Annotated in this window: 54 protein-coding genes; 28 read left to right on the plus strand and 26 right to left on the minus strand. The window is 54.0% G+C overall.

Annotated elements, in window-relative coordinates:
- Positions 1-6 precede the first annotated feature (6 nt).
- Positions 7-996 carry a transposase gene (locus ACHUE7_RS16385; RefSeq protein WP_394170947.1) on the minus strand — a complete coding sequence of 330 codons (990 nt, stop codon included), beginning with the start codon at positions 994-996 and terminating at the stop codon, positions 7-9.
- A 76-nt stretch (positions 997-1,072) separates the two neighbouring features.
- Here ACHUE7_RS16385 and ACHUE7_RS16390 point away from each other — a divergent pair, with 76 nt between their 5' ends.
- Positions 1,073-1,372 (plus strand): hypothetical protein, encoded by a 300-nt coding sequence (locus ACHUE7_RS16390; RefSeq protein WP_394170948.1) that lies wholly within the window; start codon positions 1,073-1,075, stop codon positions 1,370-1,372.
- Between the two features lie 361 nt (positions 1,373-1,733).
- Here the strand turns inward: ACHUE7_RS16390 and ACHUE7_RS16395 are convergent, their stop codons facing one another.
- Positions 1,734-2,012: a hypothetical protein gene (locus ACHUE7_RS16395; RefSeq protein ID WP_394170949.1), complete on the minus strand. Its 279-nt coding sequence runs from the start codon at positions 2,010-2,012 to the stop codon at positions 1,734-1,736.
- A 513-nt stretch (positions 2,013-2,525) separates the two neighbouring features.
- Between ACHUE7_RS16395 and ACHUE7_RS16400 the strand changes: the two genes are divergently transcribed.
- The 5 genes from ACHUE7_RS16400 to ACHUE7_RS16420 all read left to right on the plus strand — a co-directional run bounded on the left by ACHUE7_RS16400 (position 2,526) and on the right by ACHUE7_RS16420 (position 7,157).
- On the plus strand, positions 2,526-4,346 hold the full coding sequence (locus tag ACHUE7_RS16400; protein WP_394170950.1) for an Ig-like domain-containing protein: 1,821 nt from the start codon (positions 2,526-2,528) through the stop codon (positions 4,344-4,346).
- A gap of 281 nt (positions 4,347-4,627) precedes the next feature.
- Complete coding sequence (locus ACHUE7_RS16405; protein WP_394170952.1) at positions 4,628-5,038, plus strand: VOC family protein; 411 nt, start codon at positions 4,628-4,630, stop codon at positions 5,036-5,038.
- Positions 5,039-5,090: 52 nt separating this feature from the next.
- Complete coding sequence (locus ACHUE7_RS16410; RefSeq protein ID WP_394170954.1) at positions 5,091-6,137, plus strand: mechanosensitive ion channel family protein; 1,047 nt, start codon at positions 5,091-5,093, stop codon at positions 6,135-6,137.
- Between the two features lie 112 nt (positions 6,138-6,249).
- Positions 6,250-6,822, plus strand: a complete 573-nt coding sequence (locus ACHUE7_RS16415) for a class I SAM-dependent methyltransferase (RefSeq protein ID WP_394170956.1) — start codon at positions 6,250-6,252, stop codon at positions 6,820-6,822.
- An 86-nt stretch (positions 6,823-6,908) separates the two neighbouring features.
- Complete coding sequence (locus tag ACHUE7_RS16420; RefSeq protein ID WP_394170958.1) at positions 6,909-7,157, plus strand: DUF1272 domain-containing protein; 249 nt, start codon at positions 6,909-6,911, stop codon at positions 7,155-7,157.
- A gap of 95 nt (positions 7,158-7,252) precedes the next feature.
- Here ACHUE7_RS16420 and ACHUE7_RS16425 read toward each other — a convergent pair whose 3' ends face one another.
- Complete coding sequence (locus ACHUE7_RS16425) at positions 7,253-8,110, minus strand: GIY-YIG nuclease family protein (protein WP_394170960.1); 858 nt, start codon at positions 8,108-8,110, stop codon at positions 7,253-7,255.
- Positions 8,111-8,379: 269 nt separating this feature from the next.
- Between ACHUE7_RS16425 and ACHUE7_RS16430 the strand changes: the two genes are divergently transcribed.
- Positions 8,380-8,754 (plus strand): VOC family protein, encoded by a 375-nt coding sequence (locus ACHUE7_RS16430; RefSeq protein WP_394170961.1) that lies wholly within the window; start codon positions 8,380-8,382, stop codon positions 8,752-8,754.
- 452 nt (positions 8,755-9,206) lie between these two features.
- Here ACHUE7_RS16430 and ACHUE7_RS16435 read toward each other — a convergent pair whose 3' ends face one another.
- From ACHUE7_RS16435 to ACHUE7_RS16445, 3 genes are read right to left on the minus strand one after another with little or no spacing between them, the layout of a single operon-like run.
- Positions 9,207-10,814 (minus strand): WG repeat-containing protein, encoded by a 1,608-nt coding sequence (locus tag ACHUE7_RS16435; RefSeq protein ID WP_394170962.1) that lies wholly within the window; start codon positions 10,812-10,814, stop codon positions 9,207-9,209.
- A gap of 52 nt (positions 10,815-10,866) precedes the next feature.
- Entirely contained in the window at positions 10,867-11,577 is a 711-nt protein-coding gene (locus ACHUE7_RS16440; protein WP_394170964.1) for a DUF3592 domain-containing protein, read from the minus strand.
- Between the two features lie 12 nt (positions 11,578-11,589).
- Positions 11,590-11,964: a hypothetical protein gene (locus ACHUE7_RS16445; RefSeq protein WP_127559326.1), complete on the minus strand. Its 375-nt coding sequence runs from the start codon at positions 11,962-11,964 to the stop codon at positions 11,590-11,592.
- Positions 11,965-12,433: 469 nt separating this feature from the next.
- Here ACHUE7_RS16445 and ACHUE7_RS16450 point away from each other — a divergent pair, with 469 nt between their 5' ends.
- From ACHUE7_RS16450 to ACHUE7_RS16460, 3 genes are all read left to right on the plus strand, one after another.
- Positions 12,434-12,808, plus strand: coding sequence for a PH domain-containing protein (locus tag ACHUE7_RS16450; RefSeq protein ID WP_394170966.1), 375 nt, complete (start codon positions 12,434-12,436; stop codon positions 12,806-12,808).
- A gap of 2 nt (positions 12,809-12,810) precedes the next feature.
- Complete coding sequence (locus ACHUE7_RS16455) at positions 12,811-13,125, plus strand: hypothetical protein (protein WP_394170968.1); 315 nt, start codon at positions 12,811-12,813, stop codon at positions 13,123-13,125.
- A 73-nt stretch (positions 13,126-13,198) separates the two neighbouring features.
- The gene (locus tag ACHUE7_RS16460; protein WP_394170970.1) at positions 13,199-13,969 is read left to right on the plus strand and encodes a fructosamine kinase family protein; all 771 of its coding nucleotides are present in this window, start codon (positions 13,199-13,201) and stop codon (positions 13,967-13,969) included.
- Between the two features lie 297 nt (positions 13,970-14,266).
- On the opposite strand, the gene ACHUE7_RS16465 is transcribed toward ACHUE7_RS16460, so the two are convergent.
- Positions 14,267-16,084, minus strand: coding sequence for a hypothetical protein (locus ACHUE7_RS16465; protein ID WP_394170972.1), 1,818 nt, complete (start codon positions 16,082-16,084; stop codon positions 14,267-14,269).
- A 179-nt stretch (positions 16,085-16,263) separates the two neighbouring features.
- On the opposite strand from ACHUE7_RS16465, the gene ACHUE7_RS16470 reads away from it, so the two are divergent.
- The 8 genes from ACHUE7_RS16470 (at position 16,264) to ACHUE7_RS16505 (ending at position 23,161) form a co-directional block, all read left to right on the plus strand.
- The gene (locus tag ACHUE7_RS16470) at positions 16,264-18,405 is read left to right on the plus strand and encodes an FG-GAP repeat protein (protein ID WP_394170973.1); all 2,142 of its coding nucleotides are present in this window, start codon (positions 16,264-16,266) and stop codon (positions 18,403-18,405) included.
- Between the two features lie 430 nt (positions 18,406-18,835).
- The gene (locus ACHUE7_RS16475) at positions 18,836-19,375 is read left to right on the plus strand and encodes a GNAT family N-acetyltransferase (RefSeq protein WP_394170974.1); all 540 of its coding nucleotides are present in this window, start codon (positions 18,836-18,838) and stop codon (positions 19,373-19,375) included.
- 98 nt (positions 19,376-19,473) lie between these two features.
- Positions 19,474-19,863 (plus strand): thiol-disulfide oxidoreductase DCC family protein, encoded by a 390-nt coding sequence (locus ACHUE7_RS16480; RefSeq protein ID WP_394170975.1) that lies wholly within the window; start codon positions 19,474-19,476, stop codon positions 19,861-19,863.
- On the plus strand, positions 19,856-20,233 hold the full coding sequence (locus ACHUE7_RS16485; protein WP_394170976.1) for a DoxX-like family protein: 378 nt from the start codon (positions 19,856-19,858) through the stop codon (positions 20,231-20,233). Before ACHUE7_RS16480 ends, ACHUE7_RS16485 begins: the two co-directional genes overlap by 8 nt.
- Positions 20,234-20,338: 105 nt before the next feature.
- A complete protein-coding gene (locus tag ACHUE7_RS16490; protein ID WP_394170977.1) occupies positions 20,339-20,686 on the plus strand; it encodes a DUF3024 domain-containing protein in 348 nt (115 codons plus the stop codon).
- A gap of 44 nt (positions 20,687-20,730) precedes the next feature.
- A complete protein-coding gene (locus ACHUE7_RS16495) occupies positions 20,731-21,075 on the plus strand; it encodes a DUF7079 family protein (RefSeq protein ID WP_463559028.1) in 345 nt (114 codons plus the stop codon).
- A gap of 141 nt (positions 21,076-21,216) precedes the next feature.
- On the plus strand, positions 21,217-22,131 hold the full coding sequence (locus ACHUE7_RS16500) for a hypothetical protein (RefSeq protein WP_394170979.1): 915 nt from the start codon (positions 21,217-21,219) through the stop codon (positions 22,129-22,131).
- Between the two features lie 502 nt (positions 22,132-22,633).
- Positions 22,634-23,161, plus strand: a complete 528-nt coding sequence (locus ACHUE7_RS16505) for a type II secretion system protein (RefSeq protein WP_394170980.1) — start codon at positions 22,634-22,636, stop codon at positions 23,159-23,161.
- 34 nt (positions 23,162-23,195) lie between these two features.
- Here the strand turns inward: ACHUE7_RS16505 and ACHUE7_RS16510 are convergent, their stop codons facing one another.
- A complete protein-coding gene (locus ACHUE7_RS16510) occupies positions 23,196-24,029 on the minus strand; it encodes a substrate-binding periplasmic protein (RefSeq protein WP_394170981.1) in 834 nt (277 codons plus the stop codon).
- Between the two features lie 200 nt (positions 24,030-24,229).
- On the opposite strand from ACHUE7_RS16510, the gene ACHUE7_RS16515 reads away from it, so the two are divergent.
- Entirely contained in the window at positions 24,230-24,520 is a 291-nt protein-coding gene (locus ACHUE7_RS16515) for a YkgJ family cysteine cluster protein (RefSeq protein WP_394170982.1), read from the plus strand.
- A 49-nt stretch (positions 24,521-24,569) separates the two neighbouring features.
- On the opposite strand, the gene ACHUE7_RS16520 is transcribed toward ACHUE7_RS16515, so the two are convergent.
- The 6 genes from ACHUE7_RS16520 to ACHUE7_RS16545 all read right to left on the minus strand — a co-directional run bounded on the left by ACHUE7_RS16520 (position 24,570) and on the right by ACHUE7_RS16545 (position 31,922).
- Positions 24,570-25,220, minus strand: coding sequence for a DUF1523 family protein (locus tag ACHUE7_RS16520; protein WP_394170983.1), 651 nt, complete (start codon positions 25,218-25,220; stop codon positions 24,570-24,572).
- Between the two features lie 4 nt (positions 25,221-25,224).
- Positions 25,225-26,493 (minus strand): DUF6638 family protein, encoded by a 1,269-nt coding sequence (locus ACHUE7_RS16525; RefSeq protein WP_394170984.1) that lies wholly within the window; start codon positions 26,491-26,493, stop codon positions 25,225-25,227.
- Between the two features lie 9 nt (positions 26,494-26,502).
- A complete protein-coding gene (locus ACHUE7_RS16530) occupies positions 26,503-28,440 on the minus strand; it encodes an AAA family ATPase (RefSeq protein ID WP_394170985.1) in 1,938 nt (645 codons plus the stop codon).
- Between the two features lie 9 nt (positions 28,441-28,449).
- Positions 28,450-29,559, minus strand: a complete 1,110-nt coding sequence (locus ACHUE7_RS16535) for a hypothetical protein (protein ID WP_394170986.1) — start codon at positions 29,557-29,559, stop codon at positions 28,450-28,452.
- 21 nt (positions 29,560-29,580) lie between these two features.
- Positions 29,581-30,663, minus strand: a complete 1,083-nt coding sequence (locus tag ACHUE7_RS16540; protein ID WP_127559349.1) for a coiled-coil domain-containing protein — start codon at positions 30,661-30,663, stop codon at positions 29,581-29,583.
- 449 nt (positions 30,664-31,112) lie between these two features.
- Entirely contained in the window at positions 31,113-31,922 is an 810-nt protein-coding gene (locus tag ACHUE7_RS16545; protein ID WP_394170987.1) for a matrixin family metalloprotease, read from the minus strand.
- Between the two features lie 425 nt (positions 31,923-32,347).
- On the opposite strand from ACHUE7_RS16545, the gene ACHUE7_RS16550 reads away from it, so the two are divergent.
- Both ACHUE7_RS16550 and ACHUE7_RS16555 read left to right on the plus strand, forming a co-directional pair.
- A complete protein-coding gene (locus ACHUE7_RS16550; RefSeq protein ID WP_394171080.1) occupies positions 32,348-33,313 on the plus strand; it encodes a zinc-binding metallopeptidase family protein in 966 nt (321 codons plus the stop codon).
- Between the two features lie 180 nt (positions 33,314-33,493).
- The gene (locus ACHUE7_RS16555) at positions 33,494-33,901 is read left to right on the plus strand and encodes a DUF1801 domain-containing protein (protein ID WP_394170988.1); all 408 of its coding nucleotides are present in this window, start codon (positions 33,494-33,496) and stop codon (positions 33,899-33,901) included.
- Positions 33,902-33,931: 30 nt separating this feature from the next.
- Here ACHUE7_RS16555 and ACHUE7_RS16560 read toward each other — a convergent pair whose 3' ends face one another.
- Positions 33,932-34,579: a glutathione S-transferase family protein gene (locus tag ACHUE7_RS16560; RefSeq protein ID WP_394170989.1), complete on the minus strand. Its 648-nt coding sequence runs from the start codon at positions 34,577-34,579 to the stop codon at positions 33,932-33,934.
- A gap of 135 nt (positions 34,580-34,714) precedes the next feature.
- On the opposite strand from ACHUE7_RS16560, the gene ACHUE7_RS16565 reads away from it, so the two are divergent.
- On the plus strand, positions 34,715-35,713 hold the full coding sequence (locus ACHUE7_RS16565; protein ID WP_394170990.1) for a helix-turn-helix transcriptional regulator: 999 nt from the start codon (positions 34,715-34,717) through the stop codon (positions 35,711-35,713).
- Here the strand turns inward: ACHUE7_RS16565 and ACHUE7_RS16570 are convergent.
- Positions 35,672-36,979: a hypothetical protein gene (locus tag ACHUE7_RS16570; RefSeq protein WP_394170991.1), complete on the minus strand. Its 1,308-nt coding sequence runs from the start codon at positions 36,977-36,979 to the stop codon at positions 35,672-35,674. The genes ACHUE7_RS16565 and ACHUE7_RS16570 overlap by 42 nt on opposite strands.
- Positions 36,980-37,114: 135 nt before the next feature.
- On the opposite strand from ACHUE7_RS16570, the gene ACHUE7_RS16575 reads away from it, so the two are divergent.
- Positions 37,115-37,876, plus strand: coding sequence for an FkbM family methyltransferase (locus ACHUE7_RS16575; RefSeq protein ID WP_394170992.1), 762 nt, complete (start codon positions 37,115-37,117; stop codon positions 37,874-37,876).
- Positions 37,877-37,898: 22 nt separating this feature from the next.
- On the opposite strand, the gene ACHUE7_RS16580 is transcribed toward ACHUE7_RS16575, so the two are convergent.
- Positions 37,899-38,324: an OsmC family protein gene (locus ACHUE7_RS16580; protein WP_463559034.1), complete on the minus strand. Its 426-nt coding sequence runs from the start codon at positions 38,322-38,324 to the stop codon at positions 37,899-37,901.
- A gap of 108 nt (positions 38,325-38,432) precedes the next feature.
- On the minus strand, positions 38,433-39,314 hold the full coding sequence (locus ACHUE7_RS16585; RefSeq protein ID WP_394170994.1) for a LysR family transcriptional regulator: 882 nt from the start codon (positions 39,312-39,314) through the stop codon (positions 38,433-38,435).
- Between the two features lie 93 nt (positions 39,315-39,407).
- On the opposite strand from ACHUE7_RS16585, the gene ACHUE7_RS16590 reads away from it, so the two are divergent.
- A complete protein-coding gene (locus tag ACHUE7_RS16590; protein WP_394170995.1) occupies positions 39,408-40,325 on the plus strand; it encodes an NAD-dependent epimerase/dehydratase family protein in 918 nt (305 codons plus the stop codon).
- An 8-nt stretch (positions 40,326-40,333) separates the two neighbouring features.
- Here ACHUE7_RS16590 and ACHUE7_RS16595 read toward each other — a convergent pair whose 3' ends face one another.
- The 3 genes from ACHUE7_RS16595 to ACHUE7_RS16605 form a co-directional block, all read right to left on the minus strand.
- Positions 40,334-40,567, minus strand: coding sequence for a hypothetical protein (locus ACHUE7_RS16595; RefSeq protein ID WP_394170996.1), 234 nt, complete (start codon positions 40,565-40,567; stop codon positions 40,334-40,336).
- Positions 40,568-40,663: 96 nt separating this feature from the next.
- Positions 40,664-42,400, minus strand: coding sequence for a hypothetical protein (locus ACHUE7_RS16600; protein WP_394170997.1), 1,737 nt, complete (start codon positions 42,398-42,400; stop codon positions 40,664-40,666).
- Between the two features lie 126 nt (positions 42,401-42,526).
- A complete protein-coding gene (locus tag ACHUE7_RS16605) occupies positions 42,527-42,778 on the minus strand; it encodes a VF530 family protein (RefSeq protein ID WP_394170998.1) in 252 nt (83 codons plus the stop codon).
- A gap of 229 nt (positions 42,779-43,007) precedes the next feature.
- On the opposite strand from ACHUE7_RS16605, the gene ACHUE7_RS16610 reads away from it, so the two are divergent.
- Complete coding sequence (locus ACHUE7_RS16610; protein WP_127559385.1) at positions 43,008-43,289, plus strand: peptidylprolyl isomerase; 282 nt, start codon at positions 43,008-43,010, stop codon at positions 43,287-43,289.
- A 25-nt stretch (positions 43,290-43,314) separates the two neighbouring features.
- Here the strand turns inward: ACHUE7_RS16610 and ACHUE7_RS16615 are convergent, their stop codons facing one another.
- On the minus strand, positions 43,315-45,396 hold the full coding sequence (locus ACHUE7_RS16615; protein ID WP_394170999.1) for a molybdopterin-containing oxidoreductase family protein: 2,082 nt from the start codon (positions 45,394-45,396) through the stop codon (positions 43,315-43,317).
- Between the two features lie 158 nt (positions 45,397-45,554).
- On the opposite strand from ACHUE7_RS16615, the gene ACHUE7_RS16620 reads away from it, so the two are divergent.
- On the plus strand, positions 45,555-45,743 hold the full coding sequence (locus ACHUE7_RS16620) for a hypothetical protein (protein WP_394171000.1): 189 nt from the start codon (positions 45,555-45,557) through the stop codon (positions 45,741-45,743).
- Positions 45,744-45,981: 238 nt separating this feature from the next.
- Here the strand turns inward: ACHUE7_RS16620 and ACHUE7_RS16625 are convergent, their stop codons facing one another.
- Positions 45,982-46,245, minus strand: coding sequence for a hypothetical protein (locus tag ACHUE7_RS16625; RefSeq protein WP_394171001.1), 264 nt, complete (start codon positions 46,243-46,245; stop codon positions 45,982-45,984).
- Positions 46,246-46,711: 466 nt separating this feature from the next.
- Here ACHUE7_RS16625 and ACHUE7_RS16630 point away from each other — a divergent pair, with 466 nt between their 5' ends.
- Positions 46,712-48,298, plus strand: a complete 1,587-nt coding sequence (locus ACHUE7_RS16630; protein ID WP_394171002.1) for a bifunctional AfsR/SARP family transcriptional regulator/alpha/beta hydrolase — start codon at positions 46,712-46,714, stop codon at positions 48,296-48,298.
- A 378-nt stretch (positions 48,299-48,676) separates the two neighbouring features.
- On the opposite strand, the gene ACHUE7_RS16635 is transcribed toward ACHUE7_RS16630, so the two are convergent.
- From ACHUE7_RS16635 to ACHUE7_RS16645, 3 genes are all read right to left on the minus strand, one after another.
- Positions 48,677-50,407, minus strand: coding sequence for an FG-GAP-like repeat-containing protein (locus ACHUE7_RS16635; protein WP_394171003.1), 1,731 nt, complete (start codon positions 50,405-50,407; stop codon positions 48,677-48,679).
- A 108-nt stretch (positions 50,408-50,515) separates the two neighbouring features.
- Positions 50,516-52,534, minus strand: coding sequence for a choice-of-anchor Q domain-containing protein (locus ACHUE7_RS16640; protein ID WP_394171004.1), 2,019 nt, complete (start codon positions 52,532-52,534; stop codon positions 50,516-50,518).
- A 531-nt stretch (positions 52,535-53,065) separates the two neighbouring features.
- Positions 53,066-54,913 (minus strand): hypothetical protein, encoded by a 1,848-nt coding sequence (locus tag ACHUE7_RS16645; RefSeq protein WP_394171005.1) that lies wholly within the window; start codon positions 54,911-54,913, stop codon positions 53,066-53,068.
- A 515-nt stretch (positions 54,914-55,428) separates the two neighbouring features.
- Between ACHUE7_RS16645 and srmL the strand changes: the two genes are divergently transcribed.
- A complete protein-coding gene (gene srmL, locus ACHUE7_RS16650; protein WP_394171006.1) occupies positions 55,429-56,553 on the plus strand; it encodes a PheS-related mystery ligase SrmL in 1,125 nt (374 codons plus the stop codon).
- Positions 56,554-56,607 lie beyond the last annotated feature (54 nt).

The raw sequence follows: 56,607 nt of genomic DNA on the forward strand, positions 1-56,607 counted from the left end.
GTTAGGTTAAGTTAGATGCGTAGCAGTCGCGAGCCCGGGTGTTCGCTGATACCCAAACCGCTGACACTGGGCTTTGATTGACATGACCGTGCCCACTAAACCTTTAAACTGGCTCTCGAAATGCTGAGTGTTGTAGATCCAGTGGTCAGTATCGATATTGAGTCGTTCGAGAATCGGTGGAGCTTTCTGGTCGATGCTTCCGCGCTTGTCTGTGCGAATCTGTCTTCCCGTCCAGTCAACCAGTTCCAGATAGTCCTGTAGCCGAAAGGGCAGGCCTGCTGGCATGTTCTGTCGAGGGTAGCCTACGAACGGAAACAAAGGTCTCGGCTGTTTTGGTTCAATGCTTTGATGCTCGCTTCGAGCCGTATTGATGCGTTCTTTGACTGACGTAAAGTCGGAAGTTTCAGGAGTATCAGCCATTTGGGCACGAATGGGGTTTAAATCGACATAGGCCAGGCAGGTTGCCAGAGCCGTTTCATCCAGCAATGCCTGGGATTTGAACCTGCCCTCCCAGAATCGGCCAGTGCAGCCGTCTTCTGAGTTGGCCTGACGCGCGATGTCTTCGTTCAAGGCCCGCATGAACCAACTGATCGACATCAGGCGCTCACGCCATTCTGTCACCAGTTCTGAGAGGACTTTGAGTTGCTCTTCATACAGGTCTTTTCCGGCCAAATACTCGTGGCTTAGGAAATTGCCGGCATACAAGGTGTGCCAGCGTTGAATGACTTCGGTATCTGACCAGGCTTTGGCTTTCTCAGCGTTGATGTGCAGCACAATGTGGTAATGGTTGGACATAACCGCATAGGCACAGATATCGAGTGCATAAACTTCGGCCAGCGCCATCATACGCTGCTCAATCCAGCCACGGCGGTGTTCGTAGTCGTTACCGGAGTGTTCATCACGGCCGCACAGAAAGGCGCGACGCACGCACCGGGAGGTGCAGTGGTAGTAGGGTGTCGCCTCTAGGGCGATTTGGCTTTTCCTTGAACGCGGCATAATGTCTTACCCTGACGGCCTGTTTTAGAAATGCTGTATAAACTACTGGATGGATGTTCTGAGGTCAAGTGTTAATGTGGGTGTCTATGCAGCAGCACAAGTCCCGCTCGACGAATTGTTTGTCGATTTTGAAGCGCAAGTCGAAAGCAGTGACGGAGATGAAGAATTGTTTGTCAGTGAGAAGGGGGGAAACTCGAGTTCCTTTGCGACGACCATGATTCGCACCAAAGAGGGAGAATATTATGAGTGGTCGGCGACGGGTCGAATTGGCGTGTCACTGGCACAATTATCGGCCGCCAATGATCTCGCCTTTTCCTTTCGACGAGCCGCGTCTCGGTTGGTAGAAATGGGTGGAAAGGAATGGGGACGGCAATGACGTAAGCCCGAATCCGTCGGCCAGGTCTGACTCATGTACAGCCCTGACATGGGCGAATTGCCGCTTCATGTTTTCTCTAAGATTGCTTGGAATCAGTGTGTATCGATCTTTTCGTCCCTTACCGTTGAATACGAGCGAGTTGCGGCTTTTGAGGTCGATGTCTTTCACGCGGGCTAAATAGACACCCATCATAGTGGCACCTGAAGCTGTCTTGTTCTCGGAACAGAAAGAGAGCGAAGTGGTTACTGGTGAAGAGGATCGTAGGCGACTAATTGAAGTGTTTAGCCCCAACAATCATGATTTTCAGGCATAGTAGAACGTCAGGAAGTCCTGATAATGGAAATTTGTAGGGTTGGTTAGGTTAAGTTAGATGCATAGCAGTCGCGAGCCCGGGTGTTCGCTGATACCCAAACCGCTGACACTGGGCTTTGATTGACATGACCGTGCCCACTAAACCTTTAAACTGGCTCTCGAAATGCTGAGTGTTGTAGATCCAGTGGTCAGTATCGATATTGAGTCGTTCGAGAATCGGTGGAGCTTTCTGGTCGATGCTTCCGCGCTTGTCTGTGCGAATCTGTCTTCCCGTCCAGTCAACCAGTTCCAGATAGTCCTGTAGCCGAAAGGGCAGGCCTGCTGGCATGTTCTGTCGAGGGTAGCCTACGAACGGAAACAAAGGTCTCGGCTGTTTTGGTTCAATGTTTTGATGCTCGCTTCGAGCCGTAGTAATACTGTATGAACTACTGGTTGAACGCCTGAGGGTCAAGTATTGTTGTGGGTGTCCGCGCAGTATTTCTTAGGCAGCTATCAAGGCATTGCTTCTGATAGATAGCATTAATAGATAGGGCGGGTGTCTCGTTTTTTTGGCCCTTGAAACGGGGTAAGAAGCGCGAAAGTGTGCGCTGCGTCCCGGTTTTTTTCTCGCGTATCTAGATAGTTTCCAAGTGGGCTTGCCGTCACGAAGGGTTGAACCGCATCGGCTGGGGATTGACTAAACAAGCTGTCGACATCCAGAACCTGGGGTTTTCAAACCCCTTTGGAAGTGTGGACTGCAGCGCGTCTCTGTTGGCAATCGGTGACTGTCTGTACGTCCTATACGCCTGTATTCAGCGGTTAGGCTGAACACCACGAAAACCAGGTGACGGGGGAAATACCTATGCACCGTTTAAATCTCGGATCCGTGCTTGCTTTGTTGTCATGCTTCTCGTTGCTCTCAGCCTGCGGCGGTGGGGGCGGTACAGGCGCAAACGCTATTCCGGTGGCCACTGGTCAGTCGGTCAGCACCTATGAAAATACGCCTCTGGAAATTACACTCACCGGCAACGACGATGATGGCGATAGCCTAATTTTTAGTGTCAGCGGCGATCCTGCCAACGGCACACTGAGCGGCGCGATGCCTGATCTTATCTATACACCGAATGCAGATTTCTCCGGTGACGACTCGTTCACTTTTACCGTCAATGACGGCAGCGCGACGTCTGCTCAGGCCACTGTCAGCATCACGGTAACCCCGATGTACACCATAGGCGGTACGGTTACCGGCATGGTGAATGCCGGCCTGTCGCTGGAGAATAACGGGGCTGACAGCCTGGAAGTGGCGGGCGTCAGTTTCGAGTTTCCCACGCAATTGTCCGGTGGTAGCACTTACAACGTGACCGTAGCGGTGCCGCCCGAGCAGCAGCTTTGCCAGGTCGCCAATGCCAGCGGCACGGTGGGGGCGGCGGATGTGAATGATGTCGAAGTATTGTGTCGCTACTGGCGCACGGCAGCGGCGATCGAGACCAATTCCGGTGACGCGAGCGTGCCGCAGATTGCCTTTGACGGTAACGGCAACGCAATGGCTGTTTGGATCCAGGACGACGGCAGCTACGACCGGGTCTGGGCTAGTTCCAGGTCGGCCGGCAGTGGCTGGGGGGTGCCAACCGTCATCTCTGGTAGTACCGGGGATGCGCAAACGCCGCAGGTTGTATTTGACAGCAACGGTGTTGCTACAGCGACGTGGACGCAAGCGAGCACTTATACCAATCTCTGGGTAAACCGCTACCAGTCGGGCGCCTGGGGCTCTGCCGGGTTCATCGAGTTCAACGGCGGCAATGCGACTGATCCGCAGATTGCCGCGGACAGCGCCGGAAATCTTATGATTGTCTGGGAGCAAGACGAGCCACCCCCGGCCACGCCCAATCCGACGAATATCTGGGCCATTTACTACGCGTCGGGCAGTGGATGGGGAACGGCGGAAAAAATCGAAACCGACGGCGGTTCGGCCCAGCTGCCAAATATTGCATTCGACAGCGAGGGCAATGCCATCGCGGTGTGGTCGCAATACAACGGCAGTACGGCGTTTGATATCCGCGCCAACAGTTACACGTCCGGCGGAACCTGGGGCACGTCAGAAGACATTGAAAGCACCGATGCGGGCAATTCGTTTAACCCGCAGATCGTCATCGACAGCACGGGTGTGGCGACCGTGGTGTGGTCGAGCAACGATGGCACACGCAACAATATATGGGCCACGAGCTACACGGCCGCGAGCGGATGGGGTGCGGATGAACTCCTCGAGACCGACAACGCCGGCAGCGCCTTCAACCCGCAGATTGCAGTCGACCGTGCCGATAACCTCATAGCCGTCTGGCGCCAGGACGATGGTATGCGATACAACATCTGGGCCAACACCTCCACACCGGAAGACGGCTGGGGCATGGCTGAACTGGTTGAACATACTGATAGCAGCGCCAGCAGTCCGCAGGTTGCGTTCGATGGTGACGGTAATGCAATTGCCGTGTGGTCGACCTTCAGCATTTGGGCGAATACCTGGTCGCCCGGTGACAGTTGGAGCGCAGAGCGGCGCATCGAAACTGACGAAGCCGGTAGTGCCACCGTGCCACAAGTTGGGTTCGACCCTGATGGCAATGCCATCGCCGTGTGGTCCCAGGGGGACGGCACGCGAACCAACATCGAAGCCAACAGCTTCGATTAACATTGCGTAAAGCGTCAACAAGCGCAAAGAGACACCCATCCTACTGGCGACGCTTGGGGTATAAGCCTGCCTTCCCTGAATCTACCCGTGCCGAGATCTTCTGTGTTGGCCTGGTGTGCCCTATCTTTGATCACGTTCACAGCCGATATCGAAAAAGAACTACCCAGCTCAGCGATTCGCGTATCGGCGGTTCAGGCGCTAATCTAAAAGGGTTGGCAACGTACACTTCATAGGTGCCGTGCGTCGGAGCTGGCACTCTTTTTACTCAGGTGGTGAATTCAATGTCCAAAATGATTTTTGTGAATCTCCCGGTCGCTGATCTCGATCGGGCGATGGGGTTCTATGCCGCCCTGGGTTTTACAAACAACCCGGATTTTTCAGACGATACCGCTGCATGCATGGTGTGGAGTGAAGCCATCTACGTGATGCTGCTCACTCACGCGAAGTGGCGAACGTTTACCCAGCGCCCTATACCGCCTGCTACCGCGAGTGAAGTGATGCTGGCAGTAACCTGCAATGACCGCGAGGCTGTTGATGCCATGAACACCGTTGCGGTGAAAAACGGAGGTACTGCAGACATCAACCCACCTCAGGATCATGGCTTTATGTACAGCCGAAGCTTGGCGGATCTCGATGGCCATGTCTGGGAAGCCTTCTGGATGGACCCTGCGGCGATTCCCGGTGCCGGTTAGCGCGTGTCATCGCCGTCAACCCTCGGGCATTGAGCGGTAATTCGGAGGAACCATGCTGGAGGCACTAGACACAGGGGTGAGCGCTTGGCTGTGGCCGGGCGGGTCGACGGTATTGGCGGTCCTACTGACCTATGGAGCGTACCGTATAGCGCTGGGACTGGTCCGCAAGCTGTCGGAAGCCGGTTCGGTGCTGCGGTTGTTTCTCGACCCATCGACGCGCGCTATTGGTGCCGTGGTGTGTCTGTTGGCCCTCTCCATCTCTCTGAATACCTTGCCATCAGATTTACCGTTGCTGAACTCATTGCAGCAACTGACCACGTTATCGTTAATTCTCGCTCTGACGTGGGCTACAGTCAGACTGACGTCGGCGATTGGTGAGGTCATAGTTGCGCTAAACCCCGTGCTCGAAGGACAATGGAAGCGAGCACGGAAGGTGGAGACGCAAACCCGCTTTTTGGTCCGGGGGTTGAATATACTGATCGTGATCATTGGCGCAGGCGCGGCACTGATGACGTTTGAGTCGGTACAACACATGGGTGCGAGTCTGCTGGCATCTGCAGGTGTTGGGGGGCTGGTACTGGGCTTTGCCGCGCGGCCGGTGTTGAGTAATTTGTTGGCGGGTATGCAAATCGCTCTGACCCAGCCATTTCGGATCGATGATGTTTTGTATGTTCAGGGTGAATGGTGTTGGGTTGAAGAGGTCACGGCGACCTATGTGGTGCTTCGTGTCTGGGATTTACGGCGCTTGGTGATCCCGCTTCAATGGTTTATTGAAAACTCGTTTCAGAACTGGTCTCGTAACAACGCAGACCTGTTGGGTACGGTCTTTATTTGGGTGGATTACACCATGCCCGTTGAACCCCTTCGCCAGGAATTTACCCGGTTGCTTGCGCAGTCAGATCGCTGGGATGGCCAGGTAGCGACGGTGCAAGTAACCGATTCCAACGATCAGGCCATGCAAGTCCGCTTCTTGATGAGTGCCTCGGATTCCAGTCGGAACTGGGATCTGAGGTGTGCGATTCGGGAGGGCCTGGTCACGTTTATTCAGGAGCACCACCCCGACCAGTTGCCTCGCCTGCGTGCGCGGCTCGTCGAGTAGATTCGGCCCGGGCTGAATAACCAGGCCTGGCATCGGTGCCAAAACCTCCGTTTAGCTCAGTTTTTGATGCCTGTGATGGCTAGCGTTAGGCAGTATCCAGAGAGGGAATCCTATGAGTTTCTATGAAGACAAAGAGAATGTAGATAAGTACATCGAGATGTGTAAAGACTACGATGGAAGTAACATCCATGAACTGTTGAAGAAGACCCTTAAGGAAGGAAAGTCCGTTCTTGAACTCGGTACTGGCCCGGGTTTTGATATTCCATTCCTAAAAAAGCACTATCAAGTCACTGGCTCAGATTTCTCTGACGAGTTTTTAGTGCGCTGCAAAGAAAAATACCCGGATATCAATTTTGTAAAAATTGATGCAAAAAACATTGATATCAATGAAGAATTTGACTGCATTTATTCTAACAAAGTACTGCATCATTTAACCAGGGATGAGCTTTCATCATCACTATCCGCACAAGCAAGCCTTTTATCGTCTGATGGAATGATTGCTCATTCGTTCTGGATGGGCGAAGAAGACCAGGTTATGGAGGGCTTGCTATTTACCTATTACCGTAAAGAAGTCCTTTTGGGCATTATTTCGGAGAATTTTGAAGTAGTAACAACATTGAGTTACCAGGAGTTTGAAAAAGATGATTCCTTATTCGTGATTGCAAAGTTAAGGTCAAATGCATAGCCAATGAACGCCTCTGCCTCGCTCTTCTTTGTTAAGCAGCCTGTTAATCGCGCAGTAAGACGCCAGTACTCTAAACGGAGAACGTCATGCTAGAGTTAAAACCCAATTGTGAGTGCTGTGACATGGACCTACCGCCGGATGCCCAAGACGCGGTAATTTGTACGTTCGAATGTACGTTCTGCGAGGCGTGCGCATCGGGTGTACTGGGCGGCTTGTGTCCCAACTGTGGTGGTAATTTTTCGCCGCGTCCCATCCGACCTGCATCGCTGCTTGCTAAGTTTCCCGCATCAACGAAACGAGTGGTAAAGGCCGGCGGCTGCAGCGCCAATTGGTAAGCAGTCGAGGCAGTGCACGGTTTTAAGGTGCAGTACACCACTGGCCCGTTGCACGTTCTGAATGTTTAGGTTCGCACCCCCAACAATGTAGCGCCCTATGCGTGACAGAGCGGTGCAAGCTGCTGGTTTCGCCACAGGTAGGTGGTAAGCCCCGGTGTTTTCAGTGCTTTCTGCAGAATGAAATAGGCATCCAGGTCGAACGAGTCTGTGTGGTTCTGGTGTTCAAGGTGGGTCAGCTCGGGAATATCGGGCGCGGTGCCGAGGAACGCCCAGTTATAAATAAGGTGCCAGTCGGAGCGTGTTGGCTGCATGTGATCGGGCTCTTCGATAACGATGGGACCAGACCAACGCCAGGCTTTTAGTTGTCGGCTCGCTAACGCTCGGTAAAGGCGCTTGTTGTGCTGTGCCAGCGGTTCTTCGCCACAGCAAGCCCCCAGGCAGCGTCCTATTTGGTGGCCAAAACACCGGCCACTGCCTCGTTCGAGACCCAAAACGCGCTCACACAGTTTGAACTGTTGGACCAGTGTTCTGAGGTGCTTATCCGCGGACGCTTTACTAATGAACAGCCCATAGAGCTCTGGTTCACTCTGCTTTGTACTCAATGCTTTAATGGCAAGCTGAACTCCTTCGCTGCCCGACTCTGGGGTTGGGTGCAGCGCCCAGAGCTGGCGGGTTTTTCGCTGGCGCCGGTTGTAGAGTGGTTGCAGTGTCTTGATCTGTCGATTTTCCAACAGCAACGCGCCAATCTCCCCGGCTGTCCGTGTCCACTCAATACGCGCTGTTTGGCTCACCAGTCGAGCTTCCCTGGTATCAGTATGGCGAGCCCGATAGTGGCTGTGCACCCGCTGAGCGATGTGGATGCTCTTGCCCACATAGAGCAGAGCGCCCTGCCTGTTGTAAAAGCGATAAACGCCTGAGCTAGAAGGCAAGTTCAGGTCAGACAGATTCAGCAAAGCGGATGTCCGTGTTCAGAGTGATTTAATGAAGGTACGCACTATACTGGCAATTTGGTCACAATCACTAGTGAGCGAGCGGGATATACCATCGCCAGCTGTAGGTGCAGTGGATCAAGGCGTGCCAGCCTGGGTGGTGTTTTTTATATCACCTGGGTGGGTGGTAAGCGCAATGAGAGTGAGGTAGTTGTCCCGGTGGTTCACGCGGCCGCTGGTGCTCACGGAGTCGACAAAAGCCGGTCAACGGACCAACTGAACAAGGAGTATTGATGATGAATATGGGTGCTTTCTCAATTAGCCTGACGGTAAAAGACATTAACGCCTCGCGTGATTTCTACGAAAAGCTGGGTTTCACGCAGTTTGGCGGAGACATCGAACACAACTATCTGATCATGAAAAACGGTGAGTGTCTGGTGGGCTTGTTTCAGGGAATGTTTGACAAGAATATTCTGACGTTCAACCCAAAATGGAACAGCAACGCCGAGTTCGTTGAGGGTGCACCGGATGTGCGTGATATTCAGCGTGCGTTGCAAGCTAAGGGTATCGTGTTGATTGAACAAGCGGATGAGTCCTCAACGGGGCCAGCGCACATTACGCTGGAAGACCCGGATGGGAATCCGATACTGATTGACCAACATGTTTGATCCGAGGGTGCGAGGGCTTGCGTAACCAGTCGGTATTAACGGACCGGCTGATCAATGCCCGAATGCACCCTAGTGGTCCATGCGGAAAGTTCTGTCACTGTTCACTTTGTCATCAAGCCCAGAGCTTCGTTGTCAAACCTTGAAATAGCGGTGCTATTCCGGCGGTTTTCCGCCTCGCTCTGAACTTGATGGCGTCGTTCCTTAGTAACAGAACTTTCCGCATGGACCACTAGTCCCTGGAAAGCAACCGTGGGCACCGAGGGTAGCGAGTGCACTCGGAGACACCGGCTTTTGCTGAAGGGTTATGCAGTCCAGCCACCATTTGCCGGGAGTATCTGTGGCACAGCCGCGATACCAGGCGTAACAGGCCTGTAGAGAAGCTGTGAATCGAGCTGACCCTTAAACGTCCGATCGTGGCCTTTTGGGAACGGTAACACCGAGCCGCAGGGTGACTATTTCTGGATCGCAATGGTCGTCCACTGATCGTTCTGCCTGGCATTAAAGTGCGTTAACGAAACGTATTCCAGTTCGTCATACTCTATCGGTAGAATCAGACGATTGGCGCTCAGGTCGTAAGCGCCCCAATGCCCGTCTTGGCTCACAAAGGCTACGGAAGGTGTAAAGATCTCAACAGCCTGATAGTCAATGGGTAAGAGCGTCTCATTGCGCCGGTTAATCACCCCCCAGCGCTGACCTTGTTGTACTTTTATGGTGTTGTCGAAATTGGGTCTCACGTCATCATAGATGGGGTCAGCAATGATGTTGCGTTCGTTGTCCAGTATGCCCAGCTTACCCAGGCCATCTGGTTTTGGACCTGTTGGGTTTTGGTGGCCCAGTTCAACAAATTCCCTGCCTTCCAGGTCGGTATAATAGTAAAAAGATTTTGTTTGCGTCGACCGATCTTCTGAGAAGACATAAGTCTTAGTTCTGAAATACCCACGTCTGTCGTACTCGATGTCACTGTATTTTGGATCGACGATGTAGTCTCCAGAGGTATTGATCAAGCCTTTAAAGCGGCTGTTGTTCGGGCCTGCGACAGCAAGTACGTTGTCGACATCCTCGTAGTAGGTGAACGGTTCAACAGTCCCGAAGACATAGTCGGTTAGAAGGGTCCCTTCGCGGTTCATCAGTGCAGATTGACGCCGCATTTGGTTGCTTTCAGGCGACAGCACAACCGATACGCCGTGCTTGAAGTGTGTTGGAATCCGGTAGTCTCTAAAGGGAATGACGGAGACGCCATCCCGGTTAAAGAAGGCCGATTGCCCTTCGGCATTGTCGACTCTCATTAAGCCTTCAGAGGCTTCGAAAATGGTGTCGTATATCGGTGGGATCACAATATCCGCATTGGCATTGATAAGACCGTCTCTGCCATCTTTCGTCACAATAGCGAGGCCCCCTTTGAACGGGCTTATAGAGTCATAGGTTGCGTTCTCCAGCCACCCTTTGGTAGCTGAATACAGGCTTCTTCTCGACCCCAGTTTTTCTCCATAGTAGTAGTAATCGATGAGGTATAGCTCTTGCTCATCAAGGTAAGTCAGGTTGAAATATTCCGGCTCTATTACCAGCTTGCCGGTCGTGTCGATGAGGCCCTCCCGGTGTTTGTAGTAAACCTGCTGGTTTTCGCTCCCGGACCGGGTGCGGGTGTAAGGAACCTGCCGTTCGACGATGGCTAACTGATCTGCGCCAAACTCTTCAATGTCGTTGTACAGGGTATCGGCGATCAATTCGCCACGGGTATTGATGAGGCCCACCATGCGGTCGCTGTTTTCTACTTTTGCCAACCCGTACTCATCAAAGCTGTGAATACGCCTGAAGCCCCGTTCATTCAGTTTGTTGCCATCCACGTCGGTTAAGAAGTAGGCATCATCTGCTTTGGTGACCAGGCCCCAGGGGTAGGTACGGCTTATTTGGTCGTAGCTGTAGTAGACATCAGGTTTGCTGGCAATGATCTTGTAGCGCTTCAAAAGGTCGTTAACCGATTGCGGGTCGATGTTTCTCGCGAAGTGGGAGATGGTACCCAAAGTCAGAAAGAGTAGCGTGAATATCAGTATTTTTTTCATAAGCTTTATATCGGGTCTGTACTTGAGTGAATGGCGTGACGCCGGGTCGTGATCAGCTCGTGACCATGGAAATGGTGTAGTTGTCCTTGGAACCGCTCACAATACAGGGAAGCAGTGTGCCTGGTGTAAAACGGCCGAGCTCCTCCCGGTTGAACTGGCATACCAAACTGGCCTTCTGAGCGTCGAAAGAGCCGCCGTACAGCTCACCCATTAATTCAAATGATTGAGGCGATACGTCAAACCGGGGTGTAATATCCAACAGTTTGAACAGGGTATCCGACTGGGTAATGTGAGTGTGCTGTTGATCAAGAGATCCCAGGACGTCGATGTAAGCGTTGCTCTTGTTGGCAGGGTCGTAGAACACGATCAGTTCGGTTCCCGGCTCAAGCGGGGCTGTCAGTACCCGGTTGTCAATTCGAAATACCTGGCGGTGGCCCGAGTAGGTTAGCTCTACCGACGTGTAATCGACTCCTTGTGTTGAGTTCACAACCTTGCCGGTCGTTCTTTCTGGCGGGCGGCGAAACCGTCGCTGGCTGAGCGTTTCCCGGACGTTGCCGGGGATTTTAGCGAGCATGGGTAAGATGACAACGAAGGTAAGTGCCATCATGCCAATCAGACCACCCAAGGCGGTACCGGCATTGCTTGAAAGGTAGCTGATGAAACCAAGGTCCAGTATGGCGCCTGGTGAGGTTTGAATAAACATGAAGTACAACAACGCCAGCGCTAGCGCCAGTGAAATGATAGAGCCGACTGCAATCAACATGCTGCGTTTCCCCTACTCAATGAAATTGACGAAAGCGACATCCGGCTTTCTCGCGTTGTACTTGATTTCAATGATCTCTCCGGGGGCCACATCGTGGATGAAGTTCGGCGGGAGATTTTTGAACTCTTTAACGGTATCCAGGTAGGCGATGCTGGCATTGTGTAACGGCTGGTGTTCGCCACCGAGAAAGGTGCCATTCGCTCTGATCGACAGTACTTTTCCCTTGGTGACCGCGTTGCAATGGGCTTTTCTGTATTCCTTTGCTAACAGTTGCCAGGCCAGGTGAATGCTGAACAGGCCACCGATTAACCAGGCAGGTGAGTCAACAATGGCCATGACGATTGAAAGCACCGACATCCCTAGTACGATATAACCATAGGTTTTCATAGCTGTCCTTTAGCGTATAGAAACCGTGGGAATATACAGAAACTTACAATCAATATGCAGGGGTGACTTAAAAGTAGCTGGTATTGGCAACTAAAAGTGGTTTATGGCCGGTGTAATGTCAGGTTTGATGAACCCGGGGCCGAGAGTGTTCTCGCAACCAGGACACCCCTTATGTCTTTCACTGTGCGGCTACAGGCAGCAGAGGCACAGCCCGGTCGCGTACACTACTATCTGCGCGAAAGCGGTTGTGGGCGCTGGTGCTGCGGGCGTGAGATGACGCCAGCACCGCCGCTTATGCACCTGCCTTAAAGTATAGCGTTGCTGGTCTTGTGATCTTTTTTGCATTGGTTCCGTCGGCGTTTTTAACGTACCCTTGGGTTGGTGCCTGGTTCAACGCGAATGAACGATACAGCATCACAATAGACGTGACATTCTACCCGCAGGGGTATCAGCGCAAAAGGAACCACAATTGGAAACGAAATACTCTGAACATCCAGCCATGTTCAAGAATAATCCGCTCGGGTTCATTCTTGCGGTCTTGTTGATTCCACTCGCAATAGGCATTCTGATTCTTCTCATTTGGTATTTGAAGTGTAAGTCCACCACCCTCGAGTTCACGGGTAACGACCTTATTCTTGAGAAGGGGTTGTTAAGTAAAGATCGCACTGAATTGAATGTTAGAAGTATTCGGACTGTGAAGGTCTATCAGACATTTCTCAACCGGATATTCGGTGTCGGGAGGATTTCGGTGTTTACTGCGGGCGATGATGCGGAAATTGAAGCAGCCGGGGTACCACGACCTCATGATCTGAGAGATATGATCAAAGCTCACCTGGCTGAATAACCATGGCCGGTGACACTGGACAGAAAGACGAGAGGGAGGCCAGAACGATCGCGATAGCGCTCATTGTGCTCGTGGCTCTGCTATTTATTGGCGGTTTCTTTGCATTACCCATGCTGGCTGAGTTCAATCAGGTTTACCTGGCACCGGGTGTGGGTATAAAAGATGCTGCGGTCATTGCGTTTACCCTGACTGTCTTGGTTCTCATCGTTTTTGCGGTTGCTGCCGGTGATGGACTACTCGGTGAAATACAATTCTTACTTATTGGGTTTTTTGCCTTTTTCGTTGTCCTCTGGTTGCTGATCTCTTGGGTGTTCTGAAGCAGGGCTCGTGATACGCCCAGACTGGGCGGCATCAGCCCATGGTTTTTGACGGCTTTGACGTGTGTAGACGTTGGCGGCTACCCTTGCGAGTATGCATACCAAGATAAACGACACCAGATACGCAAATGCCTTGTATTGTGAGGCCGAAGGCCTGGAGCTGCTGCGGGAAGCAGTCACATTGGCCGGGGTCAAAGAGTTAAAAGTACCCGAGGTATTTTCGGTCAGTGAAGGTCAGCTTCAGATGACTGAAGTTGATGCATCACCTCCCTCCGACACTCTTTTTCAGGCACTGGGGAAAGGGCTTGCCCTTATTCATCGACTGCCACAAAGCCACGTCGGTTTTCACCGAGATAATTATATTGGTTTGAACCCCCAGAAGAATTGCGAAAGTGACAACTGGGGTGATTTCTTTCTGGAATACAGGCTTGGCTATCAGGTAGGGATGATCAGTGATGCTCGGCTAAGGGAGCAATTCAGTGAGGTACTTCACCTAAAGGGCGACATTCTGGCCGCGTGGTTGAATGAGCATACGGGTGCATCCGCTTTGCTTCATGGTGACCTATGGTCCGGCAACGTGATATTTGATCGGGCGTCGAGTTGGCTGATTGACCCGGCTGTCTATTACGGTGACCCGGAAGCGGACCTGGCCATGACTGAGATGTTCGGTGGCTTTGGAAAGCCTTTCTATCAAGCCTATGAGGCGGTGCGGCCTCTCAGCGCCCTCTATGGTCGCAAGCGAGAGATCTACAACCTTTATCACTTTCTGAACCATTACAATCTGTTTGGTGGTGCGTATTTGGCATCCTGTCAGAAGGCGTTCAATAGCATCGAGAACCTCTAGCCCGGGTGTTCCGTTTACGCCTGGGCACTAGAACAGCGGCGCCCGACTATCGCTTACGGGCGCCGCTTCCGGCCTGGTTATGCTTCGGGTTACTGCCTGGTGAGCTCAATGCCTGAATAGTACAGGCCGGTTTGAATGGCGTCGTCAATTAGCGGTGGAAACGCCGCGCTCCTGTGCGCTACACGATCGTTTAACACCAAAAACCCCGGAATTCCGGGGTTTATTGTGTTTGGAGCACGCTTATAAAATTGATCCGCACTCAGCACGGGCCCTTTAACGTGCGCCACCTCGTGGGGTTTAGAATCCATCCACCGGGCGTTGATGACCGGTGGGTTCTTCAACCGCAACCGCCTGCAGAGAATTGGAAACCCGGGTATTGACGTAATACACCCGGCCTTCGTCTTCGCCGGCGGGTAAAACTTCAATCAGCCGGTGTGGCCCCGGTGCCATACCGCGCATCAGGACGTTATCGGGCGTTGAACCCAGGTCGCCCAGTATGACCAAGCCCAGACCTGGGTTGGTGGCGATCACCGCCCCGATATACCCGTCACGCCAGAGAAATACCTCGCTGAGCTCTGTCATGTTGCTGATGGAATCGCCCTTTCCCGTGGAGGACGCCCCAAACCATTGAGCGTTGGGAATCTCCAGTGAATCGCTGCCATCCATCTTCATGGCGACGGCGTGGTCTTGCCCGGTGTGGTCGGCGCGGTTGTAGTAGATCCAGCCGTTGCGGCTGCCCAGCACGTCGGTCATGATCCCGGCAAAGGTCGTTGTGGTGTCATCCAGTACCTGCCGGTCATTACCGGTTGCGTCCCAGCTGACGACCTCGCTGCCTACCGAGGCCGCCACCCGGCCATCGCCCGCGATGATAAAGCCAGAATAAAAACCCAGGGAATCTTCCTGTTCAGAGAGCAGACTCCAGCTGTCGCCTTCAACACGGTACAAGTTCTGTTGCCCCAGGCCTGATGTGTTGGCTATGCCAAAAAACAGAACGTTGCCTTCGCGTGCCAGATGGCGATCGGCGGGCATGAAAGGGGCTCCCGCAACGCCGGTGGGGAAAATGAGTGGTTCATCTGCTCCATTCAGTACCTGTGTCAGGCCTGAACTTACCGGCGCGGATGGATCATAGCGCCACACTGAAGCTTCCTGCTCTGTACAGTCAGCCTGGTTCAGGACATTAATAACCAGGTATTGGGTCTTATCCGTTAATGGGCCACCCAGCGGAGCGGCGAAACTCGCCTCCCTTGTGTTCGGGAGCAAATTATCTACACCGAGGCTCGTTGAGCCGTTTGAATTGGAGGTCGCGCGCGATAAAAAATAGCCGTTACATAACGTGGCGTCGTCGGTTTTCAGCGTCAGGTATCTGTAGCTCCCGGAATCACTCGCTACATGATCAACGGGTGTAATGTACTCGATGAGTTTTGAGTCTGGCATTAACGGGTCGTCTGCTGCGGGGTAGTCCATTCGCACGAGCATCTTGTTACCAGCCCCACCGTAGCTAAGTTCCGCTCTATCGGCGTTAATATAGGTTTGCCGCAACGTCGCGCCAATACTGCTCATATTCTGTGCTTCGGTGAACGTTTCCGAAGACACCCTTACACCCATTTGGCCGTTCAGAAAGAGGTCTCCATCGGTGCTCGCCCGGGCGAAGCCTTCTGAGGACGCGATGCCGGATTCCCGGTTGTGCGCGAACAGCACGTCTGATACCCGATAGTTATCAACACTGCCGTCGTTTTCATCTATGTCGGCTTCAACTAGTGGCCGGTACAGCGTCCGCCCAATCGACTCGGGGTTGTCGCCCGTTCCTTCCACGGTCAGGTGTTGCCGAAAGATGCTGTCGGGGTTAGCCGGGTTCATCGCATACAGGGCGGAATGGTTGCCGTCATCGTCCTGGTAGCTATTGCTGAAGTACAGTATGTCCTGGTTATCGGCATCGCCTTCCAGGCCGGGTAACTGAGACAGGGTCCAGTCTGCGCCAGATCCGTTGTCGCTACCTCCGGAGTCATCGCCACCTGCGCCATTGCCGCCACCTCCTGAACTTTCCCCGCAGCCTGTGATGACTGCGCTGGCCAGCGCGAGAGCAAGTAATCCATTGATTCTTCCGTGCGAAGTCATTGTCTACCTCGTTATTGTCAGGTTTGTTTTTTACCGCCTAACCATAACGGGGTTGATGCAACACCGGTGTCCTGCAAATGCTGTACACGCCCTCTGACCCGACATCTGTAGGGTACCGGCTTAACTGCGCTATCCCTAGACTTCTCCATTTAAGTGCATACCTTTAATGGAGAAGGAAAATGAACAGTAATGGAATGACAACGGGGCGTTGGCTGCTAGCCGCTGTTCTGATGACACTATTAAGTGCCTGTGGCGGCGGAGGCGGTAGCTCTGACTCTGCTGACGAAGGAAACGGCGATACGGATAGTAGTGAGCCAGTACCCGACACGACACCTGAAGCCTTTATGTTAGGGGTACAAACCAATGCCGAGCTGAGCACCCAGGTACTATCAGGCATTATTACGGTGGCAGGCATTGATTCGCCTGCACCGATAAGCATTACCGATGGTGAGTATGCTATCGATGAGGGTGACTTTACCGCAGAGGCCGGTACCATTGAAGCCGGGCAAACAGTGCAGGTGCGGTTAACCAGTTCAGACACCCCCGCAACCACCACAACTGCAACACTGACCATTGGTGGTGTCAGTGCTGGTTTTGAGGTAACCACCGTCGGTCCGCCTCAGGAAGTAGAGGGTTTTGAGCTTAGTCAAGAAGCGATAAGGACCTTGCGATTCAGTTGGACTGACTCGCCTGGCTCAAGTCATTACAAGCTGATGGAAAACCCGGACGGTGAATCCGGTTTTACCCAGGTCGGCAGCGACATTCCTCAGGGCGCTGAGACCCTGGCTTTGGAGATCCCATTGTTGAGCCGTTTCAATGCCGAGTACCTTCTTCAAAGCTGCAACAGCTTGGGCTGCGTTGACTCTAGCACCCTGACCATCGATGCCGGCCTGAACAATATGATCGGGTACATTAAACCCGATGAGTTACACCATGCGCCCTTCTTCGGCAGCGATGTCAGCCTGAGTGCCGATGGTAATACCATGGCCGTGGGTGCCGGTTCTGCCAGACAATTCACTGGAGGCGGTGGCAATAAAGTCGGCATCGTTTATGTGTTTACGAAGACCGATGTTGGTCACTGGCAACAGCAGCAACGACTGCGTGCCAGTAACTTTGGCAGCGATGACGGTTTTGGAGGCGCGGTAAGCCTCAGTGCCGATGGCAATACACTGGTCATCGGAGCGTCCCGGGAAGACAGTGCCAGCGCTGGCATCAATGGCGATGGAACCGACAATTCGAGTTCGAATGCCGGAGCCGCCTACATTTTTACCCTTAGCGACGGCACCTGGACTGAGCAAGCCTACCTCAAGGCCAGTAATTCGGGCGCATCAGACAACTTTGGTCACTCAGTAAGCATCAGCGACAATGGTTCAATCGTCGCGATTGGCGCATTTCTGGAAAGCAGCTCGTCGTCTGGGGTCAATGGGGAAGACAATAACGATGCCAACCGATCCGGTGCGGTGTACGTGTTCAGCCGGGAGGGTGAAACCTGGCAACAGGACGCCTTTATCAAAGCCAGCAATGTGACCGGTGGTGATCGTTTTGGCGTATCAGTAAGCCTGGATGGTGAAGCACAAACCCTGGCCATCGGCAGCCGAGAAGAAGATAACGGCGCAACGGGTGTTACGGCGGGCCTGTTCACCGGTAACGACGTGGCGGCCAAAAAAGATTCCGGTGCGGTTTACGTGTTCACGCGGGATGGATCAAACTGGACCCAGGAAGCCTATATCAAAGCCAGCAACGCAGAGCAAGACGATCACTTTGGCAAGGAAGTCAGCCTGAGCCGGGACGGCAATACCCTGGCCGTAGCAGCGACCGAAGAAGACAGCCTCTCAACTGGCATCAATGGCGACCAGGAAGATAACAATGCCGTCGATTCAGGGGCCGTTTATGTGTTTAGCCGTACTGAAGGCCTTTGGGCGCAACAAGCTTATTTGAAGGCCAGTAACACAGATGCCGGTGATGGATTTGGTACCGGCTTGAGCTTAAGTGAAAACGGCGATGTACTCGCCGTTGGTGCAACCTCTGAAGCCAGCAACGCGACCGGTATAAATGGCAATGAATTTGATAATACCGCCGCCTCGGGTGCTGCCTATGTTTTTCGTCGCACCGGCTCAGAATGGGCGCAGCACGCTTATCTAAAGGCTACGAACACGGATGCCGGAGATGGCTTTGGCGTCGCCATCAGCTTAAGCAGCGATGGCGAAACGCTGGCCGTTGCTGCCAACGCCGAGGACGGCACCGCCACAGGCACTCAGGCCAGTGCCGAAGAACAAGCTGACAACGACGGAAGCAACACGGGGGTTGTATACCTTTACTGATCATCTGAATCAATCGTGAAAACGGGCGTCTATTGAATAGCATTCAGTAGGCGCCCGTTTACGGTTACCTCTCCATATTCAGGGCCGGATTGCCGTTCGGCCTTTTTTCCGTTTCTACATCGTTCCTCTGCTGCATCACTTCACACTCACTGTATTCCTCCACCTTGATCCGGTAGTTCGGATGGCTCGGTTAGCTGAGCGAGAACGAATTCGGTATAGTAACCGGATTCTGCCTGGATGCGGACATACCTCTCCGGGAGCACTGGCTAATTGGCCCTCTGGCCTTCGTGATGTTTCATTTTTACAAATAATATGCAAAAGCCCACTGGCAGATCAGTATTTTGGATAACCATGCATTGATTGTTTTAATCACGGTCTGTGAGGAGTGTAGTTCCGTTGTTTTCATTGAGGATTAGAATGAGCAAATCAAATGATTGAGACTGGTCGACTTGTACTGAGGAAGCCCAGGTCGGATGACTCCGATATCATAGAAAAAATACTGTCGTCTCAGGAGCAAACCAGGTTTCTTCCAAACGAGGCGCCATATACCCTCTACCAACAGGGCGAGTATCTGAACAACCGGATTGAGCACTGGGCACGGCATGGGTTTGGAACGTTTATACTGTGTTTAAAAGACAATACCTCAGTTAAAGTTGGCTTCGCGGGTGTTGAGTATGCTCCTAACCCTGACTTTGTAGACGTACGATTTGGTATCGCCAAAGAGCATGAAGGGCAGGGTTACACAACAGAAGCAACAGAGCGACTAGTAGAGTGGGTTTTTGGATGCACTGATATAGATAAAATTTTTGGTGTGTGTATGCCTGATAACCATGCATCAAAAGCAGTGCTCAGAAGGCTTGGCATGGTGATGGAGCATAATGTTGATCTATACCAATGTAGAGGGCTTGAGCACTACAGTATTGAGTCGAGTAATGAATATCGAGTTGGTTACCCAGGCTGTGTTGACTGATTGTATTGGTAGCGGCAACTTCCCAGCTAATCATAATGGCTTCTGCATATATGACGTCTGAATCAACCTATGCTCCACACATTAACCCCGGAGATCGAGTGATCCTGTTTGACGGGGTCTGCCGGCTCTGTTCTGCCTGGGCACGTTTCCTGATCAAATTTGATAAGGAGCGCAAGTTCAAGTTGGCTACCGTTCAGTCACCGGAAGGTCAGGCCATTTTGCAATGGTATGGACTGGCAACTGACCACTATGAAACCATGCTGCTTGTTGAAGGCGCGAGCATTTATACGAAGTCTTCCGCATTCTTCAGAGTGATGCGCAGATTGCCATGGCCGTGGCCATTGGCATGTATCGGCAGGGTTGTACCATCGATTATTCGGGACTGGCTTTATGATCGCATTGCATTAAACCGCTACCGGTTATTTGGTCGTTATGAGGCTTGCGTTGTGCCGACCAAGGACCATGAGTCGAGGTTCCTGGGTGAATAATACATATTTTAGTTATGCCGTGTGCCGCGTCACCATTGCCGTTGTCTGGTTATACCAGGGCCTGGTCCCAAAGTTGCTCTATATGCATGAAGATGAACTGGCAATGAGCATGGCTGCCGGGTTCTCACATTCTGAAGCGGTTAATGTGGCGACGATCGGCGGGGTATTGGAAGTTGGCATGGCTGTTATGGTATTGATATTCTGGCGACAAAGGTGGCCTTTGTATCTGACAGCTATAGCTATGCTGGGTTTGCTGTTTTTTGTCATTCTGGTTCAGCCTACATTGTTAGTCGCAGCGTTTAACCCTGTGACAACGAATATTACTGTGCTGGCTCTTTCGATAGTCGGATTACAGCTACACCACCGATAAATAGGGGCGTTAAATTTACCTAAGGGTGGTATGGCGTTTGTCGAGATGAGTGACTTAGTACGCAGTAAGTAGAAATATACTGTGAGAGTGGGGATTGAATAAATCATGGCAATAAGTGAATTCGAAGAAAAACGATGCGTGCGAGAAGTTGAAAAGTTTATGGAGGCCAAAAGGCCTCCTCCGCAAGTACGCAATCAGATTGATTTCGGTTATCGCATCGATAACCAAAGCGTTGAGTTATTTGAAATAAGACCGAAGCGGGATGACCAGAAAGTCAGGATGGAAATTCCGTTCGCTAAAGCTACCTACGTCAAGAAAGAAAAGCATTGGAAAATATACTGGCAGCGACAAGACTTGAAATGGCATGTTTATAAGCCAGTACCGGAGGTAGCATATTTTGAAGAGTTTTTACAGGTGGTTGCCGATGACGAGCATGCCTGTTTCTTTGGCTAGCCAGCCATTCCGAAACCCGACGTTTCATTGAGCAGGCGATTAAAGTGGAAAATGGTGAGCGACTAACCATTTGGAGAGCTCTGTCAGACTTGTTTCTTGATACCGAGATCGACGAAGTAAATTTCAAGCACATCGCCAGAACCATTGACGACAGCGGTTTCACGCTTGAGCAGACTGAGGCTATTCTGTGGTATGAAGTGTACCCGGCGCTGGAATCTAACCTCCGAAGTCCTGCAGGTGTTTGGAGCGGTTGGTCGGATGAGTGGCTGGCGAAAACCATCGGATCAACTCCCCGGTCAAAAGCTGTTAAAGGCAACCGTTCCGTTGTTAAAGAGATCAAAAGGTGCTGGTGTGAGGTTTGTGGGTATAGCGAGCGTGGTGCAAAGTAGGAAAGTTGTTCGGGAATCCGGGCTGTGCGATAACCAGAGTGGTTAAGGCGTAAAGCCCGATCCATCAATACTGCTTCCCGAATCACCCGGATAGGTCTATTGTTGATACGTTATGAAAATAGTGAATACAAAGGACGTATCATGAAACATCAATTAACGATCCTATTGGTGGGGGCTGGCTTTATCCTGGCAGCCTGTAATGACACAACGCCCTCTTCGACTGATGAAGAGTCGGCGTCAGTAACCCAGGATATTGAAGCTCTGGTTGATCGCTTGAATGCACTGGAAGCGGAAAATGAGCAGCTTGTTCTTCAGGTAGCGGCTATGCAGATCTCACTGGATGATGCCAATAGTCAGGATACACTGCTGGGTACTCGGGTCGAACAGGTCGAGGAGCTTCTTACCTGTGTGGATTTTGACAGTGCGAATTTAACTCTCATCGTAGAGAGCTGTAATTTGATCGTTCGTGATGGTTCGGGGAATACTGCGAGCACCACAGGCCTGGGTAACCTGATCATTGGCTATGACACTGATGAAAGTCTGAGCAAGAATAAAACTGGCACCCATAATCTGGTCGTGGGGGATGAACATGAATACAGCTCGTACGGTGGTTTGGTCGCCGGTCGGGCAAACAGCGTGCATGGCCCCTATGCGTCGATAACGGGCGGTAGAAATAACGTTGCCGGGCTCGATTATGCCAGCGTCAGTGGCGGTAGAGGCGTCGTTGTGAACGAAGAGGACGCCTGGGCGGCAGGCGATATTGCCAGCGATGGATCTGAAGTCGTTATCGACACTGGGTCCATTAGTTTGAGTTCGAGCCAAAGCATAGATATCGAGGCGGGAGCCGCACTTAGCCTGGAAGCGATAACCCTTGTTGAAGTAACGTCTGCAGTAAGTGTGGATATTTCTTCTGGCGCAATCACTGACATTGACGGATCACTCATTCAAATAGGCAGTAATGGAATGCCAGCCGCACGATTGGGTGACCTGGTCAGCGTTGGAGGAGCAACCGGTGCAATCATTGAAGGGTCGGCGACAGTATTGATCGGCAACTGACCGCTACCGGTGTAGCTCACTGTGCGGATCTGCTGCAGGCGGCATTTCTGCTCACCTGCTACAGATTAGCTTTCGGTGCCTTCGGCGGTTGGGTCTTGTCTTGACGCCAGGGGGTGCCATTGCAGGTTGGGTAGCTGCTGCAATTTGGCAGGCAGCCTCGGCACGGGAGCCGGTTCGGTGTAGAGGGTGGCGTCGCGTGGGGTTGTGACATGGGCTTCTGCTCTGTTTGTTAGTGATGAACGTTGATACGGGTCACCCCTGCTTTTAGACGACCTCAGTCCTGGCAGTGTTGGCACTCCGTGTGTGAGTGGATGCTATTGGTCAAGGCGTTCAGAAGTCCTGTATCGGTCGTTGCTGCCACGCCATATCAACAGGTCCGTTCAGGCATGGTGAGACAGTCTGCTACGGTAGCCCAGCCGCGAGGGCCCGTTGGTCAATTGCCTGAGCGGCGGCTTTATTGGATAATCGCCGCTTTGCAGCGCGGTATTGGATAAGTTGTCTCATGGATTTGAAGGTTGGCCACACACGCGTTTCAGGCGGGTTCACGCTGGTTGAGCTGGTTCTGGTAATAGTCATTCTCGGCCTGCTGGCAGCCGTTGCACTCCCTCGCTTTGTAACGCTTTCATCGGAAGCCCGTATAGCGACCATCAACTCGGTCGCGGGTGCGATGAAAAGCACCGTTGGTATTGTCAGAAGCAAAGCCTATGTCAGCGGTCTCTCGCCTGCTGCCAGCAACCCTGGCGGCAGTAATCAGCTGGATTACGTGATAGAGACCGAGGTTGGGCGGTCGGAGGTAGACTGGCGTAACCTCTGCCCCGAAAGCCAGGCCGAGGTGGGCGACGCGCTCACCATGCTGGATTACATTTCTCTGCAAGCCGGCAGCAGTGCCAGTCTCAAGACGTTCGTTGATAACCGGTTTACCCGGGTAGGGTTTAACCTCCCGTCAGATCCCGGACCGGGTTGTTACGCTGAATACGATTCGTTTGGCTTCCCCGACTGCACTGTCACCACCGTTACTGCCGGCTGTTGAGCGTCTGTTTGCCGCCCAGCTTTGGGGGTGGGCCCTATTCCGACACCTGAACCTCCCGGGTATGGGCATCCACGATGGCCTGGTACCTTTCGCTTTGAAGGAGGGCGTTGTGTGCCTCATTGAAGCGGTCTACAAAGGTTGCATCGACCGAGGCTTTGGAAAAAATGATATACGCAGGGTCGGATGACAATTTGATGCCGGTGCTGACAATTCTGTTCTGAAACCCCAACTGGCTGATTTCCATTAAACCGGTCAGGTAGCTGGCCGCTACGGCGTCAATGCGATCGCGATCGAGCATTTGCCATAGCAGAGGGCGGTTTGGCACCAGCGTCAGCCTGCCTTCCAGATCACCGTTTGCCAGTGCTTGCTGGTATTCGGGGCCATAATTCACGCCAATTTGTCCGCCGAGTGTGATATCGCTATCGAGCAGGTCGGAAAACTGCTGCCAGGCAACCGCACCGGGGTTGTCTGCACGAACAAAGATGACGTTCGGTGAGGTGTCACCCTGGTTGGCATAGTGGGCATAGGCTCGACGTTCGGGGGTATCAAAGGCACCACTGACGATATCGACCCGGCCCGTTTGCAACGCCGACAAGGCGCGTGCCCAGGGCATATCGACAAACCGGACGTCGCAGCCCAACTCGCTCAGCACGGTACGTACGATATCGGCGGATATGCCGCTGACACCGCCCGGTGCGTCAGCTGAGGCGTAGGTGTAGGGTGGGTCGTCGGTCCAGCGGAAGGTTTTTACACAATCTTCGGCCAGCGCGGGCGACGCCAGCACACTGCTTAGAATGACACAGCCGGCCAGGCACCGGCCGTAGGGGGATGACGTATTACTCAGCGTCATCAGCAGGTGCTTTATCATTCGGGTATCCTTGTTCGGTAACAGTGTTCAACGGGTCATCGGGCTGTGCGGGTCTTATGAGTTTAGTCGGTCTTTTTTAAAGGTGGCAGCAAAAGTGACCGGACTGGCTATGCTATGCTTCCGCCCGGTTCAGAAAATTGATTCTGGAAACTCTGGAAAACCCCGAAACAGCAGGCTGCTGTTAAGTTGATACTGCCCAAATGACCATACCTGTTGAAGACATCACCGATCCAACCGTCTCCTGCTCAACCTGCCAGGCCTGCTGTTGCCGCCTGGAAGTGATGATTATTACCGATACCGGCGTTCCGGCCCGACACATCGCCGTTGACGAGTGGGGTGGTGAGACCATGCTGCGTTTGGATGATGGCTGGTGTTCAGCGCTGAACCGTGAAACCTTCCTGTGCACCATTTACGAGAACCGCCCGTTGATCTGCCGGGAGTTCGAAATGGGGTCTTACGAATGCCGGGTGGAGCGTGCAGCGGGCTTGTGAGCCCGTGTTGTTGGCACCGTAAACCGGGAAAAACAGGCCATATGGCCCACTAACCGCGTGATGGCCCCGCCCATGAACGCCACTCCTTACGAATGGCGCCAAACAGGCGCCGAAATGGGCCGGCGGTTTCATTGGCCTGCTCGGCCAGCCGGGCTTCTACCCGACGCCGAAACCCCCGGTACCAGCGCCAGAAAAAGAAACCGGCGACGGCCAGGGCAGTAAAGAAAACAATGCGAACCAAGTTGACCGGCCGGTACCCTGGTTCCACCATTTTCATGTAGACCAAATTGGGAAACAGCGACAGCAACTGGATGCGCCAGCCGTAATAAGTCACCTGTACAAAGGGCTTGTCACCGGAAGATAAAATGCTTTGCGTTCTGGCTGTCATGTCGGCGCTGTCGAACTTGAAATAGGGAGGCCAGTGCCAGCCCGTATCTTCATTGCGGTATACCCGAACCTTGTCTTCTGCCGTAATGGCGTTGATAAAGCGAATATCCCGGGTGTAGGTGGGGGCCACTCGTTCGACGTTGGCTCCTTCATGATCCAGGTAGCGCCCCTTGCGGGTGTCCATCCGTTTAACGTCGGTGCCGGTGAGCTGTACCACGGCTTCACTGGGCAGGTAGTAATCGAGAAAAGCCGTCAGGCCGACTACCACCAACGTGCAAAAAATCCATTTGATACTTGTAAGAAAGACCTTCATTGATTCATCTCCAGGGGGCGCTGTCGGGTCGTTGATCACCATGGCGGGTGATGTATCGGCCTGCATAGCTCTGCTTGGCCGGTGGCCAGTGCTCAAATTGTTGCCAGAATAATGCTCGGTTCCACCGGTACAGATAGCGAAAGTGTTCGGCGCGGTAGTGGGCCAGCAAGTGGTGGATCAGAGGCGCCATGTCACCCCCTTTGGGTTCGACCAGATAGAAGAATGCGTCACCCGTTGCCAGTGAATCCAGGTCGCTGCTGCCCTGCTCCAAAAGCCGAATCGCTGACAGCAGGGTTTTGGCGACGTCTGGCAACGCATCCCAGTGCCGATGAATCAACTGAGTCTGGTCGCTGGCGGTCAGAGAGGAAAAGTCGCCATCCTGGTGGTCGCTGGCGTACTGGTCGAGTAGGAAGCCGCGCAGTATTTCCTGCAGTGATTCGAGGCTCGATATTGTTTGTACCAGTCGGCGATCGGTCAGGTACCGGTAGACCTGCTCGCTGTCCTGTATGCGGTGATGCTGAATCTGCGGGTTACCTCTGCCAAGGGGGTCTACCTGAGGGTTGACCGACAGAATCACAATTCGCCGGCCATGGTCGAACCGGTACAAGCCACCGAGATGACGCGTAAAATAGTGACGGATCTGATAGGTCTCATCGATGGGCGCTACCGGGTGGCGGCGGATATCCCCTGTTTTCTCAGCCAACTGAATGAGGCTGTTCAGACGTGTATCATCGAGCCAATGTTCAGGCTGTTGCATCAGCTCGTCTATGGCCTCATGTATGCGGCCCGCCGCGCCAAGCAAGCCATCGGGTGTCTTTAATGAGATGAACACTGTTCTCATATCGAGCAGTTCGTCTACCGATTCCAGCCGATAAATGGAGTTCTGGATTTCTCCATAAACGGAGTCTCTTGCCATAAGGGTGAACAGCTGGCTGCGGTTTACCTCCATAAAGCTTTTCAGGATATCCGCCGTCCAGGAAAACATGGGGCCGTGCAGCGTTAAATTCTGTTGTTCGGGTATCAGCAGAATAAAACGCCGGTTAATGCCATGAGGGTTCAGGTAGTAAGGGTCCTGAAGCTCCTCTGCAATTTCAGGGGAGAAACCGGTCATGTCGATGTGAAAGCGCTCCAGCTCGGTTCTGCACCCGCACAGTTGCTCCATCGCCCGGTTGTACCGTTCCTTTAGGGTGTCGCTGCTCACCAGAAACCATTCGTTCTTGCAGAATGTCCAGTTGAACACAGGCTCGGATGGGAGTGGGTTTTGGGTGTCCATCGGCTGCACTTACTCGCCCTGCCGCAACCGGCGTTCCGCTTCCAGTTGCCATTGGATCTGACGCACACGTTCGGTGATTTCGGCTTCGTCGGACGCCCCGGCATAGCGGAATTCACTGTCGGCATAACGGTTGATTTCCTGAATCACCATCTCGGGGGTTATTGGCGTCATCAGCTCGCTGAGCATGGCGAGTTTGGTGTCGTAATCGCGATGTAAGAACTGATCCGGGTGTTCCATCCAGTCGTCTGGCAGTTCGAAATCCATGGCCCTTAATTTCACCGCGTCAGTGATGTTCTTGATGGCTCGACCGGTAAACCGTTCATCGACTTCCTGTATCGCCTTTAGATAGCCACCCAGGGATGCGATAGTCACGTTGCTTGCCGAGCCAGTGAGCATTCGATCAAATACATCGGCCAGCGCGGGTGCGGTAGGGCGGTTGTGCGCGTCGAACGAGCGTTGCACAGCGCCTTGTATCGCCTGATTCGCGTACAGATCATGATCACCCAGCGGTATATCGTGGTTTTTGCCGAGCAACAGATTCAGAATGTCGACGTAGTCTTCGCGGGACTGGGGGCCGTCGATCAGGAAGCGGGCACCGGCGCGTTGGCGCAGCGCATCATCGACCTGTTCCGGGTAGTTGGAGAACATGCCAAAGGTGCAGTTACCGCGAACCACGGTGCTGGCACCGGCGAAGCTTTCCATAAGCACGGCGGTGATTTCCTGCTGCCCGGCCGACGACTGGCGGTCACCTCGCTTACCGGCGACTTGATCAATATCGTCGATGGTGCCGAAGCCAATGATGTTCGGGTCGGTGACGTTGCGGATAAACTGTTTCGCGTTCTGGCCGGATTTACCCTGAAAGCTGTCTACGTTGTCGGTCGATAAGTTTTCATAGCGAAAGGTGTAGCCTGCAACCTCGCAATAGTCGTTCAGTAGACCGGCGAGCATCTGAATCAGCGTCGTTTTGCCCGTGCCGGGTTTACCGTCGCCCATAAAAGTAAAGATGAAGCCGCCCAAGTCAACGAAAGGGTTCTTCTTCTGAGTGAAATCGTAGGCCATCAGCATTTTGGCGAGTTTCAGCGCCTGGTACTTGGCAATATGGTTCCCGATAACTTCTTCCGGTTTTTTGAAACTCATGACCAGTTGGGTGGCGCGGCCACGCTGGGAGACTTCGAAACCATCGACGGTGAAGGCATCGGCCTCAACCCGGTAGGTTGCGGACAGAAAGGGCTCCAGCCCTGGCATGCCGTGCCGGCGAATGTGCAGTGCATCGATCAGGCGGGTTGCGTAGTCGCGCACCACTTTTACCAGGGCTTCATCGCTTTCTGCATGGTCATCAATAAAGCGGTCGAGTTCCCATAAGGCGCCATTCAGGGCATCGATGGGGTTGTCCAGTACGATCTCTTCGGGGTCGGGAAGCGTGATCGACAGGTTATCGGTCTCGGTAAGATAGTCGCTGAGTACATACTGCAGGTAACTGGCAAAGGTAAACAGGCCGATTAAGCCGGATGCGTTTAGCAGTTCGCCAAACTCTTTGCGTTGCAGATCGCCCAGGCGGCCCTGGGTGTTTTCCCGTTTAAGACTGTTCAGCGGGGTCTGGTCCCCGAAGGTATCGATCAGGGTATTGGCTATCGCCAGGCCGCGACGCAGCACCCGAATAATATGGCTCTGCACTTCAGTGGGTAAGGGGTCGTCCGGAGTGATGCTGGCAATGGTGTTGGCCAACCCAGCCTGCGAAGACGCCGCCGAATGTGTAACGGGCGACATACCCGGAATGGTGTTGCGAAAGCGCCGCCGAGAGAAGCCACCCCGGCTGGTCTGGGGTTCGTCGTCTGCCGAGGCAAACTGCGGCCGATGGCTGAGGGCGCTCAGCGTATGAAACGCCGCTTCATAGTGACCACGAATATCTTCTTCCTTCAATTGCATGGCTTGTTGGGGTTGCGTCATCGTTCTTCCCTATTGAATTCGGTGCAGCAGTGAGCCTTCCGGTCCCACCACGTATTTGGTCATGGCATTCAGGCGTTCGTCGTTTAGCGAACGCATGCTCTGGTATGGCCCTATGGGCATGATCATGTAGCGATCGATTGAAGAGGCACCGGCGGAGACCAGATCGGGGCGGTAGGCATCGATGTGGTAGGTTTCTCGCCGTCCGCTGCGGAACAGCCCGCGCGATACCTGGCGGCTGTCTTTTGAAACCAGGGTTTCCACCGTCCATTCAAATACCCAGTCCTGACCCGGGCGGCCCGCCTGCTCCGCCAAAACCCGGTGGATGGCATCGGAGTGGCTGGTGAATTCGTGCAGGTACAGGGGACCGGCATGAATACGCCGGAGCGTCAGGGGGTGGATATCGGGAAAGTCTTCGTCCAGACCGTGCGCAATGGTCAGCAAGGTCAGGGACGACAGAGACTGGTTCAGCAATGCCTCCCGGTAGGCGTGCCAGCGCCTCTCATCTTCGTGGAGCGGGACGGCGCCGCTTTCCTCGATCAGGCTGAAATAAAGATTGGGCAGGTTTCGCTCGGAGTCGAATACCGCCCAGTGCAGCAGATACCGTCTGGGAACCGTTTGGGTTTTCGACACCAGGGTTAATTGCGGCGTATTGCGTGGCAGAAAGCAGGGCTTCAGTGTGAGCGCCTCGCGGTACAACCGCTGAGACAGCCGAAACTGCAGCTCGCGCGGTAGTGAACGCTGATTCAGGCAATGATCCAGAATCTTTTCTTCCAGTTCCGCGACGGTATCGCTGTTTGCCAGGCTTGCCTGGGCTACGTCGAAGTCGCCCGCCAGTTCCAGCCATTGCTGGCTGACGGGCAAGCCATTGTACACACTGAATTCCGAGGGCCAGTAATGCTCGGGTACGCGCCCTGTCATCGCATTGCGCAACCTGAAGCACTCCAGACTGTGGGCCAGCTGGCGCAGATATTCCTGCACGATGCCGGTGGCATTGTGAGCCCCCGGTGCACCGGGAGCCTCCGTGGCCATCAGTTCGATCAGGGCCTGGGTAACAGCACCCACCGTGGCGAAATAGTGCGGGGCCAGGCGGGGTTCAAACCCCTGTGCACTTGCTTGCATGAATCAATCCTTTGCGATGGATCAGTCTGCGCTGGCCGTGTAGTTGGCACGATCGTGCCGTTCCATAACCGCTGCAAACCGACGCGCAAAGCGCTCGTCCGCTTTCGCTTTCTGTTCCTGCACCATCTGGCTAAAGGCCATGTTGCCTTCGTGGGCTTCGAGCATTTCAGCAATGCGCTGATTGGTGGCAGCACCAATATGAGCCATGGTGGTTTGTGCCTCATTATCGACGGCCGAGCCAATATCATTGATGCGGTGGGCAACATCCTGTTGCTGGGCGGTTTTAAGGGATTTGTTCAGCGCATCGTAGAGCAATACGCGCTGCTCGGTATCCGTTTGCAGCTTGTCGACCAGTACCATCTGTGTGGCCACCTGGTTCTGCAGGGAATCGACAAAGGTCTGGCCCATCTTGATGTACTTTTCCAGGGTTTGGCTCAGCGCCAGTTTCACCTGTTCTTGTTGCACCAGTTCGTTGTGGGTCTCGTTGATGTTCTGTAACTCGCTTTCAAGCTCCGTTCGCTTGGCGGCATCGGCTTCCATGGAAATTTTGTTTTCCAGACGGATGATTTCCGGGTCCATCTGTTGCAGCTGGTTCCTGATCTGCTCCAGCTCGGAAACCACATCGCCCCTTTGCGCCAGAACCACGCTCAGGTTGTCGGAGACTTTCACCTGCTGGGTTTCCAGCTCTTTCAATTGTTCCTGCAGCAAACCGATAATGACATTGGATTTGCCAATAAGGTCTGCCAGCTTGCTGTCGATGTTGGTATTGCGAATACGGCTGGCACGCATGGATTCAGACTTGTGGGAAGACAGAAAGCCAATCAGTTTTTCGCCCATGGTTTTTGAACGCATGGTGTCGAACTGTTTACCAAAGCCGGCGGTGACTTCATCCAGTTCGACAATAAGCTCGGCGATATTGCCGTTCATTGCTTCCTGTTGGAGCTGAACATCTTCCAGTTCCGCGTTTTCGATATCAAGGCCGACCCCCAGTTCACCGACTTTACTCTCACCCGATTGCAGCACAGAGGTGACTTTTTTCTGCCGTTGGCGGTTTTGTTCGATCTGAGACTTGACCGTCTCCATGGCACTATCGATATTACTCATAGCGTTCTCCTTTTTGAGTCAGATTCGCAGGGGTTAGGCAAGGGAAAGCGGGGCGATGGCCAGCCTTCTAAAAGCGCAATTAGGGTGTGGTGTAAACGAGGTGTGTCGATACAGCTGATATCCTTATTCGCTGGGAACGTGGTCGACTGATCCCAGACAGAGTTCCGGCAGATTGTTCAATCCTTGAACGGAAGCGTGTGAAAGCCCGACAGTCATGTCGGGATAGGGGCAGAAGATAAGGGAAAAACTCTGTGCATGGAAACAGGGAACGGATGCCAATGCCATGATTTGTGATGGACTTCGCTTTTATCGTGCCCAGGCTGGTTTCTGCTCTGAGACCCGAGAGATATAGGGTCTCAAGATGTTTTAAAAAAACCTACGCTGCAGATGTTAAATCCACTCGGTGAGAATGCTTCGACTTTGTACGGAGCGAGGTTATCGAAGTACAGCTACAACTCATTAAAGGGCATTGATCTGGACGCGTCAGGTGCATCTGCCGAGGATACGTGATCAGCCTGCGTTTCCGCAGGATGGGTGTCCGTGTCGACAACGGCGAGTCTGTCTTTGTCGGCGGCAGGCCCATAGAGCTGGCGAATGCCGCGCAGGTCACCTGGTTGCAGGTCAGCGAAGGCTTCTGTGTAACGAAAGCCCATGAGTTGACCTTCCGGTCCCGGGTGGTCGAGACCAATGGCGTGGCCAATTTCATGAATCAGAGTATAGCGGATGTCATAAACGTCTTTATCGCCATCGAATCCGACTTTCCACTGTTTCTCGGGGTTCAGGCAAACGAGCGCCTGATCGATGAGGCGCACGTTGTCTTCGGAGCCTGGCAGATAGGTTACATTGGCGAAGGCCGTTCCGACGGGCTGGCCCTGAGCACCGAGCACGATATCGGCTTCACGGGGGTCGTCGATCTTATGGAAGGTGACATTGGCGGCGCGTTCCCAGGCTCGAAATGCGGCAGTGGCTTCGCGCTCCAGTACGTCAACTGACAGGGCGTGACCGGTCAGCGCAGCCATCGGCACCAGTTCACGACAGTTGCGTGCATTGTCGAACTGCATTGAGGCATCAGCGAAGGCATAGCTGATGCTCGCGCCGGCCCCAAGCGTTTGCTCGCCCCACTTAACCTTGTAGCCGTCGAGTTCAAGCAGCCGATAGCCGCCTTTATCGTCTTCGGCAAACAGGGGTAACGTCAATGGAAGTAGCAAGGCAGTCGCCAGCGCCCGCAAAAAGAGTCGTGCATTCGATGCTGTTCGCACTGCAATCTCCGAACAGAGATTCCTGAAAGCACTGGTAATGAAGCAGCCAGAACGCATGGGGCGCTCATGGGTTTCCAGTACAGGACTACGAAACGAGTCGGTGCGTCACCGAACGGACATAGCGTTAACTTGGGCCCACACTAAAAAGGGGGGTAAGCGACGCTCGATCTCACAACCCAAGTCGAAAGCGCACGTTATCGGCAATCATCTGAGGGGTCAATCAAAGACATTGATCTTAGCGAACTGTGTTGTTACCGGGCGTTACCAAGTGTTAAGGGCCAGAGTTTCGGGCAGTCGGGTCTGGCGAGTAGCGTTTGCTTGCCGGTTATGCGCGGCTGCCGGTAACACGATATTGGTGTGGCGGTTGTAGTCGGGTGGGGCTCGCCCTCACTATGGAAGTTCATGCTCCACTGCAAGGGTCCAATATGCGAGTGTTTGCCAACCCGGTGGGTGCCGGGTCGCTCTGGTTCGATAACCTGACCACCGCCGAAGGCACCCCCGTTGCCTATGACCCCCAGGCACGTGCTTTTTTGCCAACTCCGCCGTTCTGTGCGAACCGGGAGAAAATCGGCTGTAACTGGATAGCCCCGAAACCGGGGGCGTTTTGTCGATCCTGTGCCATGACTGCGCTGGCGCCCGATCCGACGCTCCCCAATGCCATTCCCAACTGGGCGCAAACCGAGGCCGCCAAGCGCTGGGCGCTGGATAACCTGGGCCGCTGGCACTGGTTCCGACCGGAAGATCCGGGTGCGCCGCCGGTGTTTCATTTGCTGGCGGAAGGGCCAACCCCGGTGCCAATGGGCCATGCGCAAGGCGTGGTGACCATCAGTGTCGCAGAGGTCGACCCGATTCTGGTCACCACCCGCCGCGAAGCCCTGCAGGAGCCGTATCGAACCATGATCGGCCATATGCGTCACGAGATCGCTCATATGCTCTGGTGGCGCCTGAGCCTGCGGGAGGATTTTCTGGACGCGTTTCGCGCCATGTTCGGCGATGAACGCATCGACTATCAGGCAGCGCTGCAGTACCACTATGAAAATGGGCCGCCGGCCGAGTGGCGACAACATTACCTGACCAGCTATGCGTCATCCCATCCGCATGAAGATTTCGCGGAAACCGCGGCGCATCTGTTGCACCTCACCGACATTGCCGACAGCTTTGTGGCGACCGGCCTGTCGTCGCCACAGATACCTGATTCGGGCTGGGACCCTTATTCGGAACCCGACGCAGAGCGGCTGATTCGCGTCGCCGCGTCGCTTACCGTGGGCGTCAACCATGTTAACCGTTCCATGGGACTGTCGGATCTGTATCCCTTCGTGCTCTCGGAGCACGCGCGTTATAAACTGGCGTTTGTACACGATTGGCTGCGGCGGGGAGCGCTGGGGCTCTAGCAGGTTGTTGAAAAAGGCTTCCTGCCTTTTTCAAAACACGAGAACCAAAAATTGCGATTTTTGCTTCTCTCGCAAAATCAATGACTTAACAGTCATCAATTTTGCCGGAACGTCCATGTTCCGGTAACAGGCGGCTGAAATTCTTTGAATTTCAACAGCCTGCGAAGGGAAAATGTAACGGTGAATTCAGACATCAAAGCCAAATTCGACAGCTACCCAAGCCCGGCCAGGCAGCAGCTTGAACGTGTGCGTGATCTCATTCTGGCACAGGCAGCCGAGCACGAGCTGGGTGAGGTTGCTGAAACCCTAAAGTGGGGTGAAGCAAGTTTTCAGGTAAAGGGTGGCACCCCGATTCGGGTGGACTGGAAGCCCGAAGACCCGGACGCGATCAAGCTGTTCTTTCACTGCCAGACCCGCATGATCGAAACGCTCAAAGAGCGGTATCGGGGTGAGTTCCGCTTTGAAGGTAAACGGGCAGTTGTGATACCCGTCAGTGCGGATATCAGACAACTGCCGTTAGCGCATTGCATCGAGGTTGCTTTGAAGTATCACAGCCTCAAGCATCTGCCATTGCTCGGCGTTTGCTGAGCCAGTCACTCTGTAAATTGAACGCCCGCGTCAGGCTGTTTCTGTTTGCGCGGCAGCCTGTTCGTCCGCCAGTTTCTGGTCCTGCTGTTCGATCTTGATATAGGCCGGGCGCGATATGATGCTGTCTATATAGGCATCAACCACCGGATTGGTGTCTACCATGCCGAACTGACGGCACCATTTCAGCGTCATCCCCCAGAAAAAGTCGACAGCGTAGGGTTTATCACCTAGCAAGTAAGGCGCTTTGGCAATCTGATCGAACAGGGTGCTTTGCATCTGCTCGAAGCTTCGATACGGCATGATGGACGGATCACCCGGTTCTCGTTTTAGGGCACGGTCGACAACGGCGGGTTCAAAGCTGCTGCCCTGATACGCCATCCAGCGCAAATAGGCACCGCGTTTAGGGTCATTCAGGCCGGGGGCCAGACCCTTTTCAGGAAAGAGGTCAGCCAGGTAGAGGTAGCACGCAACCTGCTCGGTAATCACCATGCCGTTATGAACCAGCGTCGGGAACTTGCCCAATGGGTTGATGGCCAGAAACTCCGGCTCCTGGTTCTCGCCTTTCTTTAGGTTCAGGACCTTCATTTCGTAGGGAACGCCCAGCTCTTCCAGCAGGTACCAGATGCCGGTGCCGCGTGTTTGGGGTGCATGGTATAGAAGAATGGTGTCTTTGCTCATGGTCGGTCTCCTTGGGTGGTCTTGGGTGTCAGTGGTACAGCACGAGTTATGGTAGTGACTAAACCTGACACCTTGTGTCAGGTATAAACGCTATACTGAAAAAAGTTTCCGACACTGCTCAAGAGACCCTACGCCATGAGAGCTGGCCGGCTATTAAAGCTGCTGATGACATTGCAAACCCACGACAAAGTGACCGCAACGGAGCTGGCGCAGGTCTGTGAGACTTCGGTGCGTACCGTTTACCGGGATATCGATGCGCTCAGTGAAATGGGGGTGCCGGTTTACAGCGAGCAGGGGGTTCAGGGCGGTTACAAGTTGCTGAACGGCTACCGCACACGTCTGAATGGCCTCTCGGCCGAAGAGGCGGAAACCCTGTTTCTGGCCGGCTTGACAGGCCCGGCCCAGAAGATGGGCCTGCAGTCGACCCTGGCTGATGCCCAACTGAAACTGATGACGGCGCTGCCAGAAGGCATGAGACGGGAAGCAAGCCGGCTGCAAAGCCGTTTTCTGCTGGACGCACCCAGCTGGTTTTCTGATGATGAAAAAGCAGAGCACTTGCCACAGTTGATGACTGCGGTGCTTGAGCAGCGGCTGGTTGGCATGTCGTATCAGAGCTGGAAGGGGGTGCGTCAGCGTGAGGCTCACCCGCTGGGCGTCGTGTTGAAGGGTGGGCAGTGGTATCTGGTGGCTCAGGTGGGGGCGGACATTCGAACTTACCGCGTCTCCCGGATAGAAGCACTTGAGCTGAGGGAAACGGTGTTTGAACGACCGGCCGACTTTCATTTGACTGAATTCTGGCAAGCCAGCCTGCGGCGGATGGAGGCCCTGCAGTTTCCCGTGGTGGCCGAGGTACGGTTGTCGGCCACCGGCGTGAAAATCATGGAGTTTCTCTGCACCAGCTATGTGCTCGACCATACGATTGTCGAACCGGCCGATGCGACAGGCTGGCATCGCGTTACCATGCCCGTGGGCAACCCGTCTCACGGTTGTGGCGAGTTGTTACGGTTTGGCGCGGAGCTGGAGGTCATTGGCCCGCCCCACCTGCGCTGGGCGATGGAAAACCTGGTCTCACACCTGGCCCAGCGTTACCGTTCATCCGGGTCTGCTGTCGGGGGTGAGCCGCTTGCTGAGTAATTCAATGACCGTCACGCCGGCGAAGCCGGTGAGGGCACCGGTCAGGAAGGCACCGGCTTCAGTACTGACGACGGCGACTGGCAAGCCCAGGTAACCCACACCCAGCACACCTGCCACGTAGGCGATGATCGCGACTGCCAACCCTTCGGCGATGCGGGCGATGCCGGAACCACCCGAGGCGTTTCGGCTAAACCGTCGGGAAAACCCGCCCACAGCGCCACCGAGCAGTGCGGCCAGCACCGGGGTGGTGGGAAACCGTTGCGGTATGGTGATGCTGTCTGAATGGGCGCCTGCGGTCACCCGAACCGTCACGTCTTCCAGCCCGCGTGAGCGGAGCATGAACCTGGCATCCCCGTCCTGAAAGGTGAGCACTGAAGGCTCGGGAACAGCGCCACCGGCGGTCACTTCAACCGTTGCTCTTAGGTTGTTCAGGACATTGGCTTCGGTGCCGTCCGGCTGCAAGCGGACGACCCGTACCAGGGTTTCACCCAGGCCCAGTCCCACCATGGAATCATTCACTGGCCGCAGGGCAATTCTTGGCATGGCCTCAATCGGATAGTCGATATCGGTAATCGCTGAGCGCAGCTCCAGCACCGGCTGCCCTGTGGTAGGCAGGAACAGAAACTCAAGATGCTTTTCGTTGGCGATGCCGGTCTGCTCCAGCGTGACGGCTTCAAAGGGATCGGCGTTCAGGCCGCGAAAGCCGAATTGCACGGTAACCGGTTGTTGCAGGGTTGCGCCCGCAGGCAGGTTGTCGCCACGAAGACCCAGCGACAGGCGCATTCGGTATCGACCCAGGGTACTGTCCCACACCGCTGGCACCGGGCTGGCTTCCAGCGTGGGCTGAAACCAGCCTTCGGATACGGCAGAATTGGCTTCATCAAAGCGGGTGACGGCAACACCACCGGGCAGGTCAATGGGTTCGCTGGTAAGGCGGACCGTTACCGTACCCGCTGGCCGCACGATCAACTGGGATACAGCACCGGTAGCATTCAGGGTGGGCAATACCGGCTGGGCGTAACGCTCGGGAGACTGGGCGTCGCGAACAATCGTGCGTCCCTGGAAGTCGGTAATCTCTACCTGGCGACCGCCGAAATCGCGTCGTTCAAGCAATTGCTGGAACTGGGTGGAGGCAGCTGGGGCACTGATGGTCAAAGCCTGACTGCTGAGCTCCCGGGTTTCCTCTGCTGGCACGGATATCGACATCGTTGCGGCCGTGATGGCCAAGCCAAAACCCCGTACCAAACACCAAGTAGTCGTCTGCACGATACGCCCTCCCTGTAAGCGAGTGAGGGCAGTATAGCCGGGCTTTTCGATGCTGCCTGTTAACAACACCGGACGAGGGTCACTAAACGGTAACAACAAGTTCATAAGGTAATGCAAACGCCTGCGGAGACCGTCATGACTGACTTACTGAGCGCAAAGGCATCTGCCCGTCAACATCACTCCCGTACCCCCAGCATTCGCCGCCCTTCCATGACACTACCGGCCGGCTATGTGAGGTCGGAGTATGGCATTCTGTTGCGCAAGAATTGGCTGGATGCGACATTCCATTTTTGTTCGAAAGGGGCTTACGATCATTTCCTGGCCGACTTTTTACGGCAACAGCAGCAGCCTTTTGCAATGCTGGATATTGGCGCGAACCAGGGCTTGTATTCGATCCTGGCTGGCTTGAATCCAAACTGTCAGCGGGTGCTGGCATTCGAACCGGTTTCAAGCACCTTCTCACTACTGACAGCGAACATTGCCATCAATGGCGTTGATGATGTCGTGAAGCCAGTGAAGGCGGCGGTGTCGTTGTCGACCGGAAAAGCAACCATTGCAAAGAAACCCGGGCACAGTGGAGCAGCGTCATTGCGTGCATTACCGGGCTGGTTTCGCTTGACTGAAACCATCGCCACGTTGGGGCCTGAAGCGTTACGGGAATTGCTGCCTACTTGTGTCGACCTGGTCATTAAAGTGGATGTGGAGGGGCACGAACAGATCGTTTTCGATGCCTTGAGTCAGGCAGGTATACTGGCGCAGGCAACCGCTGTGTTTTACGAAGTTAATCCGGAGTGGAGCCAGGAATCTGCGCTGAAAACCCTGCTCCAGGCACATGGGTTCACTGGCTTCACTCGCACGTCGTCGCGGCCGTGTCATGATGTGCTGGCTATTCGCTAACACGACCGGTTGCCGCAGTGCCTTATGCTTTCAGCATTGCATCCAGGGTGATGTCCGCGTTCAGTAGCTTCGAAATGGGGCAGCCTTTTTTGGCCGCTTCAGCCGCTTCTCTGAACGTCTTTTCATCGGCGCCTGGAATGCTGGCCGTCAGGGTGAGGTGCACTGCCGTGACGGCAAACCCTCCGTCGACCTCCTCCAGCGTTACATCGGCTTTGGTGTCGATGCTGTCGGCTGTCAGGTCTTTTTCTCCGAGAATCATCGACAGTGCCATTGAATAACAGCCGGCATGCGCTGCACCAATCAGTTCTTCCGGGTTGGTGCCCTTGCCATTTTCAAAACGCGTTCCGAAGGAATATTGTTGCTTGTCAAGGACGCCGCTTTGAGTAGAAACCGTGCCTTTGCCATCTTTCAGGCCGCCTTCCCAATGTGCGCTTGCGTTGCGTTTCATGAGCAATCTCCTGTTGCGTTGAATGACGGTTAAGACGTTAGGCTAAGGTGAACGAAATTCAAGGCATTCCAGTGTAATGACTCTTTGTACATCCGGGTCACGACAGTATCAGGCCGACAGGCAATCCAGTCGTTCTGCCAGAAAGTCCATCAGCAAACGTATTCGCCGGTTGTGTTTTACATCCCGGTGACAGCACAAATAGAGGGGCAGCTTCGGTAGCGTTATTTCTACATCAATTGGCACCAACCCCAACGCCACCGCCAGTTGCTGGTGCGTACCCACAATACCACCGGCGTTGCGCGCCATTTCCAGGTGAAGCGACATGTTGTCGGTACGGAAGTAAAAGTCTTCATTGCGAACCTGCCAACCCAGTTCGGCAGCACCGTTCTCAAATTGTTTGTCGCGGTCATACCCCAGTAGGCGGTGTTTAAACAATGCATCGACCGTTGTTGGATTCCCGTGTTTGGCGAAATAACGGGCGCTGGCATAGAAGCCCAATGGAATGTCAAACAGGTGGCGGGCGATCAGGTCGGGTTGTTGCGGTGGGAACATGCGGATGGCGACGTCGGCATCGCGCTTGTCGAGGCTGGTGGCTTTGTTGGTGACTTCAACCTCGACCGAGAGTGCCGGGTTGGCATCCATAAAATCGGGAAGAATTCTGGGCAGGTAGTGCAGAGCGATCGGTTCATTGGCCGACAAGCGAACCCGCCCGGTCACGGCCTGGTCCTGCCCGGCGGCGAGGCGTTCTAGCCGTTGGGCCGAGGTGCGCATCTGTTCGGCCTCCTCTATTAGGCTTTGGCCGAAACGGGTTGGGGACAGCCCCTGCGTGCTGCGGTCGAACAGGGTTTGACCGAGTTGTTGTTCCAGCGTGTGCAAGTGCCGCGACAGGGTGGGCTGAGAAACACCCAGTGCGTCAGCGGCCCGGTTCAGGCTGCCAGCCTGAGCAATATGGAGAAAGTACTGCCAGTGTTGCCAGTCGAGGTTATTCATATGTGTATTACCATGCTCAATTATTGTCGATTCTATATATCAAAATGAATAATAGAATGGCGCTATCAATTCTGACTGGCAAGGACAATCACTATGAAAACCGCACTGATCATCGGCATTACCGGCAATTTCGGCGCACAGATGGCGCTCGCCCTGCGTGAACAGGGCTGGGGGATCCGCGCGCTGATGCGCGACCCGGCCAAGGCGCCCGGCTGGCTACAACCAGACTGTGTTATTAGCGGTAGCGCTCAGGATGAATCGGCCGTATTACAGGCCGCACGAGGGGCCGACTTGCTGGTCTATGCCGCCAATCCGCAGTACCACCGCTGGCATCAGGAAGCGCTGGCCATGCTGGAACCGGCTGTAAGAGCGGCCGAACAGCTGAAGCTTCAACTGGTATTCCCGGGTAATGTATATGGGTATGCGCCGCAGGCTGAATCGGTTGATGAACAGGTCCGCATGAACCCGCCGACCGACAAGGGCCTCATTCGCCAGCAGATGGAGCAGCGGCTGCACCGGGCCAGCGAGCAGGGGGCAGGGGTATTGATCGTGCGGGCTGGCGATTTTATCGGCCCGAACACAACCATGACCTGGCTGGACCTGATGGCTTCGGTTAAAGGAAGCAGGGTCCGGCTGAAACTGCCGCACGACGACCAGCATGTGCATTACTACAGTTATCTGCCTGATCTGTGTACGAACACGGCAAAACTACTGAACGGGCCGTTGCTCGACTGGGAGGTGTTTCACGACCCCGGGTTGGCATTGAGCAAAGCCGATTGGCAGAACGCCTTTCAGTCGCTGGGGGTCAGCGCCAGGATGTCGGCTTTTCCCTGGTGGGGGCTCAGATTGGCAGCGTTAGTCAGCCCGCTGATGAAAGAAGTGATGAAAATGCGTTATCTGTGGCGGCAACCGGTGATCATGAATGGTGAAAAAATGATTCAGCAACTGGGCGACAGGCGGCAGGCAACTGCATTACCGGTAATTGTTCGAGACACGCTGTTTAAACCGTGATGTCTATTCTATTGATCCTGCTCCGGATCCAGGAATTCATCCAAAACAGATGTATCAAAAGAGTAGATTATTTTGGCGTCAGGATAGTGTTCACTCATAATGTCCCTGAATTTTCCGGGTGGAGTGAGGATCGTTTTAGTGATGACTTTGCCGCTGACATCTTCGATGGTGACATCGTACTTTTGCAAGCCCGCTTCTGTTTTAGGCTTACTGATAACGTCTATGATGGTGTAGTGGGCCATCGCCTCGACCTCCGGATACATGTTCTGGCGTAAACAAGATAGTGCATTCAGCCGGATTTTTCACTCGAAGCGCCGGGAGAGCCTTTTAAGGAAGCATTAAGGAAGTGTGAGGTTGCGTATTTTGGCGCGATCATTAACGGGAATAGTGGCACCATCGATGTACTCGTAAAATACCTCGTAGCTGCCGTTTAAAGCGAACAGGGTTGTTGGTGGTAAGAAACTTCTTCCGAGGACAACCTCATTGTCAATGCCTGTTGTGTGCATCACGAATAGCGCATGTTCATCGAGAGTTGCCGGAAAAGGGAACCCATTCAGGGTAAACGAAGGGTTTATTTGAGTGGCCTCCAGGTTCACTGGCAGTGCTGTGGTATCGTTTACGTCCACGTCGTTGAGGATGGTAGCGTGTTTGTTGCCTGGTACCTGACTACCGGTCACGTGCTCGTAAATTACATCATAAGTCGCTGGAATAACGCGGACTGTGCCACTGCCGTTGTAGCTGTTACCCAGAAATATTGTGTCACCTTCCTCAGGCCCTTCCAGGAAAAACCGACCGTAGTGTACCGGGTTGGTTGTGAACGATGCGTCATTCAAACTGAACGTTGCGGTTGCAATCGCTGATTGCACGGCAATCGCCAGCTGTCCTGAACTGTTGAGTACGGTGGCTTGCATGACAACGGCATTGGTATTCTGTGGCACTGAACTACCGGTTTCGTGACGATAAATCACATCGTATGTACCGGGAATAATGCGTACCGCTGCCGGGTCGGGGTCGTGCGTGTTGCCGATAAAAAACAGATCGTGCTGGTTGGTGCCTCTAAGGTAAATGTTTGCATCCTGGTATTCGCTGATCGGGAAGGGCAAACCGTCCAGTGTATAGATGGGTGTTATGAGAATACTCGGAATGTTGGGTTCAGCGGTGGGGGTGCTTTGACTGATTTCCTGACCACTGAGGATAATCGCTTCAGTATTGGCAGGAACAGCCGTACCGGTCTCGTGGCGGTAAATGAGGTCGTAAGTGCCTTCAATGACTCTCACAGAGAACGGCAGATTGTAGCTGTCGCCCAGCTCGACCGTATCCTGGGTTGACGATACCAGCAGAAAGTTGCCGTCGTTATACTGGCTGACTGGAAACGCAACACCATCCAGTGTGGCCGACAGACGAAAGTCCGTTGCTTTTACATCAAGGGTTACGTTGACGGCGCTGTCGTTCATTGCCACCTGCCCGACGATGGCGTTCTGGTTCAGCGGTACCGTCGCCCCTGGCGTCTCCAGCGTATAAATCACGTCGTAATCGCCAGGCATCAACAATACCGGGGGGATCACAGCGTGACTGTTGCCCAGCAGTATTCGTTCACTGCCATCCTGTGGCTGCAGGTAGAACAGAGCATCGTCGTATTCACTCACTGGAAACGGCGCGCCATTGAGGGTAAAGGTAAATTGCGCCTGGAACGCAGTGGCGTTGATATCCAGCGACTGGTCTTCCAGCAAAGAGAACCCTGTCTCGATCTCCTTGCCCCGGTTAACAGGAACCTGTGCTCCTCCATAAATATGCCTGTACTGCGTTCGGTAGTTACCAGCGACCACCTCGGTCTGATAGCTAACACTGTACGTTTTGCCAAGTTGCGCTTCGTTACCGTTGCTATCGGCCAGAGAGATTATTCCGTGTTCATATTGTGACGCCGGGAATGAGCCGCCGTTCAGAGAAAAGGAGCCGCTGATGGTCATAGCCGGAACATTGATGTAAACGGTTTTGCTGTTTGGGTCGCCGTCTGTGTCACAGCCTGCCAGCGCAGCCATGGCAACAAGAGCCGAGAATGACTTCGATAGGTACATCAGGATTTCCCTCTCCAGAGCCTAAGCAGGTCGGTACTAATATAGCGCTATCGCAACCGTTGGTCTCATTCTTTACTGCAACACCGCTTGAGGAGTTCTGAATAAGTCGGGCTGCTCAGAGCGGATTTACCGTTGCGGCGGTTCCTGCGCATAAGGCCAGGCGGCGAAGGTTGCTACATAAAGAGCTTCTACCTGATCCCGGGCCCACTGTGTTCGCCGCAAGAATTTCAGACTGGATTTCACCGAAGGGTCGCTTTTGAAGCAATTGATATTGACCCGTTGGCTTAGCCCTTCCCATCCGTAATGCCCCTGTAGTCGAACCACAACGGTTTCCAGCGTGATGCCGTGAAGTGGATTATTGGCTTGTTTCTCGGGCATGCTAGGGCCTCGTTATCGGGCAGACTCGACTGCGATCAATGCAGGTTAGCCTGCCTGGTAGGCTGCGGCAATAGAGGCATGGTGGCTGGGTTCTGTGTTCTGGTTTTAGCCCTCTCTGGCCGCGACGCGGGAATTCTGTGCAGCGAAAGCGCAACTGACGAACCCGTACCCCAAATACGTATGGTAATATTGTCGTTCCTTTAAGCCCCAAAACAGTGAGAGCACAATCATGGCCCAAGCCGCAGCACGTCATATTCTGGTTGCCGATGAAGCAACCTGTAACGACCTGAAATCAAAAATTGCCGCCGGTGAAGATTTCGCCGCCCTGGCACAGCAGCATTCCAGTTGCCCCTCCGGCCGCAATGGCGGCGATCTTGGTACCTTTGGCCCCGGTCAGATGGTGCCCGAGTTTGACCGCGTCGTATTCAGTGCCCCGGTCAACGAAGTCCAGGGCCCGGTTAAAACACAGTTCGGCTACCACTTGCTGGAAGTCACTCAGCGCACCGACTGAGCCAAATTTGTAGCGGGCACCCGGGCTAATCCGTCTCCAGGAGTCCGGGTGTCTCGCCGAGTCTCTTGCGTACCCCCACCCTTACCGAAAAGAACGTCGCGCCCCCGCCCATGTCGGATATCCGGGTATCAGTCAGATGGTTAACCGAGCGAAGGCCCTGTTGAGGGTCATCCCACCATAGCCCCAGTGATACCGCCGTGCCGGGCAGAACATCCTCGGTCACCTCAGCAACCAGCTCGCAACTGCCCCGGTTATTGAATACCACGACAGGATCACCCGATACTATGCCTTCAGCCTGCGCGTCCTGCGGGTGAAGTTGCACCGTTGGTCGCTCGCCCTCCAGGCGTTGCATGCGTTCGTCATTGCTGCAGGTTGAGTTCAGAAAGCGGTGATTGGGTGGCGTAATGAACGCCAGGGGGTAACGACCTTCCTGCTCGTCCAGGGGCGTATGCTCCGGCAGTGGTGGCAAACCCCGGGCGGCCATGGTGGCCGAATAAAACTCGAACTTGCCGGAAGGCGTTGGAATCCGGTGCGGAAAGAGCCCGCCTTCCGGTACCTTGAGCTTGGCCCAGCCATCGCGCCGCAGGCGAGGCAGATCAATCCCTTCAAGATAGGGGCTGTTTGAGTTCAGTGCCTGTTCAATCAGGGCTTCATCGGTGTCTTTAAAGCAATCGTCTTCAAACCCCATTTCAGCGGCCAGGTTGCGAAACAGTTCCGGGTTTGAACGACACTCTCCCTGTATTGGCAGCACCGGTTCGTTGAGCTGCACATAAAGATGCCAGTACGATTTATAGAGATCCAGATTTTCAAAGTGGCTGGTGGCGGGCAAAACAATATCGGCGTAGGCGCAGGTGTCGCTGAGGAACAGCTCGTGCACCACGATAAACAGCTCCGGGCGCAGTAGACCCTGCCGTAAACGGGTTTGGTCCGGCGCAACCTGGGCCGGGTTGCTGTTGTACACGAACAGTGCCTGTATCGGCCGGGCGTCATCCAGCAGGGCATCGGCCAGTTGGTTCATGTTTACGCGTCGGCCGTGCGGGTTGGGGTGTAGGTCGGGCCGTTGCAGAGCGGTGGTATTGAACTGCGCGTACCAGCCGTTGCCCTTGATCAACCCACCGCCGCGCTTGCCCCATTGGCCCGTTAAGGCGGGCAAACAGGTAATGGTGCGCATGATCATGCCGCCGTTGTCGTGATGTTGCAGGCCATTGCCCAGGCGAATCAGCGCGGGGTCGGCCGAGCCATAGAGGTGGGCCAGCTCTTCTACTTGCTTGGGTGTTAAGCCGGTTAGATGCGCGACCGCCTCCGGATTATAATTCTGAACATGGTCGACCAGCTCCCGGTACCCCAGGGCATACTGTTCAATGAAGGCATGGTCGACGAGGTCATCCCGAATCAGAACATGCATCATCCCCAGCGCCAGGGCGGCATCGCTGCCCGGCTTCACCTGGTAGAACCGGTCACCCCAGCGCGCGGTGCGGTTGCGATGCACATCGATCACCACCAGAGTCGCGCCGCGCTTGCGTGCCTCATTGGCCAGCATAAGCTGGTGCATGTTGGTGCTAACGATATTACAGCCCCAGACCAGAATCAGCTTAGCGCGTACGCTGTCTTCCGGGTCAACACCCGTTGGTGCTCCCAGGGTGTAGGCACTGCCGGCTGTGGCGGCAGAGTTGCAAATAGTGCGATCGAGATGGCAGGCGCCCAGACGATTGAAGAAACGACGATCCATGGACTCGGCACTGAGCACGCCCATATTGCCGTAAAAGCTGTAGGGCAGAATGGCTTCGGCGCCATGCCCGGCAATGATGCTCTTAAATCGTTGAGCGATCTCCGCCAGGGCTTCCTCCCAACTGATGCGTTCAAAGTCATCGGGCGTTGCCCGCTGCACGGCCAGCCCTTTGGGCCGTACTCGACGCATCGGGTACAGCAGTCGTTCAGGCGCGTGAGTACGCTCCGGGAAACGCTGCACTTTGTGGCAGATCGCGCCTTGGGTAACCGGGTGGTCCGGATGACCCGCGACGCGGGTGACGCGCCCGTCTTCTACCGTTACGCGCAGGGCGCAAGCGTCGGGGCAATCGAGCGGGCAGACAGAGCGGTGGTGAGTCATGGCAACCGATTGGTTAAGATTTCAGAAACGATGGTAACGTTTTTTTGTGGTATCCGCCGTTCGTATTGTGCGCACTCTGGGCATGACTGTGGTAAGACATCAGTGTGGTGTTCAGACTTAGAGACATTTCATCTGTATCCCTACTTGGAGAAGATGCCATGAAAGAGCAACAGGCCCGACAATGGGCTGAAGCGACGCGTGTTGCATGCAAGGAAGCAGCGCAGGCGGCCTTTGAGGAAGCATTGATGGTAGGGTTGTGTCAGGAAGGGGCAATCGAAGCGGCGTTGTGTGCCATTGAGATAGTTGATGTGGACGCTGTAAAAACCCGCACAATAGCGTTCGAATAGCTTGCCATGATATAAAAACGCATACGCTTCTGTGCACAAGCGGATTCAGTATGCTCAGTAGAAGGTTGTTCATCTTAGTGAATGAGAAAATAGGAATACCTGCAGGCAGAGTCAGCGAATAATCAATGGGGTAAATCAAAATAGAGTACCGTAGTGGATGTTAAAAAACATATACTGGTTATAACCCGGATAAAGGTTACAGAGAGAGCAGGGTACGGCACGTTTGCAACCGAGCCCTTTATTGCCTGAGTTGGGCGGCATGCCAAGCATTGCTGATGTTATGGCTGTTGGGTACTAATGCGTCGTCGCGGGTAGAGGTGTAGAGAGTCATTGCCTGGTTTGTTGTGAAAACCGTACCCAGGGAGGTATCAACCGTTGACACAACCCGGGACGCTGCAGAGTCGTTATAGTTACCATATGCACTGGCGTAGCTATCCGTGGTGTAAGTCGTTAGTGCCAGGCCAGACAACATGGCTACCGTACTGATGGACGGGAATTTCATGGTCAGTCTCCCTTTAGGCTGCTATATCTGTTTAGCATGGGTGTGACTGAGCTCAATAAGTCGAAAGGCTCTAAGCGTAAGGCGATACGAACCCGGTGAATGGATGCAGGCAGAAAAACCTACCCTATTTCCTCAACCAATTGATGGCTTATTGAACTTTTCTACAAGCAACGGTTTATTGCGTTTTAAACAACGCTATTGCAGGGCTGAAGCTTTTCAGCCTTACAAACGAATACCGTGACGGGTCGCCCGCTATCTGTGGTGCATAGGCATGGACCATGCGCTTTGAATACAACCGCGCTACCACGCAGATACTGTTCCTGTCTGCACCGAGTTAGTGCAACCAGGTTACAGCGGGATCGTTTGAGTCAGCGTTTGAACGCGTGTGGTTTTTTTTGAAAACGATCAAGAAGCCCGGAGTTCGCTACTGGCATAAGGCGGCAGTATCACCCAAGGATTAATCTGGATGTCACTGACAATTAAGACGTTTGGCGAACTGTCACTGTTGAGTGAAGGACAGGTGATCAAATTACCCGCTTCAAAGCGCACACGTGCTTTGTTGGCGTATCTAGCGATTACCAATCGGCCACATCGACGTGACCGGTTGTGTGAAGTGTTCTGGGACCTACCGGATGACCCGAGGGCAACCCTTCGCTGGTCATTGACCAAACTCAGATCCCTTGTGAATCAAGGGGCACACAAGCGATTGATTGCCGATCGAGAGCGAGTGTCACTGGACGTGACCGACATTGACCTGGATATAAGGCGTATTGCCACTGTTGTCGACCAACCGAATCTGTCATCCGAGGCACTTGATGCCTTACAACGACAGTTATCCGAGCCCTTTCTGGAGGGAATTGATTTACCCAACCAGCCCTTGTTTCAGGATTGGTTAACGTCGGAACGCCAGAATATACGGCGGATGCAGGGCAAGGTCAGGGCACGACTGGCGTCACATCCGACAAATCCACGCGAAACCCAACTGGATCATGCCCTGGCATGGGCGGAACTGGACCCTTTTAACCCGGGTGCGGCGAATCGTGTTCTCGCGTTGCTGCGTTTGTTGGGGCGCACCATGGACGTTGCCCGGTTAACGAACCAGTTTAAAACCCGGTTTCGCAATGCGGGTGTTCAATGGACCGAAGAAGCAGCACCAATCGCGGAAGCGGAGTCAGGTGCGATCAATCAGGAGTCGGTTCGTCATGATATGTTGTCCCGTCAAACAGTCGCATTCTGCACAGCCGCTGATGGAGTAAGGATTGCGTATGGCTCTGTCGGTAAAGGCACCCCTATCATAAAAGCAGCGAATTGGCTCAGCCATCTGGAGTACGACTGGGATGCACCGATCTGGAGCCCGCTGTTTCGGGAGTTAGCGATGGATCATCATTTCATCCGTTACGACGAGCGCGGCAACGGCCTTTCAGACTGGGATGTTGCCAACTTGTCATTCGAGTCGTTCGTATCCGACCTGGAGTCGGTGGTCGAGGCCAACAAGGTTGATCAATTTGTGCTGCTCGGCATTTCGCAGGGTGCGGCCGTATCCATTGACTACGCGGTTAAGCACCCCGACCGCGTTACTCATTTGATTCTGTTTGGGGGGTATCCGGCGGGCTGGCGTATTAACGCCACCGACAATGAGATCCAGGAACGGGAAGCGATAATGACGCTGACGAAGACAGGCTGGGGGCGGGATAACCCGGCATATCGTCAGATATTCACATCAACCTTCATGCCCAGTGCTCGCCCTGAAGAATTAAGCTGGTTCAATGAATTTCAACGGCTCACCACATCGCCCGAGAACGCCGCCCGGTTTCTATCGGTCTTTGGTGATATTGATGTGCGCGAAAAACTGTCTAAAGTCTCCGTCCCCACCCTGGTGATTCACTCACTGGGGGACCGTCGAATTCCCGTCTCAGTCGGGCGTGACATAGCGGCCGCTATTCCCAATGCTGAATTTGTGGGGTTGGAGAGCGACGGCCATTTACTATTGGGGAGGGAGGCTGCCTCCAAAGCCTTCGTGGATTCGGTTAGAGAATTCATTCAACGTCACTGAAACGCCTCTGATAAGTTGGTTACCACCCAAACGCAAAGAGCGGGGCAATGCCCCGCTCTTAATCTCTTTATTTAACCCAGGTTTTCTAGTGGCATAACAACCGAGCGCTACCCAGCATCAGCGTTAACAGTCCAATCGATAACCCCAGACTGCCTCCACGACCACCACGATGATATAGAGGTATCCAATGTCGGCAGCGTTTTTCTATTGCCAAGATTCCTGGACTGATGGTGTCGGCAGTGTCTTCATTGTCGTCATCGCTATTAAGGATTGCTCTGGCGCTTGTGCCTGCTGAGCCAAAACGGCTTAAAACGAAACAAGCCAACCGCACTGTGGTGTGAAGCTGGCTTATGAATAGCTAAAGCAGTCTACCTGCCGTTAACTCGGGAGCGGTTCGTATGGAAATTCATCATCTTCATTTTCTACACCATCGCCGTCAAAGTCGGTTAAGCTAAAGACGACTCTTACTTCCACCGCCGCCAGCGTGTCGGTAAAGCCGTCGTTAGCGGCGACAGTCAGGTTATAGATGCCGTCACCATCGGCATCCACTGGCGCTGAGAAAAACTGAGGGTTAATAAAGCTGAGCTCGCCAGTAGTGGCATCCATGCTGAAGAAGTTAGCATCGTCACCACCGTTAATGGAAAAGGTGGGCGTTTGGCCGTCGCCATCGGTGGCGGTGAAGGTTTCAACGGCGCTTTCGCCTTCGGCTACATTTACTTTTAATAATGCGGCATTTTCATACCGATTCAAAACATCACTGAAGAATTGAGCGGTAACAATATCCGCACGGGTATCGTTATCTGAGTCGGTAATCAATATGCTCTTTAGGTTCTCAACGCTAGCGATAATGGTCTCGCTGAAGGTTTCATTACCGTCGTTTTGGAACCAAACCAAGGTGCTGTCGCTTTGCTCTGTGATAATGTCGATGTCGCCATCGTTGTCCATATCCGCCGCTTGGGCAAATTCATGCTCGGTGTCCGTGACCAATGTCGTTTGCGTAAAATTGCTGGCACCATCATTCTCAAACCATGCAACTGTCTCTCCGTTGCTAGCGGTCGCAATTAAGTCGATATCTGTATCGCCATCGATATCGATGGGCACCATTGAGTTGGAGCTGGTCATCGTGGTTGTGATGCTGTTTTCGGTAAAACTTTCAGAGCCGTCGTTTTCAAACCAAAGGATTGGCGTGCTGCTGTTACTTGAACTTGCCACAATGTCCAGTTCGTCATCACCATTCAAGTCGACGAGGGTGATCGAGTTGTAGAACCCCCCATCTCCTTTAAGAATCGTTTCGGTAAAACTCTGTGCGCCATCGTTTATCAATAGGCTGACACTGCTGCCTGCTCCAACAAAGTCAATGTCGCCGTCGATGTCGATATCCGCTGCGTATACTGTATTGGCATTGTTCAGTGAAAACTGTTGGCTGGGGTCTACGGTAAAGCTTTCGCCGGTGCCGTTGTTTTTATACCAGCTAATGAGGTCTGTGCCGGAGTCTGCGGTAAGCACATCGTTAAAGCCGTCGCCATCGATATCCGTTAAAAAAATGGCAGTGCCCTTCGCGCCATCATCGGCGATCAACCGGAGTGTAAAGCCTGAGCTACTGCTCTGCAGTAAACTGTATATTTCACCCGTGGTCTCAGAGGTAAAGACAAAGTCGATAAAGTCATCGTTGTTTAGATCACCTGCGGTAATTGCGCGAGGATCTTTATTAAAGTTGGACGAATTTGGCGTTAGTGCATCTAAAGACGGGCCACCAACCAGTCGAGTGATTGAAAAGGTTGAACTGACTCCGTTGGTAAAGAAAGGCGCAACGCTGTTTGTCGAATCGTTAGGCGAAGGGTCGTTGAGGTTATCAACGCCGTCACCATCAATGTCGGTATCGGTATTATCGCCGATACCATCGCCATCGGTATCTGCGCTTTCCGTAGCATCATCCGGAAAGGCATCCAGACTATCAATGATACCATCGCCATCGCCATCGGTGTCGGTATTAACGCTACCCGCAGTGCTTGGCTCAGTTGCCGTTGAATCGCCGCTACCCGAATCACAAGCGCTAACCAGTAAGGCCGCCGCAAGGATGATGGGGAGTAGAACATTTATCTCTTGCATTGCTGTTGTCCTTCGAAGGGTTAAGGGTTCTTACTAGGGAGTTGTTCAGAAGCTCCCTAGTAACGAACAGGGCACTGCTTTGGGTGCCTTTACATTTATTCTGGCTCCCTAGTTGTGGCGCATTAACCGAACACTACCCATCATCAGCGTTAACAAACCCAACCACAGACCCAGGCTACCGCCGCTGCTGTTACCGCCGCCGGTTGAGCCGGAAGAAGCTGAGGCATTGACCCGTTCAAAGGCACCGATGTCACAGCCTTTGCCGTTTTGTTCGCGCTCAACACCGCGCTGGTCGGTTGGCAAACACGTATCGGAGTTGGCCGCATTGTCACCCAGGCTTCCGGCAACGAGTGCGTGCGTCAGGGTGGGTCCGCCGTTGCCGGCCAGGGGGGCCAGCAGTTCGGTTAACACGAGGGGTGCATTAATCAGCTGGTCAGTACTGTGGGTTGCGCACCCCGTGCCATTGCCGATGACGTTGTAGCCGAGTGAGCGAGCCCCCGGGTTTAATTCGCAATCCGGCCCTTCTGTGGCCGTACTACCGGCAATGATGCTGTTGCCATACGCAAGCAGACTGTCTGTAGCGCCCTGAAAAACACCACCGCCTAAATTGGATGCAAAATTGTCGGCCATCGTGACGTGGTTCAGATTGGCGATGGCTCCGCTGTCCAGATACAGTGCACCGCCATCGCCACCTTCGACCCGGTTGCCGCTTAGGGTGGTGTTGAGCAGTACCATGGCGTTGTTCTCAGCGAAGAGGCCGCCGCCACTAAACAGTGCGCTGTTGTCGCGGATAATCGAGTGTTCCGCCCGAAGCTGCGCACCGTCCAGAAACAGTCCGCCCCCAGAACCCGCTGGGGCCGAGTTATCAGCAATGCTTGCGTTCATTAGCGTCAACGCGGCCTCATAAAGATATGCGCCACCGCCATCGCTCGAGGTAGACGTATTTCCCAGGACCGACGTGTTGGTCAGCGTTGCACTACCGGGGTACTCGAGGTAGAACCCCCCACCAATAAACGTACTGGTGTTGTTGTCGATTTGACTGTCAACCGCGTTCAACACGCCTTCATAGATATAGAGACCGCCACCTTCTGACGAGGACGAGTTGTCAGACACGGTGGATCCAAACAGGCCGAGCGATGAACTGTCGAGGTATAAACCACCGCCGTCGCCTGCGGCTTCGTTGGATGTCAGACGAGTATTGACCAACGTTACCTGAGTGGAATAGTCGGTATAGATGGCGCCACCATCGTCACCGGCGAAGTTTTCAAACAAGTCGCTGTCTTCAATAATCAACAGTTCGTAGTCATTCATGCTGATCGCACCACCATCACTGCCTGCTTCGTTGTTGGACAGGAGGGTACCACTCAGTTCGACAGTGCCCTCGCTGTCTGAAGCTATCGCGCCACCATCTGTTGTTGCAGCGTTGTTGGTTAGGGTTGACTCGTTGACGACCAGGTAGCCCTCATCGCTGTATACCGCGCCACCATCGCCTGTTGCTATGTTTCCGGAAAACGTGCTTCGGTAAACGCGAACCGAGCTATCTATTCCGGCTATCGCTCCACCATCGGTACCCGAGTTATTGCTGAATGTGCTGTCGTAGATGGTTAGGAAGGCTTCTAGTGCATTGATGGCTCCTCCTTTTAAATCGCTGGCGTGGCCGCTGAATTGACTGTCGCGTATGGTTACGCTGGAATCCGGCATGATGGCCATACCAGCGCCAGCGAGCGGGCTGCCGCCATTGGCGATACGTACGTTTTGCAGTTCAAAATCAACGGCATCAACCTCCGTACCGACGGAAAGCACTTGGACTGAGTTGCCACCATCGATAATGGTATCGGTCTTGTTGACCCCTTGAAGGATCAGGTTTTGGGTAATGGCGAGTGTTTCGTTTAAAGCAAAGATGCCTGCGGGCAGCGTCACAATGTCGGTAGCGCTAACCTCGCCGGCCGGGCATTCGCCGGTGCTGTCACCGGAGGAGGCGTTGGTGTTTGCCGCGATGATGGCTTCCTGCAGCGAGCAGAAGCCATCGTTGGCCGTTGTGTTGTTCGTGGTCGAAACGGTCAGCGTAGCGGCCTGAGCCGAGACGGCTGCCGAGGCGATCAGTAGGGTGTAAGGCAGTAATTTCATGTTGTCCTATTCCTTTAAGCGAATGTACGTAAACGGATATAACCTGGGCCTAGCGCCTGATATAGAGCGTCAGCAATACCTGGCTCGTTAAGACAATTCAGTCTGACCAGCTCCCGTTGTTTTGCTCTCTTTGAGGCGTTAGCGGGAAGCATTGGTTCATAGACGACGGTCAACGACTGTTTGGATGCAATGGTTCGGCATTTTATGGGTCGACCGTTTGAAGAAGCGTTTGAAGCCGTCTTTTTTTTTCTGGAAAAGTGAGACTTATTGCGCATTACTGACCTGTTTCAGCTGAAATGGCGGGCATTCAGTCGTTGCTGCCTGCAAGGGAGCCGTGTAGACGACGGTATGTGAGGAAGCCTCGATGGTGGGCTGGTGTCAGGACGGGGCAATTGAAGCGGCACTGAGTGCCATTGAGATGGTTGATGTGAATGAGGTAAAAGCCGAGCCATAGTCCGGCCTGGTAACTCTGCCTGGGCGCCTATTGAGTAATGTTCAATAGACGCCCGCTGGTGTCATTAACCAGGCAAGTTAGTACAGGTAAACCACGCCCCGGTTGCTCTTTGAATTATCGGCTTGCTCTTCAGCGCTGGCTTGAGTGCCCGTGGCATTCCCGCCTTCGTTTCTTGCGGCAATGGCCAGCGTCTCTCCGTCACCGCTCAGGCTGACGGCATTGCCAAAACTGTCGCCACTGTCTGTGTTCGTGGCTTTCAGGTACGCGTGCTGAGTCCACGCCTGGCCGGTGCGACGAAACACATAGGCGGCACCCGCCGGGTCGGTGTTGTCGAATTCATTGCCATTGATGCCAACGGCAGTACTGGCTTCATTCACTGCACCAACCACCAGCACATCGCCAGTATGGCTTAAGCTCACGGCGCTTCCGAAGCTGTCGCCTGCATCGGTGTTGCTGGCTTTGAGGTAAGCCTGCTGTGCCCAGTCAGCGTCGGTACGGGTAAACACATAGACGGCGCCAGCACTGGGTGCTTCATTGTTCGACTGGTCGCCATCAATACCGGTGACTGCACTGTCTTCCCGTATGGTACCCACCGCCAGTGTGTCCCCGTCCCCGCTGATGCTGATGGAATTGCCAAAGCGATCCTGCTCTTCTGTATTGCTGGCTTTAATAAACGCCTGCTGCGTCCAGTTGGCGCCGTCATGCACAAACACATAGGCAGCCCCGGATTTGTTTGCCGCAATATCGAATGCATCACCGTTTACACCGGTATCGCTGCTGTCTTCGAGAAAGGCGCTCACGGCCAGGGTGCTTCCTTCGCTATCGAGACTGATGGAGCGACCGAAGAATTCGTCACCCGTGGCATCGCTGGCTTTAATGTAGGCCTGTTGCTGCCAGGTATCGTCATCACGCGTGAATACGTAAACCGCACCGGCGTTTGTGACATTGTTGTTTTGTTGGCCGTTGATCACCTGGGCATCACTCTGCTCGCTAGGCGCCCCTACGACCAATACCGTACCGGCATCGTTCAGTTCGACGGATTCGCCAAACTTGTCATTGGAGTCCGAGGTGTTGGCTTTGATGAACGTTGGCTCAGACCAGACACCCTCGGCACGGGTGAACACATAGGCAGCGCCGGCATTCGCTGCGTCATTGTTGGTTTCGTCGCCGCCTATTCCATCGGCATCACTGTCTTCGTTATTGGCGCCGACAGCGAGCGTATTGCCGTCTGCGCTCAAGCTTAACGCAACGCCGAAGTTGTCACCGGAGCCACGAGTGCTAGCCGGTAACCGCTGTTGTTCTGCCCATTGGCCGGGGCCAGCTTTCGTGAAGACGTAAACAATGCCCACTTTGTTACCACTGCCGTCAGAGAATGCCCTTGCTTGGGGGGCACCCACTGCCAGGGTATTGCCGTCGGCACTCAGGCTGACCGCTGTGCCAAAGAAGCTGGCGTTGTCGACATCACTGGGCTTGATGTAACCGATCAGGTCGTTCAGACCGTCATCAATGGTGAGGGTGCTGGCGTCAACGCAGCCCACCTCGTTGCAGCTTTGCAGAATGTACTCGGCGTCAAACCGTGAGAAGGTGGGTATTTCCAGTGCCAGGGTTTCAGTACCCTGAGCAATCGGCTCACCCAGGGGGCTGAAACCGGATTGGCCGTCGGGGTTTTCCAGCAGTATGTAGTGGGTGGCGCCTTCGACGTCTGTCCAGTCGAAGCGCAGGGTTTTTATGGCGTCAAAGCTCAGGCTGACCTCGGCTGCTGCGGGAGTGGTCGGGTCGGTGCTTGGATCAGGCTCGTTTGTTGGCGTGTCGGATTCTGTGTCTTCATCCTGCGAATTGGATGAGCCTTCAGAGCCACAGCCACTGAGCATCGCCAGTATGGCAACGCTGAATAAGTGGGCTAGTAAACGCGAAGAGTTGGGCATGTATTGGTCCTCCTTGGGTTGGTGTTTTCAATCAACAAATTGAGTCATCGATCCCAGGACGAAGCTAGCCCCCTGATTGGATGCAATGGTGATGAATTTAACGGTCTAGCGTTTGAATAAGCGTTTGAAAACGTCTTTTTCAATCAGAAAAGTGAGACTTATTGCACATTACAGACCTGCTTCAGCTGAAGTTGAATCAACAATGCCGATTGCAAAATCGGGTGTAAGCTACACGGAAAACAAGTGGGCAGGGTACCCGACAGATGTAGGGTGTGGGTTTGTATTGAGTCACCATTGACACGGATCTTCTCTTGGGTAGTATTTGAAGCATGACTAACTGGATGCACGCACATCGATTTACTGACCTCCGAGTCCTGAAGCAGGGCACGGCGGTCTGACTTTTCCTGTCTGAAAAGCCAACTCCGGGCCTTGGGCTCGGAGGAAGATTCCACAATCCCCCTTGGAATATCGCAGTTATGCCAATGCCGTGACTGCTGGCTTTTTGGAGAACCATCATGTCTAAACACCTAACCGCCGACCAATTGGTCGACGCTCTTACACTGCGCGATCTCAGCAACCCGAACCAGGGTGCTCATGCCATGCAACTGCTGCTGGATGACATTCAGCATGCTATCGAATCCCTTTACGACTGTGAGCTGCAACGTTTGTCGGGCCACCCTCTGGTTCGTGTGCAGGACAATTACGACGCCCTTGGTTACCCTGAAGACGGCCCGGCACGGGAAAGCCGGTACAGTCGTTACCTGTCCAAGCGCTGGATGCTTCGAACTCAAACGTCCTGTCTGGTTCCAGAATGGCTGAGCAGTTGGCGCAACAAAACACCCCGGAAATTGGGGTTGCTGTGTTCCGGTCGGGTGTATCGTCGCGACAGTATTGATCGGCTTCACGTTGGTGAACCGCACCAGGTGGATGTATGGGTGCTGCTGCCTGTCAGCGACGTTACCCATCTGCAGACGATGTTACGGGAGGCCATCGATACGGTGATGACCGCCGTCTTGCCAGATCATCCACTGCGCTTGGAGGCATCATCGCATCCCTATACCAGGGACGGTGTGCAACTGGAGGCGCTTTCAGAGCGCAACCAACTGGTAGAAGTAGGGGAGTGTGGTCGCATAGATCCGGCGCTGCTGGCCCGTCATGGCTGGGACCCGGAAAAAGTCACTGGTGTTGCGATGGGCCTTGGGCTGGATCGTTTACTGATGTTGCGCAAACACCTACCCGACATCCGCTTATTGCATAATTCGGATCACCGCATAGTGGCGCAAATGCAAGACCTTGAGCGATGGCGACCGGTTTCCTACCAACCTGCGGTGGTGCGCGACCTGTCCATAGCTGCAGAGGCGGATATGGACGGCGAGGTATTGGGTGACCGCGTTCGCGAAGCCATACCGGATAAGCTTGATTGGCTGGAGGCCATAGAAATAGTCAGTGAAACCGCGGGTGATGACTTGCCTGCAGTGGCCGTTGACCGGCTAGGTCTGATGCCCGGGCAAAAAAATGTGCTATTGCGACTGACCATGCGCCATCCAACGAGGAGCATTGGCCGTGATGAGGCCAATGATTTGCGTAACCGTGTGTACCAGGTCTTGCACCAGGGAAGTGTGACGGTACTGGCCCAATAGCGGGCATATGGGTTAACGATGCGGCTGGTAGCTGAAACTTGTGCCGACGTTAAC

Origin of the sequence: Saccharospirillum alexandrii (assembly GCF_043641555.1) — a bacterium.
In the GTDB taxonomy this organism is placed as follows: Bacteria; Pseudomonadota; Gammaproteobacteria; order Pseudomonadales; family Natronospirillaceae; genus Saccharospirillum; species Saccharospirillum alexandrii_A.

Bases quoted from the DNA above. Each gene is read 5' to 3' on its own strand.
- ACHUE7_RS16395 (WP_394170949.1), bottom strand. From the start codon at position 2,012: ATGCCAGCAGGCCTGCCCTTTCGGCTACAGGACTATCTGGAACTGGTT.
- ACHUE7_RS16640 (WP_394171004.1), bottom strand. From the start codon at position 52,534: ATGAAATTACTGCCTTACACCCTACTGATCGCCTCGGCAGCCGTCTCG.
- ACHUE7_RS16550 (WP_394171080.1), top strand. From the start codon at position 32,348: ATGCGAGTGTTTGCCAACCCGGTGGGTGCCGGGTCGCTCTGGTTCGAT.
- ACHUE7_RS16400 (WP_394170950.1), top strand. From the start codon at position 2,526: ATGCACCGTTTAAATCTCGGATCCGTGCTTGCTTTGTTGTCATGCTTC.
- ACHUE7_RS16605 (WP_394170998.1), bottom strand. From the start codon at position 42,778: ATGCCCGAGAAACAAGCCAATAATCCACTTCACGGCATCACGCTGGAA.
- ACHUE7_RS16430 (WP_394170961.1), top strand. From the start codon at position 8,380: ATGATGAATATGGGTGCTTTCTCAATTAGCCTGACGGTAAAAGACATT.
- ACHUE7_RS16520 (WP_394170983.1), bottom strand. From the start codon at position 25,220: ATGAAGGTCTTTCTTACAAGTATCAAATGGATTTTTTGCACGTTGGTG.
- ACHUE7_RS16625 (WP_394171001.1), bottom strand. From the start codon at position 46,245: ATGAAATTCCCGTCCATCAGTACGGTAGCCATGTTGTCTGGCCTGGCA.
- ACHUE7_RS16470 (WP_394170973.1), top strand. From the start codon at position 16,264: ATGAACAGTAATGGAATGACAACGGGGCGTTGGCTGCTAGCCGCTGTT.
- ACHUE7_RS16620 (WP_394171000.1), top strand. From the start codon at position 45,555: ATGAAAGAGCAACAGGCCCGACAATGGGCTGAAGCGACGCGTGTTGCA.
- ACHUE7_RS16615 (WP_394170999.1), bottom strand. From the start codon at position 45,396: ATGACTCACCACCGCTCTGTCTGCCCGCTCGATTGCCCCGACGCTTGC.
- ACHUE7_RS16630 (WP_394171002.1), top strand. From the start codon at position 46,712: ATGTCACTGACAATTAAGACGTTTGGCGAACTGTCACTGTTGAGTGAA.
- ACHUE7_RS16385 (WP_394170947.1), bottom strand. From the start codon at position 996: ATGCCGCGTTCAAGGAAAAGCCAAATCGCCCTAGAGGCGACACCCTAC.
- ACHUE7_RS16475 (WP_394170974.1), top strand. From the start codon at position 18,836: ATGATTGAGACTGGTCGACTTGTACTGAGGAAGCCCAGGTCGGATGAC.
- ACHUE7_RS16565 (WP_394170990.1), top strand. From the start codon at position 34,715: ATGAGAGCTGGCCGGCTATTAAAGCTGCTGATGACATTGCAAACCCAC.
- ACHUE7_RS16510 (WP_394170981.1), bottom strand. From the start codon at position 24,029: ATGATAAAGCACCTGCTGATGACGCTGAGTAATACGTCATCCCCCTAC.
- ACHUE7_RS16610 (WP_127559385.1), top strand. From the start codon at position 43,008: ATGGCCCAAGCCGCAGCACGTCATATTCTGGTTGCCGATGAAGCAACC.
- ACHUE7_RS16560 (WP_394170989.1), bottom strand. From the start codon at position 34,579: ATGAGCAAAGACACCATTCTTCTATACCATGCACCCCAAACACGCGGC.
- ACHUE7_RS16590 (WP_394170995.1), top strand. From the start codon at position 39,408: ATGAAAACCGCACTGATCATCGGCATTACCGGCAATTTCGGCGCACAG.
- ACHUE7_RS16415 (WP_394170956.1), top strand. From the start codon at position 6,250: ATGAGTTTCTATGAAGACAAAGAGAATGTAGATAAGTACATCGAGATG.
- ACHUE7_RS16585 (WP_394170994.1), bottom strand. From the start codon at position 39,314: ATGAATAACCTCGACTGGCAACACTGGCAGTACTTTCTCCATATTGCT.
- ACHUE7_RS16505 (WP_394170980.1), top strand. From the start codon at position 22,634: ATGGATTTGAAGGTTGGCCACACACGCGTTTCAGGCGGGTTCACGCTG.
- ACHUE7_RS16500 (WP_394170979.1), top strand. From the start codon at position 21,217: ATGAAACATCAATTAACGATCCTATTGGTGGGGGCTGGCTTTATCCTG.
- ACHUE7_RS16455 (WP_394170968.1), top strand. From the start codon at position 12,811: ATGGCCGGTGACACTGGACAGAAAGACGAGAGGGAGGCCAGAACGATC.
- ACHUE7_RS16575 (WP_394170992.1), top strand. From the start codon at position 37,115: ATGACTGACTTACTGAGCGCAAAGGCATCTGCCCGTCAACATCACTCC.
- ACHUE7_RS16600 (WP_394170997.1), bottom strand. From the start codon at position 42,400: ATGTACCTATCGAAGTCATTCTCGGCTCTTGTTGCCATGGCTGCGCTG.
- ACHUE7_RS16445 (WP_127559326.1), bottom strand. From the start codon at position 11,964: ATGAAAACCTATGGTTATATCGTACTAGGGATGTCGGTGCTTTCAATC.
- srmL (WP_394171006.1), top strand. From the start codon at position 55,429: ATGTCTAAACACCTAACCGCCGACCAATTGGTCGACGCTCTTACACTG.
- ACHUE7_RS16595 (WP_394170996.1), bottom strand. From the start codon at position 40,567: ATGGCCCACTACACCATCATAGACGTTATCAGTAAGCCTAAAACAGAA.
- ACHUE7_RS16515 (WP_394170982.1), top strand. From the start codon at position 24,230: ATGACCATACCTGTTGAAGACATCACCGATCCAACCGTCTCCTGCTCA.
- ACHUE7_RS16465 (WP_394170972.1), bottom strand. From the start codon at position 16,084: ATGACTTCGCACGGAAGAATCAATGGATTACTTGCTCTCGCGCTGGCC.
- ACHUE7_RS16530 (WP_394170985.1), bottom strand. From the start codon at position 28,440: ATGACGCAACCCCAACAAGCCATGCAATTGAAGGAAGAAGATATTCGT.
- ACHUE7_RS16410 (WP_394170954.1), top strand. From the start codon at position 5,091: ATGCTGGAGGCACTAGACACAGGGGTGAGCGCTTGGCTGTGGCCGGGC.
- ACHUE7_RS16635 (WP_394171003.1), bottom strand. From the start codon at position 50,407: ATGCAAGAGATAAATGTTCTACTCCCCATCATCCTTGCGGCGGCCTTA.
- ACHUE7_RS16540 (WP_127559349.1), bottom strand. From the start codon at position 30,663: ATGAGTAATATCGATAGTGCCATGGAGACGGTCAAGTCTCAGATCGAA.
- ACHUE7_RS16525 (WP_394170984.1), bottom strand. From the start codon at position 26,493: ATGGACACCCAAAACCCACTCCCATCCGAGCCTGTGTTCAACTGGACA.
- ACHUE7_RS16645 (WP_394171005.1), bottom strand. From the start codon at position 54,913: ATGCCCAACTCTTCGCGTTTACTAGCCCACTTATTCAGCGTTGCCATA.
- ACHUE7_RS16435 (WP_394170962.1), bottom strand. From the start codon at position 10,814: ATGAAAAAAATACTGATATTCACGCTACTCTTTCTGACTTTGGGTACC.
- ACHUE7_RS16420 (WP_394170958.1), top strand. From the start codon at position 6,909: ATGCTAGAGTTAAAACCCAATTGTGAGTGCTGTGACATGGACCTACCG.
- ACHUE7_RS16580 (WP_463559034.1), bottom strand. From the start codon at position 38,324: ATGAAACGCAACGCAAGCGCACATTGGGAAGGCGGCCTGAAAGATGGC.
- ACHUE7_RS16440 (WP_394170964.1), bottom strand. From the start codon at position 11,577: ATGTTGATTGCAGTCGGCTCTATCATTTCACTGGCGCTAGCGCTGGCG.
- ACHUE7_RS16535 (WP_394170986.1), bottom strand. From the start codon at position 29,559: ATGCAAGCAAGTGCACAGGGGTTTGAACCCCGCCTGGCCCCGCACTAT.
- ACHUE7_RS16405 (WP_394170952.1), top strand. From the start codon at position 4,628: ATGTCCAAAATGATTTTTGTGAATCTCCCGGTCGCTGATCTCGATCGG.
- ACHUE7_RS16490 (WP_394170977.1), top strand. From the start codon at position 20,339: ATGGCAATAAGTGAATTCGAAGAAAAACGATGCGTGCGAGAAGTTGAA.